The 55,611-nt window shown below is 65.4% G+C and carries 57 protein-coding genes and 1 riboswitch (2 of these 58 running past the window's edge); of the genes, 17 read left to right on the top strand and 40 right to left on the bottom strand.

All coding sequences use genetic code 11. The features are described from left to right. The 3 genes in view from nadA to Q4610_RS05970 are tightly spaced (at most 44 nt apart) and all read right to left on the bottom strand, a layout consistent with a single transcriptional unit that may run on beyond the window. Window positions 1–736: the 5' portion of a quinolinate synthase NadA gene (nadA, locus tag Q4610_RS05980; protein WP_304535085.1), read on the bottom strand. 260 nt of this gene lie to the left of the window's left edge; 736 of the gene's 996 nt are visible here — the first part of the coding sequence; the start codon lies at window positions 734–736; its stop codon lies beyond the left edge, outside the window. A 44-nt stretch (window positions 737–780) separates the two neighbouring features. Beyond that, window positions 781–1,494, bottom strand: a complete 714-nt coding sequence (locus Q4610_RS05975; RefSeq protein ID WP_304535084.1) for a DUF4230 domain-containing protein — start codon at window positions 1,492–1,494, stop codon at window positions 781–783. Continuing rightward, window positions 1,479–2,357, bottom strand: a complete 879-nt coding sequence (locus Q4610_RS05970) for an MBL fold metallo-hydrolase (protein WP_304535083.1) — start codon at window positions 2,355–2,357, stop codon at window positions 1,479–1,481. Before Q4610_RS05970 ends, Q4610_RS05975 begins: the two co-directional genes overlap by 16 nt. Before the next feature lie 136 nt (window positions 2,358–2,493). Between Q4610_RS05970 and Q4610_RS05965 the strand changes: the two genes are divergently transcribed. Further along, a complete protein-coding gene (locus tag Q4610_RS05965; protein WP_304535082.1) occupies window positions 2,494–3,384 on the top strand; it encodes a tyrosine recombinase XerC in 891 nt (296 codons plus the stop codon). Between the two features lies 1 nt (window position 3,385). Here the strand turns inward: Q4610_RS05965 and Q4610_RS05960 are convergent, their stop codons facing one another. From Q4610_RS05960 to rsmI, 4 genes are all read right to left on the bottom strand, one after another. After that, window positions 3,386–3,985 carry a DedA family protein gene (locus Q4610_RS05960; protein ID WP_304535081.1) on the bottom strand — a complete coding sequence of 200 codons (600 nt, stop codon included), beginning with the start codon at window positions 3,983–3,985 and terminating at the stop codon, window positions 3,386–3,388. A gap of 117 nt (window positions 3,986–4,102) precedes the next feature. Next, window positions 4,103–5,077 (bottom strand): glutathione synthase, encoded by a 975-nt coding sequence (gene gshB / locus Q4610_RS05955; RefSeq protein ID WP_304535080.1) that lies wholly within the window; start codon window positions 5,075–5,077, stop codon window positions 4,103–4,105. Between the two features lie 145 nt (window positions 5,078–5,222). After that, on the bottom strand, window positions 5,223–5,591 hold the full coding sequence (locus Q4610_RS05950) for a YraN family protein (protein WP_304535079.1): 369 nt from the start codon (window positions 5,589–5,591) through the stop codon (window positions 5,223–5,225). Further along, window positions 5,588–6,430: a 16S rRNA (cytidine(1402)-2'-O)-methyltransferase gene (gene rsmI / locus Q4610_RS05945; RefSeq protein WP_304535078.1), complete on the bottom strand. Its 843-nt coding sequence runs from the start codon at window positions 6,428–6,430 to the stop codon at window positions 5,588–5,590. Before rsmI ends, Q4610_RS05950 begins: the two co-directional genes overlap by 4 nt. An 11-nt stretch (window positions 6,431–6,441) precedes the next feature. Here rsmI and Q4610_RS05940 point away from each other — a divergent pair, with 11 nt between their 5' ends. Then, window positions 6,442–7,647 (top strand): penicillin-binding protein activator, encoded by a 1,206-nt coding sequence (locus tag Q4610_RS05940; RefSeq protein WP_425262530.1) that lies wholly within the window; start codon window positions 6,442–6,444, stop codon window positions 7,645–7,647. Window positions 7,648–7,727: 80 nt separating this feature from the next. Here Q4610_RS05940 and Q4610_RS05935 read toward each other — a convergent pair whose 3' ends face one another. Continuing rightward, complete coding sequence (locus Q4610_RS05935) at window positions 7,728–8,513, bottom strand: ABC transporter ATP-binding protein (RefSeq protein ID WP_304535077.1); 786 nt, start codon at window positions 8,511–8,513, stop codon at window positions 7,728–7,730. After that, complete coding sequence (locus Q4610_RS05930) at window positions 8,507–9,505, bottom strand: FecCD family ABC transporter permease (RefSeq protein WP_304535076.1); 999 nt, start codon at window positions 9,503–9,505, stop codon at window positions 8,507–8,509. The genes Q4610_RS05935 and Q4610_RS05930 overlap by 7 nt, the downstream gene beginning before the upstream one ends. 80 nt (window positions 9,506–9,585) lie before the next feature. Between Q4610_RS05930 and Q4610_RS05925 the strand changes: the two genes are divergently transcribed. Continuing rightward, entirely contained in the window at window positions 9,586–10,395 is an 810-nt protein-coding gene (locus Q4610_RS05925) for an ABC transporter substrate-binding protein (RefSeq protein WP_304535075.1), read from the top strand. Between the two features lie 36 nt (window positions 10,396–10,431). Here Q4610_RS05925 and Q4610_RS05920 read toward each other — a convergent pair whose 3' ends face one another. The 7 genes from Q4610_RS05920 to Q4610_RS05890 form a co-directional block, all read right to left on the bottom strand. Further along, window positions 10,432–12,270, bottom strand: a complete 1,839-nt coding sequence (locus Q4610_RS05920) for a TonB-dependent receptor plug domain-containing protein (RefSeq protein ID WP_304535074.1) — start codon at window positions 12,268–12,270, stop codon at window positions 10,432–10,434. A gap of 165 nt (window positions 12,271–12,435) precedes the next feature. Then, window positions 12,436–12,668: riboswitch (cobalamin riboswitch) on the bottom strand. A 69-nt stretch (window positions 12,669–12,737) separates the two neighbouring features. Further along, window positions 12,738–13,523, bottom strand: coding sequence for a formate dehydrogenase accessory sulfurtransferase FdhD (gene fdhD, locus Q4610_RS05915; RefSeq protein WP_425262541.1), 786 nt, complete (start codon window positions 13,521–13,523; stop codon window positions 12,738–12,740). Beyond that, the gene (locus tag Q4610_RS05910) at window positions 13,523–13,765 is read right to left on the bottom strand and encodes a formate dehydrogenase subunit delta (protein ID WP_304535072.1); all 243 of its coding nucleotides are present in this window, start codon (window positions 13,763–13,765) and stop codon (window positions 13,523–13,525) included. The genes fdhD and Q4610_RS05910 overlap by 1 nt, the downstream gene beginning before the upstream one ends. A 10-nt stretch (window positions 13,766–13,775) precedes the next feature. Then, the gene (fdhF, locus tag Q4610_RS05905) at window positions 13,776–16,622 is read right to left on the bottom strand and encodes a formate dehydrogenase subunit alpha (protein ID WP_304535071.1); all 2,847 of its coding nucleotides are present in this window, start codon (window positions 16,620–16,622) and stop codon (window positions 13,776–13,778) included. Further along, complete coding sequence (locus Q4610_RS05900; protein WP_304535070.1) at window positions 16,619–18,211, bottom strand: formate dehydrogenase beta subunit; 1,593 nt, start codon at window positions 18,209–18,211, stop codon at window positions 16,619–16,621. Before Q4610_RS05900 ends, fdhF begins: the two co-directional genes overlap by 4 nt. Beyond that, window positions 18,208–18,660, bottom strand: a complete 453-nt coding sequence (locus Q4610_RS05895) for an NAD(P)H-dependent oxidoreductase subunit E (RefSeq protein ID WP_304535069.1) — start codon at window positions 18,658–18,660, stop codon at window positions 18,208–18,210. The genes Q4610_RS05900 and Q4610_RS05895 overlap by 4 nt, the downstream gene beginning before the upstream one ends. 98 nt (window positions 18,661–18,758) lie before the next feature. Then, complete coding sequence (locus tag Q4610_RS05890; RefSeq protein ID WP_304535068.1) at window positions 18,759–19,661, bottom strand: LysR family transcriptional regulator; 903 nt, start codon at window positions 19,659–19,661, stop codon at window positions 18,759–18,761. 47 nt (window positions 19,662–19,708) lie between these two features. On the opposite strand from Q4610_RS05890, the gene mobA reads away from it, so the two are divergent. Beyond that, on the top strand, window positions 19,709–20,230 hold the full coding sequence (gene mobA, locus Q4610_RS05885) for a molybdenum cofactor guanylyltransferase (RefSeq protein ID WP_304535067.1): 522 nt from the start codon (window positions 19,709–19,711) through the stop codon (window positions 20,228–20,230). A 63-nt stretch (window positions 20,231–20,293) separates the two neighbouring features. On the opposite strand, the gene cobA is transcribed toward mobA, so the two are convergent. The 10 genes from cobA to Q4610_RS05835 all read right to left on the bottom strand — a co-directional run bounded on the left by cobA (window position 20,294) and on the right by Q4610_RS05835 (window position 34,434). Next, window positions 20,294–21,106 (bottom strand): uroporphyrinogen-III C-methyltransferase, encoded by an 813-nt coding sequence (gene cobA / locus Q4610_RS05880; protein WP_304535066.1) that lies wholly within the window; start codon window positions 21,104–21,106, stop codon window positions 20,294–20,296. Further along, window positions 21,093–23,705, bottom strand: coding sequence for a nitrate reductase (locus tag Q4610_RS05875; protein ID WP_304535065.1), 2,613 nt, complete (start codon window positions 23,703–23,705; stop codon window positions 21,093–21,095). The genes cobA and Q4610_RS05875 overlap by 14 nt, the downstream gene beginning before the upstream one ends. After that, window positions 23,705–24,040 carry a nitrite reductase small subunit NirD gene (nirD, locus tag Q4610_RS05870; protein ID WP_304535064.1) on the bottom strand — a complete coding sequence of 112 codons (336 nt, stop codon included), beginning with the start codon at window positions 24,038–24,040 and terminating at the stop codon, window positions 23,705–23,707. Before nirD ends, Q4610_RS05875 begins: the two co-directional genes overlap by 1 nt. A gap of 5 nt (window positions 24,041–24,045) precedes the next feature. Next, window positions 24,046–26,499, bottom strand: coding sequence for a nitrite reductase large subunit NirB (gene nirB, locus Q4610_RS05865; RefSeq protein WP_425262540.1), 2,454 nt, complete (start codon window positions 26,497–26,499; stop codon window positions 24,046–24,048). A gap of 314 nt (window positions 26,500–26,813) precedes the next feature. Then, on the bottom strand, window positions 26,814–28,058 hold the full coding sequence (locus Q4610_RS05860; protein ID WP_304535062.1) for a nitrate/nitrite transporter: 1,245 nt from the start codon (window positions 28,056–28,058) through the stop codon (window positions 26,814–26,816). Between the two features lie 217 nt (window positions 28,059–28,275). After that, entirely contained in the window at window positions 28,276–29,490 is a 1,215-nt protein-coding gene (locus tag Q4610_RS05855) for a CmpA/NrtA family ABC transporter substrate-binding protein (RefSeq protein WP_304535061.1), read from the bottom strand. Beyond that, complete coding sequence (locus tag Q4610_RS05850) at window positions 29,487–30,068, bottom strand: ANTAR domain-containing response regulator (protein ID WP_304535060.1); 582 nt, start codon at window positions 30,066–30,068, stop codon at window positions 29,487–29,489. The genes Q4610_RS05855 and Q4610_RS05850 overlap by 4 nt, the downstream gene beginning before the upstream one ends. Before the next feature lie 170 nt (window positions 30,069–30,238). After that, window positions 30,239–31,768 (bottom strand): DHA2 family efflux MFS transporter permease subunit, encoded by a 1,530-nt coding sequence (locus tag Q4610_RS05845; protein ID WP_304535059.1) that lies wholly within the window; start codon window positions 31,766–31,768, stop codon window positions 30,239–30,241. A 13-nt stretch (window positions 31,769–31,781) separates the two neighbouring features. Then, window positions 31,782–32,927 (bottom strand): EmrA/EmrK family multidrug efflux transporter periplasmic adaptor subunit, encoded by a 1,146-nt coding sequence (locus tag Q4610_RS05840; RefSeq protein ID WP_304535058.1) that lies wholly within the window; start codon window positions 32,925–32,927, stop codon window positions 31,782–31,784. Continuing rightward, a complete protein-coding gene (locus Q4610_RS05835) occupies window positions 32,920–34,434 on the bottom strand; it encodes an efflux transporter outer membrane subunit (RefSeq protein WP_304535057.1) in 1,515 nt (504 codons plus the stop codon). Before Q4610_RS05835 ends, Q4610_RS05840 begins: the two co-directional genes overlap by 8 nt. Before the next feature lie 88 nt (window positions 34,435–34,522). Between Q4610_RS05835 and Q4610_RS05830 the strand changes: the two genes are divergently transcribed. Continuing rightward, window positions 34,523–35,197 carry a TetR/AcrR family transcriptional regulator gene (locus Q4610_RS05830; RefSeq protein ID WP_304535056.1) on the top strand — a complete coding sequence of 225 codons (675 nt, stop codon included), beginning with the start codon at window positions 34,523–34,525 and terminating at the stop codon, window positions 35,195–35,197. On the opposite strand, the gene Q4610_RS05825 is transcribed toward Q4610_RS05830, so the two are convergent. Genes Q4610_RS05825 through Q4610_RS05810 form a run of 4 tightly spaced genes read right to left on the bottom strand, consistent with a single transcriptional unit; the run spans window position 35,149 to window position 37,674 of the window. Continuing rightward, window positions 35,149–35,766, bottom strand: a complete 618-nt coding sequence (locus tag Q4610_RS05825; protein WP_304535055.1) for a winged helix-turn-helix domain-containing protein — start codon at window positions 35,764–35,766, stop codon at window positions 35,149–35,151. The genes Q4610_RS05830 and Q4610_RS05825 overlap by 49 nt on opposite strands. A 26-nt stretch (window positions 35,767–35,792) precedes the next feature. After that, window positions 35,793–36,737 carry a transposase gene (locus Q4610_RS05820; RefSeq protein ID WP_304535054.1) on the bottom strand — a complete coding sequence of 315 codons (945 nt, stop codon included), beginning with the start codon at window positions 36,735–36,737 and terminating at the stop codon, window positions 35,793–35,795. Beyond that, entirely contained in the window at window positions 36,725–37,537 is an 813-nt protein-coding gene (locus tag Q4610_RS05815) for a hypothetical protein (RefSeq protein WP_304535053.1), read from the bottom strand. The genes Q4610_RS05820 and Q4610_RS05815 overlap by 13 nt, the downstream gene beginning before the upstream one ends. Next, window positions 37,534–37,674, bottom strand: a complete 141-nt coding sequence (locus tag Q4610_RS05810; RefSeq protein ID WP_304535052.1) for a hypothetical protein — start codon at window positions 37,672–37,674, stop codon at window positions 37,534–37,536. The genes Q4610_RS05815 and Q4610_RS05810 overlap by 4 nt, the downstream gene beginning before the upstream one ends. A gap of 146 nt (window positions 37,675–37,820) precedes the next feature. Between Q4610_RS05810 and Q4610_RS05805 the strand changes: the two genes are divergently transcribed. Next, on the top strand, window positions 37,821–38,441 hold the full coding sequence (locus Q4610_RS05805; RefSeq protein WP_304535555.1) for a response regulator: 621 nt from the start codon (window positions 37,821–37,823) through the stop codon (window positions 38,439–38,441). Here Q4610_RS05805 and Q4610_RS05800 read toward each other — a convergent pair. The 4 genes from Q4610_RS05800 to argH all read right to left on the bottom strand — a co-directional run bounded on the left by Q4610_RS05800 (window position 38,427) and on the right by argH (window position 42,148). Then, window positions 38,427–39,185: a precorrin-2 dehydrogenase/sirohydrochlorin ferrochelatase family protein gene (locus tag Q4610_RS05800; RefSeq protein WP_304535051.1), complete on the bottom strand. Its 759-nt coding sequence runs from the start codon at window positions 39,183–39,185 to the stop codon at window positions 38,427–38,429. The two genes, Q4610_RS05805 and Q4610_RS05800, sit on opposite strands and share 15 nt — an antisense overlap. Then, window positions 39,185–40,450, bottom strand: a complete 1,266-nt coding sequence (lysA, locus tag Q4610_RS05795; RefSeq protein ID WP_304535050.1) for a diaminopimelate decarboxylase — start codon at window positions 40,448–40,450, stop codon at window positions 39,185–39,187. The genes Q4610_RS05800 and lysA overlap by 1 nt, the downstream gene beginning before the upstream one ends. Window positions 40,451–40,523: 73 nt before the next feature. After that, complete coding sequence (locus Q4610_RS05790; protein ID WP_304535049.1) at window positions 40,524–40,781, bottom strand: hypothetical protein; 258 nt, start codon at window positions 40,779–40,781, stop codon at window positions 40,524–40,526. Continuing rightward, a complete protein-coding gene (gene argH, locus Q4610_RS05785; RefSeq protein WP_304535048.1) occupies window positions 40,778–42,148 on the bottom strand; it encodes an argininosuccinate lyase in 1,371 nt (456 codons plus the stop codon). The genes Q4610_RS05790 and argH overlap by 4 nt, the downstream gene beginning before the upstream one ends. A 43-nt stretch (window positions 42,149–42,191) precedes the next feature. Here argH and Q4610_RS05780 point away from each other — a divergent pair, with 43 nt between their 5' ends. The 3 genes from Q4610_RS05780 to Q4610_RS05770 all read left to right on the top strand — a co-directional run bounded on the left by Q4610_RS05780 (window position 42,192) and on the right by Q4610_RS05770 (window position 46,130). Continuing rightward, window positions 42,192–42,773 (top strand): TlpA family protein disulfide reductase, encoded by a 582-nt coding sequence (locus Q4610_RS05780; protein WP_304535047.1) that lies wholly within the window; start codon window positions 42,192–42,194, stop codon window positions 42,771–42,773. A 264-nt stretch (window positions 42,774–43,037) separates the two neighbouring features. Beyond that, a complete protein-coding gene (locus Q4610_RS05775) occupies window positions 43,038–45,608 on the top strand; it encodes a TonB-dependent receptor plug domain-containing protein (protein WP_304535046.1) in 2,571 nt (856 codons plus the stop codon). 90 nt (window positions 45,609–45,698) lie between these two features. Then, a complete protein-coding gene (locus Q4610_RS05770) occupies window positions 45,699–46,130 on the top strand; it encodes a RidA family protein (protein WP_304535045.1) in 432 nt (143 codons plus the stop codon). Window positions 46,131–46,134: 4 nt separating this feature from the next. Here Q4610_RS05770 and Q4610_RS05765 read toward each other — a convergent pair whose 3' ends face one another. The 6 genes from Q4610_RS05765 to Q4610_RS05740 form a co-directional block, all read right to left on the bottom strand. Beyond that, window positions 46,135–46,320 (bottom strand): Trm112 family protein, encoded by a 186-nt coding sequence (locus Q4610_RS05765; protein WP_304535044.1) that lies wholly within the window; start codon window positions 46,318–46,320, stop codon window positions 46,135–46,137. An 8-nt stretch (window positions 46,321–46,328) separates the two neighbouring features. Further along, on the bottom strand, window positions 46,329–46,943 hold the full coding sequence (locus Q4610_RS05760) for an LON peptidase substrate-binding domain-containing protein (RefSeq protein WP_304535043.1): 615 nt from the start codon (window positions 46,941–46,943) through the stop codon (window positions 46,329–46,331). Window position 46,944: 1 nt separating this feature from the next. Next, a complete protein-coding gene (locus tag Q4610_RS05755; RefSeq protein WP_304535042.1) occupies window positions 46,945–47,853 on the bottom strand; it encodes a tetratricopeptide repeat protein in 909 nt (302 codons plus the stop codon). Window positions 47,854–47,962: 109 nt separating this feature from the next. Beyond that, entirely contained in the window at window positions 47,963–48,316 is a 354-nt protein-coding gene (locus tag Q4610_RS05750) for a DUF2141 domain-containing protein (protein ID WP_304535554.1), read from the bottom strand. A 71-nt stretch (window positions 48,317–48,387) separates the two neighbouring features. Continuing rightward, window positions 48,388–49,116: a sterol desaturase family protein gene (locus Q4610_RS05745; protein WP_304535041.1), complete on the bottom strand. Its 729-nt coding sequence runs from the start codon at window positions 49,114–49,116 to the stop codon at window positions 48,388–48,390. 51 nt (window positions 49,117–49,167) lie between these two features. Beyond that, window positions 49,168–50,058: a prephenate dehydratase gene (locus tag Q4610_RS05740; protein ID WP_304535040.1), complete on the bottom strand. Its 891-nt coding sequence runs from the start codon at window positions 50,056–50,058 to the stop codon at window positions 49,168–49,170. A 161-nt stretch (window positions 50,059–50,219) separates the two neighbouring features. Here Q4610_RS05740 and Q4610_RS05735 point away from each other — a divergent pair, with 161 nt between their 5' ends. From Q4610_RS05735 to Q4610_RS05700, 8 genes are all read left to right on the top strand, one after another. Next, a complete protein-coding gene (locus Q4610_RS05735; protein WP_304535039.1) occupies window positions 50,220–50,843 on the top strand; it encodes a c-type cytochrome in 624 nt (207 codons plus the stop codon). A 292-nt stretch (window positions 50,844–51,135) separates the two neighbouring features. Then, window positions 51,136–51,807: a queuosine precursor transporter gene (locus Q4610_RS05730; protein ID WP_304535038.1), complete on the top strand. Its 672-nt coding sequence runs from the start codon at window positions 51,136–51,138 to the stop codon at window positions 51,805–51,807. Between the two features lie 195 nt (window positions 51,808–52,002). Then, window positions 52,003–52,920, top strand: coding sequence for an acetylglutamate kinase (argB, locus tag Q4610_RS05725; protein ID WP_304535553.1), 918 nt, complete (start codon window positions 52,003–52,005; stop codon window positions 52,918–52,920). Window positions 52,921–52,978: 58 nt separating this feature from the next. After that, window positions 52,979–53,413 carry a helix-turn-helix domain-containing protein gene (locus Q4610_RS05720; protein WP_304535037.1) on the top strand — a complete coding sequence of 145 codons (435 nt, stop codon included), beginning with the start codon at window positions 52,979–52,981 and terminating at the stop codon, window positions 53,411–53,413. Window positions 53,414–53,458: 45 nt separating this feature from the next. Continuing rightward, window positions 53,459–53,773: a YggT family protein gene (locus Q4610_RS05715; protein ID WP_304535036.1), complete on the top strand. Its 315-nt coding sequence runs from the start codon at window positions 53,459–53,461 to the stop codon at window positions 53,771–53,773. A gap of 8 nt (window positions 53,774–53,781) precedes the next feature. Next, the gene (locus Q4610_RS05710; protein ID WP_425262539.1) at window positions 53,782–54,111 is read left to right on the top strand and encodes a DUF167 domain-containing protein; all 330 of its coding nucleotides are present in this window, start codon (window positions 53,782–53,784) and stop codon (window positions 54,109–54,111) included. Then, complete coding sequence (gene folD, locus Q4610_RS05705; protein WP_304535035.1) at window positions 54,108–55,004, top strand: bifunctional methylenetetrahydrofolate dehydrogenase/methenyltetrahydrofolate cyclohydrolase FolD; 897 nt, start codon at window positions 54,108–54,110, stop codon at window positions 55,002–55,004. The genes Q4610_RS05710 and folD overlap by 4 nt, the downstream gene beginning before the upstream one ends. Beyond that, window positions 55,001–55,611, top strand: the 5' portion of a protein-coding gene (locus Q4610_RS05700) for a YybH family protein (protein WP_304535034.1). 28 nt of this gene lie beyond the right edge of the window; 611 of the gene's 639 nt are visible here — the first part of the coding sequence; it begins with the start codon at window positions 55,001–55,003; its stop codon lies off the right edge, out of view. Before folD ends, Q4610_RS05700 begins: the two co-directional genes overlap by 4 nt.

The raw sequence follows: 55,611 nt of genomic DNA, 5'->3' as shown, positions 1-55,611 counted from the left end.
TGATGTGCGGTTCGGTCGCCACGATCAGCGTATCGCCGGGCATCGTCTTGGCGAAATCCAGGATACCGCTGGTCGACCCGACATAATCGGCATGGTCGATAATATAGGGCGGGCATTCGGGATGCGCGGCGACCGGCGCTTGCGGATGCTGCGCCTTCAATTTCAGCAATTCGGTTTCACTGAACGCTTCATGCACGATGCACACGCCCGGCCACAGCAGCATGTCGCGGCCCGACTTGCGCTTCAGATACCCGCCCAGATGCTTGTCGGGACCGAAGATGATCTTCTGCTCCTTGGGAATCTGCGCCAGTATCTTTTCCGCCGATGATGAGGTGACGATGACGTCGGACAGCGCCTTCACCTCGGTCGAACAGTTGATATAGCTCAAGGCGATATGGTCGGGATGCGCCTCGCGGAATGCCTTGAACTGGGCAGGCGGACAGCTATCTTCCAGGCTGCAACCGGCGTCCATGTCGGGCAGAACCACGATCTTGTCCGGTGACAGGATCTTCGCCGTCTCGGCCATGAAACGCACACCGCAAAAAGCGATAACGTCGGCGTCCGTCTCTGCCGCCTTGCGTGACAGTTCCAGGCTGTCGCCGACGAAATCGGACAAGTCCTGGATTTCGGGTGACTGGTAATAATGACCCAGGATAACGGCGTTGCGCTCCTTGCGGAGGCGATCGATTTCGGCGCGCAGGTCGGCACCCTGCGGAATGGCGGTGATCGCGTTCATACCCTGATACTCCTCGGTCCCATGGCTGGCCCTTTGCCCGCGCCCTAGCGCTGCTGTCGCTTGTTGGCCAGCACCTGATTGATCGGCGTGGTCACGTCCCACTGGTCCTTGCTGCGCCGTTCCGCCGGAAAGGTCACGATCACGCGCGCATTGCCCTGCCCGGCAGCAGCCAGTGGCGCAGCCATCAACTTCACCAGCGCGGCACGCCCATATTCACGCGCCTGCGCCATGCGTTCAGGCGACCGGGCCGATGCCTCGGCCCGTTGTTGCGCATGGATGGACACCTTCCGGCTCAATTCCTCGGCCGCCTTGCGCGTCACGAACAGGCCGCCGGTGCGTACCAGCGTCCGGCGCGCCTCATCGATATTGGGTTTGTCCGGTGCCACATCGGGGGCGTTGACGATCAGCGTGCGTGTTTTCGCGTTCCACTCCATGTCCCGTGCGTCCAACGCACCCATGTCGATGAAATAATCGACCGAATAGGGCATCTTCACCACCTGATCGGACTTGAGCCAGCCAAAACCGCGCACATCCTGCGCCGTACTCTGGATGGTGCCGTTCAACCGTGACACGCGCAGATCGCTGCCGCCGGAAATGCTTTCCGCGACAATCTTCGTCACGGCCGACCCGTCATCCTCGACCGTCACGACATAATCGCGATCATAGCGCTGCCAGCCGACCAGCATCGCCGCACCGATGCACAAAATAAGCAGCGCGGCCAGGATCAACCCCGCGTGGCGCTTCAGCGCATCGCCCATCGTCCATCCCCAAGGGGCGCCGCAATGCCCCGCCCGTCCAGGTCGATCAGGTGCGCCAGCACCGATCGCCCCGCCGCGCCATAGAGGCGCGGATCGACGCCCTTGTACATTTCCGCCACCATATCGGGAATCGCACTGTCGCCATTGCGCTCCAGGAAACGCAATATCTGCCCCTCGCGCTGCTTGCGATGGCCCATCATGCCCCGCACCAGCCGTTGCGGGTTCTCGATCGGCTCACCATGGGCGGGATAATAGATCGCGTCATCCCTCTCCAGCAGCCGCTGCATCGACAGCATATAGGCACGCATGTCGCCATCGGGTGGGGAGATCACGCTGGTCGACCAGCCCATCACATGGTCGCCGGTGAACAGTGCCTTCTCCTCGCGCAAGGCAAAGCACAGATGATTGGATGTGTGCCCCGGCGTCGCGACCGCCTCCAGCATCCAGCCCGCGCCTGTCACCTGTTCGCCATCGCCCAGCACGCGGTCGGGCCGATAGTCGGCATCGAACGCGGCGTCCGCGCGTGGCCCGTCATCCTCCAGCGTCAGCGGCGCACAACCGATGACCGGCGCGCCGGTCACTTGCGCGAGTGGCCGTGCGGCAGGGCTATGGTCGCGATGCGTGTGGGTGCACAGGATCGCCGTCACCGGGCGTCCGGCGATAGCGGACTGAAGCGCGGCGATATGATCATGGTCCGCCGGGCCAGGATCGATAATCGCGACCTCCTCCGCCCCGACCACATAAGTCTGCGTGCCCGTATAGGTGAAGGCCGACGGATTGGGCGCCAGCACGCGCGCCACCAGGGGACTGAGCGGCATGAGAAGTCCGGTCGGCAGATCGGCCGGATTGAAGGGTGTAGCCATGCACCCCATGTGCCCATTTCAGGGCGGATTTCAAGGGCAGGCGGCCACGAACGACACGCCCCGTCAGGCGGAACCCCTTGGCACCCTTCCCCCGTCCGACCTGTCCTCTCCAGCCGTCCTCTGCTAGTCTGCCGCCATGACCGCCCTTCTCCCCGAACGCTGGCGCCAGCATCTCGCTCTCGACCGGCGGCGATCAGTCCATACCGTGCGCGCCTATGTTGCGACCGCTGAGCGACTGATCGCCTTCCTCGAACAGCATCGGGGCGAAGCCATCGACTCCACCATGCTTGCCCGGATTGATCAGGCGGACTTGCGCGCCTTCCTCACCAGTCGGCGGATGGATGGCATCGGCAACCTGTCGGCGGCGCGTGAACTGTCGGCGGTGCGCGGCTTTCTGAAATATGTCGGGGGCGAGGACGCCCGCGTGCCGCTGCTGAAAGGGCCGCGGGTCAAGCGCGGGCTACCGCGCCCCGTCTCCCCCGACGAGGCGGTGGCGCTGGCGCAGGACATTGCTGAAAACGCGCGGGAGGACTGGATCGGCGCGCGTGACTGGGCGGTACTGTTGCTGCTTTATGGCGCGGGGCTGCGCATCGGCGAAGCGATGGGGCTGCAAGGTGACATAATGCCGCTGGGCGACACGCTGCGCGTCACGGGCAAGCGCGGCAAGACGAGGATCGTGCCCCTTTTGCCCCAGGTACGCAGCGCAATCGACGCCTATGTCTCGCAATGCCCCTATCAGCCGGCGCGTGACGAACCGCTGTTCCGGGGCGCGCGCGGCGGGCCGCTGTCGCCAGCGCTGATCCGCCGGGCTGTACAGGGCGCGCGTGGCCGGCTGGGCCTGTCGGAACGGACGACGCCGCACGCGCTGCGCCACAGTTTCGCAACCCACTTGCTGGGGCGCGGCGCTGACCTGCGTAGTTTGCAGGAACTGCTGGGCCACGCCAGCCTGTCCTCGACGCAGATCTATACCCAGGTCGATGCCGCGCATCTTCTCGACATTTATCGCAACGCGCATCCCAGGGCGTGAATTACTCTTTGGGCTTCCAGGTCGCCAGGCGCCACAGATAGAGGATCACTGCGCCAACCACGCAAGCGGTCGCCGCCGGGCCGACATAATGGTCGATATCGCGGAAATTCTGCCCCAGCACATAGCCGGCATAGGCCAGGATGACATTCCATACGAACGCGCCCGCCGCAGTCCAGAGGAGGAAGCGCAGATGGCCCATGCGGAACAGGCCGGCGGGCAGCGAGATCATCGTGCGCAGCGCCGGCATGAAGCGAAACACGAAAACCACGATCTGGCCGTATTTGCCGAACAAGCGGTCCAGCGCCTCGACATCGCGCCATTCCAGCGTCGCCCAGCGGCCATAGCGGTCGACCAGCGGCTTCAACCGGCCAAAGCCCAATATATGGCCGACCAGATACCAGAAATAATTGCCGATGGTGGTGCCGATCGTGCCGGCGACCAGCAGCCATTCCATCGCCATCCGCCCCTGCCCGACGCGGATGCCACCAATGCCCATGATGAGTTCCGACGGGATCGGCGGAAAGACATTTTCCAGGACCATCAGCAGGCCGATGCCCCAATAGCCGCCCGCATCGATCAGGCGCAGCACCCAGTCGGTCATCGCCGATATATCCATTCCGTCATCCCGGCGAAGGCTGGGACCTCCCTATTCTTCTCGACGTTGCAGAAGGAAGAGAGATACCAGCTTTCGCTGGCATGACGCATGGCAGCCATCAACCTACGCCGCCGCCCGCTGCGCCAGCCGGGCGTCGATCGCGTCCCAGATCATGCCGCCGGTGTCGGTGCCGTCGAAGGCGTCGATCGACACGATCCCGGTCGGCGACGTCACGTTGATTTCGGTCAGCCATTCCCCGCCGATCACATCGATGCCCACGAACAGCAGGCCGCGTGCCTTGAGTTCCGGCCCCATCGCGGCGCAGATTTCGCGTTCCCTGTCCGTCAGCAGCGTCTTGGCCGCCGACCCGCCGACCGCCAGGTTCGAGCGGATTTCGCCCGCGCCGGGAATGCGGTTGACCGCGCCTGCAATCTCTCCATCGACCAGCACGATGCGCTTGTCGCCCTCTGCGACGCCGGGAATGAAGGCCTGGACCATGAAAGGCTCGACCCAGGACGCCTTGAAAAGTTCCACCAGCGCGGACAGATTCGATCCTCTGCCGTCAACATGAAATACCGCATTGCCGGCATTGCCGTAGAGGGGCTTCACCACGATCTCGCCATGCTGGGCCAGGAACGACTTCACCTCGGCCAGGTCGCGGGTAATCATGGTCGGCGGCATGAAGCGCGCATAATCGAGCACGAACAGCTTTTCGGGGGCATTGCGGACGCTGGCGGGATCATTCACCACCAGCGTTTCTTCCTGCACCCGCTCCAGCAGATGTGTGGCGGTGATGTAACTGAGGTCGAAGGGAGGGTCCTGCCGCATCAGCACGACATCGACATCGCGGCCCAGGTCCAGCATCTCCGGCTCACCAAAGGCGAAATGGTCGCCCTCCACCTTCTGCACCTTCACCGGACGCGCCTTGGCCAGCACCCGGCCATCGCGCAATGTCAGATCGGGCGCGAGATAATGATAAAGCCTGTGCCCCCGCGCCTGCGCCGCCAGCATGATGTGGAAGGTCGAATCCCCGGCGATCTTGATGCCCTCCATCGGGTCCATCTGCACGGCGACGGTCAGGGGGTTGAGTTCGGTCATGCTTGCGCTTCCTTCTTGATCCGTTCGTGCTGAGTAGGGGCTGAGCAAAGGCGAAGTCCCGTATCGAAGCATCGCCTGGCACGCATCCTTCGATACGCCGCTTCGACTTCGCTCAGCGGCCACTCAGGATGAACGGGACGCTAGGCTATCCCCCATGCCAGACATTGGCCAGATGGCGTGGCGCACGGCCCGGCGCAAGGAGGATGACGTCGATTCGCATGTCGTCCCCCGGTTTCGCCAGTTCGTGCCAGAGGATTTCCGCTGCCTTCGCGACCCGCGCCAGCCGCCGTTCGTCGATCGCCAGGTCCAGTTCCGCCGCACTGCCCCGCGCCTTCACCTCGACGAAGGCGAGCATGGCGCCGCGCCGCGCGACCAGATCGACCTCGCCCGCCGGCGTCCGCATCCGCCGGCCGACGATCTGCCAGCCCTTCAGCCGCAGCCACCAGGCGGCGATGCGTTCGGCCTGCCGCCCCCGCTTCTCCGCCGCCAGTCGTTCGGCAGGCGGGCGCTTCACCCCTTCAGTTCCGTCGCCCGGTCATAGAGCGTCCGCCGGTCCAGCCCCAATTTCTTGGCAACCTCGCCCGCTGCCTTGGACACCGACAGCCGGGTCAGCGCCTCGCGCAGCGCGGCATCGGCATCCTCCGCACTGGCCGGGGGCGCTTCGCCGGGCGGGCCGACCGTCACGACGATCTCCCCCTTGGGCGGCGCATCGGCGTAGCGGGCCGACAGTTCACTCAATGTCCCGGTGGCGGTTTCCTCGAACGTCTTGCTGATTTCCCGGCTGACCGCCGCGTCGCGATCCCCCAGATGCGCCGCCATGGCCGACAGGCTTTCCGACAGGCGCGGCCCGCTTTCGTAAAAGACCAGCGTGGCGCGCAGCGCCGCCACTTCGTCAAGCGCGTCACCCCGCGCCTTCGCCTTGCTGGGCAGGAACCCCATGAACAGGAAGCGATCGGTCGGCAGGCCCGACAGGGTCAGCGCCGCGATCGCCGCGCTGGGTCCGGGCAGGGTCGTGATAGCCCGCCCGGCCGCCCGCGCGTCGCGCACCAGCTTGTAGCCGGGGTCGGAGATCAGCGGCGTGCCGGCGTCGGACAGCAACGCCACTGATTCGCTCGCCATCCGCTCGATCAGGCGGATGCGGACATGATCGGCGCTATGGTCATGATAGGGGACCATCGGCCGGTCGGACCCGGCATGGCGCAGCAACCGCGCGCTCACCCGTGTATCTTCCACGGCGACCACATCGGCCAGCCGCAGGACTTCCGCCCCGCGCGGCGTAAGGTCTCCAAGGTTGCCGATCGGCCCCGCCACGATATAAAGCCCAGGCGCAAGCCCAGAAGTTCGAGTTTCCATAAGGACGCCAGATGACAGAGACGGATGCCCCCCGGCAAGCAAATGTGTTCGCTGCGATCAAGCGCGGCGCGCGTTGCGCCTTCATGGGGGCGGCGCTGTTCCTGGCCGCCTGTCAGTCGATCGTGCCCAAGGGGCCGGCGCCCACCACGCCTACCGGCCCGGTCCAGCCGACCGGACCAGAGGTGGTCCAGGGCCTGCCGACCGATGCGGCACGCCATCGCGTCGCTCTGCTGGTGCCGATGAGCGGCCCCAATGCCGGGGTCGGCCAGTCGATCGCCAACGCCACCACCCTTGCGCTGATGGACATTCGCACAGACAAGGTGCGCATCACCACCTATGATACGGCGCTGGGTGCGGCAGCGGCGGCGAACAAGGCGCTGGCCGACGGCAATCGCCTGATCCTGGGACCGCTGCTGGCGGAGGATGCCCGCGTGATCGGGCCGATCGCGGCGCGCGCCAATGTGCCGGTCATCAGCTTTTCCAACGACGCCAGCATCGCGGGCGGCGGCGTCTATATCATGGGCTACAACCCCGCCCAGTCGATCGAACGGGTCGTCGCTTTCGCCCGCGCAAAGGGGCTGAGCCGCTTCGGTGCGCTGGTGCCGCGCGGCACCTATGGCGAACGGGCCGGCAACGCGCTGCTGCGCGCGGTCGAGCAGGCCGGCGGCACTGTCGTCTCGATGCAGACATTCGACCGCGCGCCCGCTTCGATCACGGCGGCGGTGAAGAAATTGCAGGCATCGTCCAGCTATGACGCGCTGCTGATTGCCGACAGCGGCCGGGTGGCGTTGCAGGTCGCGCCGATCGTACGGAAAAATGGCGGTGCGACCGCGCGGCTGCTGGGCACCGAATTGTGGAATACGGAAGGCACGCTGGCCGCCAGCCCGGTGCTGCGTGGCGCCTGGTTCGCCAGCGTTTCCGACACGCTCTACCGCCAGCTCGCGACCAAATATCGCGCCCGTTATGGCAGCGCGCCCTTCCGTTTATCCTCGCTCGGCTATGATTCGGTGCTGCTGACGGTGCGGATCGCGCAGGACTGGAAGCCCGGATCGCCCTTCCCCGCCGCACGCCTGCGCGACGCGGGCGGCTTTTCCGGCATCGACGGCGCGTTCCGCTTCAACCGGCAGGGCGTGGCGGAACGCGCGCTGGAAGTGAATGAAGTCGGGGCCGGCGCATCGACGGTAGTGGACCCGGCCCCACGGGGGTTCGGGGACTAAGTTTACATCGTCATTGCGAGCGCAGCGCGGCAATCCATATGGCGTCAATGGATTGCCACGCTGCGCTCGCAATGACGGCCTTAAGCCTTGCCTGTCACCCGCCCCGTCGGCAGGATCAGCGGCACGTCCCCGTGCCGCTCGATCCGCGCCGTGACACCATAGACCTGGCCAAGCGCATCCGCCGTCAGCACGTCCATCGGCGCACCATCCGCTACCGCCGCCCCGCCGTCCATCAACAGCAGCCGATCACAGTATCGCGCCGCCATGCTCAGGTCATGCAGCACCGTCACCACCAGCGCCCCGCCGCGCGCCTCCCCGCGCAGCAGGTCCATGACGTCGATCTGGTGCCCCGGATCGAGCGCGGCCAGCGGCTCGTCGGCGATCAACCCGCGCGCCTCCACCGCCAGTGCCCGCGCCAGCAGCACCCGCGCCCGCTCGCCGCCCGACAATTCGGTCGCGATCCGGCCTTTCAGATGCAGCACATCGGCCCGCGTCATCGCCGCCTCGACCGCTGCCTCATCCTGTGCCGAAAGGCGCGACAGCGGCCCCAGATGCGGCAACCGCCCCAGCGCCACCAGCCGCTCGACGCTAAGCGGCCAATGCAGGGTCTGACCCTGCGGCAGATAGGCGACGGCGCGCGCGACCGCCTGCCGGCCGAGCCGCGCCACATCCTGCCCGTCGATCGTCACCCGCCCGCTCTGCGGCCTGGCCAGGCCCAGCAACGCACGGATCAGCGTGGACTTGCCCGCGCCATTGGGACCGATGATGCCGACCAGCGCGCCCGGTTGGAGCGTCACATCGACATTGCGCACCGCCGCATGGCGGCCCAGCCGCACCGACAGGCCCTGCGCCGCGATCGTCACCATAGCCGCCGCTCCCGCATCAGATGGAGCAGGAATACCGGCACGCCGAGCAGCGCCGTCACCACCCCCAGCTTGAGTTCATTGCTGGTCGGGATCAGCCGCACGCCGATGTCTGCCAGCGTCAGCAGCGCCGCGCCGCCCAGCAGCGATGGCAGCAGGACGGCGGATGGCGATCGGTCAGTCAGCGGGCGGACCAGATGCGGCACGATCAATCCCACAAAGCCGATCGCGCCCGATACCGCCACCGCGCCGCCCACGCCGATCGCCACGCCCAGCATCATGCGCAGCCGCGCGGACGACAGGTTGACGCCCAGCGCCTGCGCGCCCTCCTCCCCCAATGTCAGCGCGTCCAGCATGCGCCCATCGGCAAGCAACAGCGTCGCGCCGATGGCGACGCAGGGCAGCGCGATCCAGACATGGGCATAGCTGCGATTTTCCAGGCTCCCCATCAGCCAGCTCATGATTTCCATCGCGGCGAAGGGATTGGGCGACAGGTTGAGCGACAGGCTGATCCCCGCCCCCGCCAGCGTCGCCACCGCGATGCCGGCCAGGATCAGCGTCAACGGGCTTTCCGCTGTGCCCGACAGCAGGAACAATGCACCGATGGCGATCAGCGCCGTCAGGATCGCAAGCACTGGCAAAACCACCGGATGCATCTGCGCAAACCCGAAATAGAGCGCGCAGACCGCTCCCAGCGCCGCCGCGTTGGATGCGCCGAGCACCGATGGCTCAGCCAGCGGATTGCGCAGATAGCCCTGCAACGCCGCCCCCGACACGCCCAGCATCGCGCCGACGATCAGCCCCAGGGCCATGCGCGGCAGGCGCAGGTCCAGGATGATGGCGCGCGCAATGGCGTCTCCCCCACCGGATAGCACCGCGACGATCCGCGCCGGGCTGATCGCCACAGCCCCCAGCAGGATGGAGCCGAAGGCTGCCGCGAAAACCAGCAGCAACAGGCCGGGGATCAGTAAGGGATGATGGCGGCGCGCGGTCATGGCTTGTTTCCCGATCGCGGATCGATAAAGCCCCTTGTTACCGCAACGGCGGGAATATGTCCTTTTATGAGACAAGCCCCATGATCCGCCCTTTGATCCTCGCGACCACCGCCCTGTTCGCGCTGACCGGCGCGGCGACGCCCACCGCGCCGCAGCAGATCGTGTCGCTCAACGTGTGCGCCGACCAATATCTGATCGCGCTCGCTGATCCGGGGCAGATCGCGGCGCTCAGCAGCAACGCGCGCGATCCCGAACTGTCCGCCGTCGCGACGAAGGCGCGACGCTTCCGCATCCTGCGCCGCGCGTCGGAGGAGGTACTGGCGATCCGGCCCGACCTGATCCTGGGCTATCCCATCGGCCCCGACATGGTGGCCGGCGCGCCGCCGGGCGACTGGCGCACGCTGGGCCTTGCCAGCGCAGACAGCTATGCCGCGATCCTCGACCAGATCCGGCAGGTGGCGCGCGCGATCGGCCATGTTGATCGCGGCGAGGCGCTGATCGCGGCCATGAACCGCGATCTTGCCGCCCTGCCCCGCGCGCGACGTGGCGGGGTCGCGGCCTATTATCAGCGGCGCGGCTATATGACCGGCACCGGGACATTGATCGATGATCTGATGCGCCGGGTTGGCCTCACCAATCTCGCCGCAAAACTGGGCAAGCCGGCACTGGCGCAGGTGCCGCTGGAGGCCATGGTCGCCGCGCGGCCCGACTGGCTGATCGTGGAAAGCGCCACCGACCGCGTGGTCGACCAGGGCACGGAAATGCTGCATCATCCCGCCCTGGCGCGGGTGCCCCGCATCAGCCTGCCGCAAAGCTGGACCGTATGTGGCGGCCCGGCCTATGTGCAGGCCGCGCGCGCCATCACGACGCGGCTGAACGCCGCGCGCTGACAGGGCGGGCGTCACGCCCGCCCGCCCCTTGTCCGGTCAGAAACGGACACGCACGCCGCCATAGGCGGAGCGGCCATAGGTGCCATAGCCATAGGCGGTGGCGTAGCCTTCATCGAACAGATTGTCGACGCGGCCATAGACTTCCAGATGCTCGCCGACCGGCAACGACGCACGGACGCCGACCAGCGCATAACCGTCGAGCCGGCGGCTGTTGGCGGCATTGTCGAAACTGTCGTCCACCATCGTCACGGTCGCGCCGGTCGACAGGCCGAACGACCAGTCATAGTCGGCCGACACACTGACCTGATTGGCGGCGCGGCGGGCCAGGCGATTGCCGTAGAAGGCGGAACCGGGCGAACGGTCGCGCGCGTCGACATAGCTGTAGCTGCCCGTGACGGTCAGCGCATCGACCGGCTTCAATGCGATCGAGGCTTCCACGCCCTTGGCGCGGGTGCGGTCCAGATTGTCATAGGTGAAGGTGGCGTTGTCATAATTGATCTGGTCACGCGTATCGCGGCGGAAGGCAGTCACCGACAGCATCGCCCGCCCGCCATCCAGTCTCTGGTCGAACCCGATATCGTAGCTTTTCGACCGTTCAGGCCGAAGCGCCGCATTGCCGCTATAGCTGTCATATAATTGATAGAGCGATGGCGCCTTGAACCCCTCGCCATAGCTGAGGCGCACATTGGTTGCGCCGCCATTGGGCGAATAATTGGCGTTCGCGCCGAACGTGGTCGCGCCGCCGAACTGGCTATGGTCGTCATGGCGCACGCCGCCGGTGACGGCCAAGCCGATGAAGGGCTTGACGATCGCCATGCCATAGATGCTGTCGATGTTGATCCGGGCGCTGGCGGTCGATCCGAAGCCGAAGAAATCATAGTCCGGCCGCTCATGCTCATAACCGAACAGCAGCTTGGCCTGATCGACCGGGACAAAGACGCCTTCATATTCAAACCGCAAATTGGTCCCCGAATAGCCATAGTCAGGGTCGGTCCCACGCACGAAATAATAGTCGCGGTCGTTGCGCAGATAGGTGACGGCGGCGCGGTTGGTCAGCTTGCCGTCAAGCAGCGCCAGATTGAGGCCGGCATAGCCGACATATTGGTCAAGCTTCGACACGTCGCTGCTGTCGGCCGGCGCACCGAAGAAGCTGTCATAGTCAAGGTCCGCATGGATATAATAACCGCGCAGGTCGAGGCTGAGCGCCTCGTTGAATTTCAGCGTCAATCGCGCATTGGCGGCGATATTCTCGGTCCCGTCGCGTTCCGTGCCGCCGACCGCCGACGAAATCCCGTCGGTGCGGAAATAGGCCGCACCGATGCCCCCCGCCGCGATGCCGCTGGTGCCCGACAAATCCACCTTGGTGCTCAACGTATCGCCATAGCCATATTCGACCGATGCATTCGCGCCGAACCCCTGCGCCGGCACGCCGGTCATCAGGTTGACCACGCCGCCGATCGCCTGGCTGCCATGGACCACAGAGTTGGAGCCGCGCAGCACTTCGATCCGCCTGATATTGCCGGTCAGCAAAGGCCCGAAATCATAGCCGTCGCCGATGCCGCTGGGATCGTTGACCTTCACCCCGTCGATCAGCACCAGCGTCTGCGTCGTCTCCGCGCCGCGCAGCGACACGCCGGTCACACCGCCGGTCGATCCGTTGCGGTTGAAGCGCACGCCCGGCGTCGTCGCCAGCAGGTCCACTACATCGATCGCCTGCCGCGTCTCGATCATATTCGCGTCGATGACCGTGATCGCCTGCCCGACATCGTCGCGCGGCTGGGCAATGCCCGTGGCGGTGACGACGATATCGTCATCCTGCGCCAGAACCGGCGTCGCCACGATCAGCGCCACCAGAGAAATGCCTGTTTTCAACATATATCAACCCCCGGCGCCGGTGCGACTAGGGCTGGGGCGTCCGCAACGCGGTCGGGCACAGGCCAGGGATGACGCCAAATCCCGCCCGCAACCCGATGCGGCCCCGGCCGCATGGCGTCGCTCGACGGAAAACCACCGTGCCCCGGCCATCCCCTGGACCAAAGCAAGAGCGACCAGGCGCCGGCAGGTCTCCTGGCTCGCGGGTCACAGCAACAATGCAAAGCCTTCCCGGACGCAATATCCAGTGGCCGGTCTTGCGGTCCCCAACGACCTTCAGACCCGATGCATCGCACTATCCGCTTACAGTTGCAGGGACAGCCATGGAATTGGGCGCTCGCACGCCCGCACCACATTCCCGATTAAGCCCGTTGCCGGGCACCGGCGCGATCTGTTTGCAGGGAAAGATGCCCTCCCCCCACGCCGCGCGCTGTAGGGGAAAGCGAACGGGAAGCCAAGCGCCCGTCGGTTTAGAGTGCGTCGCTGTGGCCGCGCAGCAACAGCGCGTCCGGCCGGGCAAGCGCCACCAGCGGCAGTCCGGCCGCCTCGGCACGCTCGGCGGCCAGCCGCGTCGGCGCGGAAATCGTCACGAGCAGCGGGCAATTGGCCAGCGCCGCCTTCTCCACCAGTTCATAGGAACAGCGCGACGACAGCAGTGCAAAGCCGCCATCCCAGCCCGCGCCTGCCCGCGCCATCGCGCCGATCAGCTTGTCGAACGCATTGTGCCGCCCGACATCCTCCCGCACCAGCCGGATCGCCCCGTCCGCCCCGATCCAGGCTGCCGCATGGGCCGCCCCGGTGGCCGCGTTCAACGGCTGATGATCGTACAGCGCGGCGAGCGCGCGGAAGATCGCGGCGCGATCCGCCCGCGTCCGGTTGGTCACGGTCGGCAGCGGTCGCATCGCCTGCTCCAGATTCTCGATCCCGCATATCCCGCAGGAGGAATCCGACGCGCGATGCCGCACCCGGTCCAGCAACGCATCGGCGCGATGGGGCGGCATCGTCGCGCGGGCGATAATGCCCGCCTCGGTGCGATGCACATCCATGTCGAGCAGCGCGTCGTCGCGCGTCACCAGCCGCTCCGCCAGGCTGAACCCCTGCACCAGATCGGCAATGTCGGCCGGCGTCGCCATCAGCACGGCATAGCCCGCACCATTATATTCGATCGCGACCGGCACTTCCTCCGCCAGCGGCCGATCGATCGCTTCGGCCAGCCCGTCCGGGGTCAGGCGGGTGAAGGACAGCGCGCTGTCGATCAAACCGCAATCCGGCGCAGCGCCTGCGCGGCGATCGGCGACAGCGCATCGGGTCGCTCCGCTGCCAGTTCCTGAAGCCGGGCGCGCATCGCGCCGGTCCAATATTTACGGATATGTTCGGCCGTCTGGACGTCCGCGTCACGCTGCGCGGCGAGGTTGCGGGCAATCTGGTTCGCCATGTAGATCAGCCGGTCGCCAGTGGACATGATATCGGTCGACATGACTTCGCTTTCATCGCTCATGCGCTCGATCCTATTCGGCGGCTTCGAGCGGCGCAATACGGCGGCTGGTCCGGGCCTGATCCGCATAATCGCGCTGCCAGTCGCTCGGCCCGTTGGACGCCATCACCTGTACCGCCGTCACCTTATATTCCGGGCAATTGGTCGCCCAGTCGCTATAGTCGGTGGTGATGACGTTCGCCTGCGTTTCCGGGTGGTGGAAAGTCGTATAGACCACGCCCGGCGCGACCCGCTCCGTCACCAGCGCGCGCAGCGTCGTTTCGCCTGCCCGGCTGCGCAGTGTCACCCAGTCGCCATCTTTCAGCCCGCGATTGTCCGCATCGCTCGGATGGATTTCCAGCCGATCCTCCGGGTGCCAGGCAGTGTTGGCGGTGCGCCGCGTCTGCGCACCGACATTATAATGGCTCAAAATGCGCCCGGTCGTCAGCAGCAGCGGGAAGCGCGGGCCGGTCTTTTCATCGGTCGGCACATAGTCGGTGACGACGAACTTGCCCTTGCCGCGGACGAAGCCGTCAATATGCATGGTCGGCGTGCCGTCCGGCGCGGCATCGTTGGCCGGCCATTGCAGCGATCCTTCCGCCTCCAGCCGGTCATAATGCACCCCCGCGAAGGTCGGGGTCAGCGCCGCGATCTCGTCCATGATCTGGGCAGGATGGTCGTACGTCCAGTCAAGCCCCATGGCATTCGCCACCAGTTGCACGATTTCCCAGTCGGCATAGCCGTTGAGCGGGGCCATTACCTGCCGCACGCGCTGGATGCGGCGTTCGGCGTTGGTGAAGGTGCCATCCTTCTCCAGGAAGGTCGATCCGGGCAGGAAGATATGGGCATAATTGGCGGTTTCGTTGAGGAACAGGTCCTGCACCACGACACACTCCATCGCTGCGAGGCCCGCCGCGACATGATGGGTGTTGGGGTCGGACTGGAGAATATCCTCGCCCTGCACGAACAGCCCCTTGAACGTGCCATCGGTGGCCGCATCCAGCATGTTGGGGATGCGCAATCCCGGCTCGGCGTCGAGTGACACGCCCCACGCCTGTTCGAACAGAGCCCGCGTTGCGGTGTCGGACACATGCCGATAGCCGGAAAATTCATGCGGGAAGCTGCCCATGTCGCATGCCCCCTGCACGTTGTTCTGGCCGCGCAGCGGGTTCACGCCCACACCCTCACGCCCGACATTGCCGGTCGCCATGGCAAGGTTGGCGATCGCCATGACGGTCGAGCTGCCCTGACTATGTTCGGTAACGCCAAGGCCGTAGTAGATCGCGCCATTGCCGCCTGTGGCATAGAGGCGCGCGGCGGCGCGGACCTCGTCCGCCTTCACGCCGGTCAGCGGCTCGATCGCTTCGGGTGAGCGCACCGCTTCCGACACGAAATCAGCCCAATCGGTAAATTCGTCCCAATCGCACCGCTCGCGGATGAAGGCCTCATCATAGAGCTTTTCTGTGACGATGACATGCGCCATCGCGGTCAGCATCGCGACATTCGTGCCGGGGCGCAGGGGCAGATGATGTTCCGCCTCTACATGCGGGGATTTCACCAGATCGGTCCGGCGCGGATCCATGACGATCAGTTTCGCGCCCTGACGCAGACGCTTCTTCATGCGGCTGGCGAATACGGGGTGGCCGTCCGTGGGATTGGCGCCGATGACGAGGATCACGTCGGCCTGCATGACGCTGTCGAAATCCTGCGTGCCCGCCGATGTACCGAAGGTCTGGCTGAGGCCGTAACCCGTGGGCGAGTGACAGACCCGCGCGCAGGTATCGACATTATTGTTGCCAAAGCCCTGCCGGATCAGCTTTTGAACCAGAAAGGTTTCTTCGTTGGTGCAGCGACTCGACGTGATCCCGCCGATGCTGCGCGTTCCATATTTGCCCTGAATGCGACGGAATTCGGATGCGGTGTGGGCGATCGCCTCCTCCCACGACACTTCACGCCACGGCTCACTGACTGAGGCGCGGATCATCGGGTTCAATATCCGGTCCTGATGCTGGGCATAGCCCCAGGCGAAGCGGCCCTTGACGCAGCTATGGCCGCGATTGGCCTTGCCATCCTTCCACGGCACCATGCGCACCAGTTCCTCGCCCCGCATTTCCGCGCGGAAGGTGCAGCCCACGCCGCAATAGGCGCAGGTGGTGACGATAGCGCGGTCAGGCGTTCCCACTTCCACCACGCTCTTTTCGATCAGCGAGGCGGTGGGGCAGGCCTGCACGCACGCGCCGCAGGAGACACATTCGGATCCCAGGAAATCCTCACCCTGCGATGGCGATACCTTCGAATCGAATCCCATGCCTTCGATCGTCAGGGCGAACGTCCCCTGCACCTCTTCACAGGCGCGCACGCAGCGCGAACAGACGATGCACTTGCTGGGATCGAAGTCGAAATAGGGGTTCGACTGGTCCTTCGCCTGCCCCATATTGGTCGCGCCATCATAGCCATAACGCACATCGCGCAGGCCGACTGCACCCGCCTGATCCTGCAACTCGCAGTCGCCATTCGCGCCGCAGGTCAGGCAGTCGAGCGGATGGTCCGAAATATAGAGTTCCATCACCCCGCGCCGCAATTGCTTGAGCCGTTCGGTCTGGGTGCGCACCACCATCCCCTCGGCCACCGGCGTGGTGCAGGACGCAGGATAGCCGTTGCGTCCCTCCACCTCCACCAGACACAGGCGACAGGAACCGAAACTGTCCATGCTATCGGTCGCACAGAGTTTGGGAATCGACCCACCCGTCAACGACGCGGCACGCATGATGCTGGTGCCTTCGGGCAGGGTGACGCTTTGACCGTCGATCGTCAGCGTTACGGACTTTCCGGTGGCGATCGCCGCCGGAGTGCCATGGTCGGTTTCGCGGGAAAAGCTCATTCCGCCGCCTCCTTGATGGGCGCACGCGCGCCGAAATCCTCAGGAAAATGATCGAGGGCGCTCAACACCGGATAGGGGGTGAAGCCCCCCAGCGCGCAGAGCGAACCATATTTCATCGTGTCGCACAGGTCCCGCAGCAAGCTGGTCTGCGCATCGAGCGAGGTGTCGATACGGGATGGCGCGCGGGAGTAGAGCGCTTTGGCCAAACTGCCATGCTCCTGCGAAGGCAGGAGCCCAGGGTCAGGTTGCGCTGCGGCTGACGGTGCACGTTGCGCCATGATCCGGTCCATGATCTCCACCCCGCGCGTCGATCCGATCCGGCAAGGCGTGCATTTGCCGCAGCTTTCCGCCGCGCAGAACTCCATCGCGAAGCGGGCCATATGCGCCATGTCCACACTGTCATCGAACACGGTGATCCCGGCATGGCCGATCAACCCGCCTGCCTGCGCGAACGCCTCATAATCGAATGGCAGATGGAACATGCTGGGCGGGAAATAGGCGCCCAGCGGCCCGCCCACCTGCACCGCGCGCACCGGGCGGCCGCTTGCGGTGCCGCCGCCAACATCATTCACCAATTCGCCCAGCGTGATGCCGAAACCGATCTCATAGAGGCCGCCATGCCGCACATTGCCCGCCAGTTGCACCGGCATCGTTCCCCGCGACCGGCCGAAGCCGACCGCTGCATAGGCATCTGCCCCTTCCGCCAGAATGAACGGCACGGCGGCCAGGCTCAGCACATTGTTGATGACGGTCGGCTGGCCGAACAAGCCCTTGAGCGCGGGCAGCGGCGGCTTGGCGCGCACCTGCCCGCGCTTGCCCTCGATTGAATCGAGCAAAGCCGTCTCCTCACCGCAGACATAGGCGCCTGCGCCCTCGCGCACCTCCAGCGTGAAGGGCGCGACCAGATGGGCGGAACGCTCGATCGCCAGCCGCATCGTGTAAATGGCGAAGGGATATTCGGACCGGATATAGATATAGCCATGACCCGCGCCGACGGCATGGGCGGCGATCGCCATCCCCTCGATCAGGCAATAGGGATCGCCCTCCATCAACATCCTGTCGGCAAAAGTGCCGCTGTCGCCCTCATCCGCATTGCAGACGATGAACTTGTCGCCTGCTGGCGCATCCAGCACCGTCTGCCACTTGATGCCGGTCGGGAAGCCTGCCCCGCCGCGTCCGCGCAAGCCCGACGCCTTGACCGTATCGACCACGGCCTGCGGAGCCTGCGCCCGCGCTGCCGCCAGCCCCTGCCAGCCATGCAACGCCGCATAATCCTCCAGGCTCAGCGGATCGATCACTCCGCAACGCGCAAAGGTGAAACGCTGCTGTCCGGCGAAGAAGGCCAGCTCTTCGACCTTCCCCAGCCGCGTCGCATGTGTCCCATCCAGCACCGCCGCCACATCGCCCGGCCCAACCGGCCCGAACCCGATCCGGCCGTCGTCCGTCTCCACCTCGACCAGCGGCTCGATGCTGAACAGGCCGCGCGATCCGGTGCGCACCACATCGCAGCCCGCGTCGGCGAAGGCGCGCGCCACATCATCCGCGCCCAACGCCACCGAAGCCATGTCGCGGCTCACGAACACCCTCATGCCGCCACCTCCAGCGCAATCCGTTCCAGCATATCGGCGTCGATCCGCGCCACCGGCCGTCCGTCGACCAGCGCATTGGGGCCGATCGCGCACAGGCCCAGGCAATAGACCGGCTCCAGCGCGACTTGCCCGTCCCCGCGCGTCTCGCCCATCGCCACGCCCAGCCGCCGCGCCGCCGACGCCTCGATCGCCGCGCCACCGCGCGCCTGGCAGCTTTCCGCGCGGCACAATTTCACGACATGGCGGCCCGGCGGGGCGCGCCGGAAATCATGGTAGAATGTGATCACGCCATGCACGTCGGCCCGGCTGAGGTTCAGCGCCCTGGCGATTCCCGGCACCCACGCATCGTCGACATGCCCAGCCTCTTCCTGCATCGCATGAAGCAAAGGCAACAGCCGGTCGCGTGTCGCGCCATGGCGCGCGATCCAGGCGGCGATAAATTCTTCCATCTCTACCCTGCCTTTTTGGCCATATTTTGCCTGTGATCCTGCGCCCGCAGGGCCAGCCGGTCAAATTGAACTCATCCATCTTTGATAGAAAAAATCTATCAACTGGCCCGAAAGCCCGGTGGTAAACGCAATCCCCGCGCGACCCCCAGCACCGCCTGCGCCAGCGGGCCCATCGGGGCGCTATCCGACACGATCACGCCGATGCGACTGCCCTCATCCCCATCCGGCAGCTTGTACGTTCGCGCCCAGCGCAGCCCGTCCAGCAGGGTTGCGTGGCTATCGGGAATGATCGAGCATAGCCGTCCCTGCTGCACCAGACCCAGCAAGGCGACATAGGAGTCCGCCGTTACCAGCGGTCGCAATGCCAGCCCCCGCTCGGCCAGCCGCGCGTCCAATATCCGCCGGTTCTGCATACCCTGATGCAGCAGGCAGAGCGGGAGGGTGGCGAGTGCCGCCCAGTCGAGCGGATCGGGCACCGCCACGCCGTCCACCGCACTCACCAGCATGGTCCGCTCTACATAGAGCGGGACCGACAGCGCATGGGCGGGCGGCTCGAAGTCCAGATAGGTCAACCCCGCATCCAGTTCGAACGCTGCCAGCTCCCGCTCGATCTGGCGGGATGTCAGCGCCCGGATCGACATGTTGAGGCCCGGATGCCGCGCCTGCATCGCCGCGACCAGACAGCCGATGGCGGGCATCGCCGCCGGGATCGCACCCAGCCGCACTTCGCCTTTCAACGGCCCGCGCGCCGTCTCTGCCGCCTGGCCCAGCGCCTCGGCCGCCGCGATCAGTTGCCGCGCCCACGGCAGCACTGCCTCGCCCTCTGCCGTCAGTCCGGCATATGCGCGGTCGCGCCGGACCAGCCGCTTGCCCAGTTGCGTCTCCAGCGTGGCGATTCCCGCCGACAAGGTGGGCTGCGACACATTGCACTGTGCCGCCGCCCGCGCAAAATGGCCTTCGCGCTCCAGCGCCAGAAAATATTCGACAAGTCGGGTCTGCATATCCTTCACCTTATGCCTTATAGAGCATGGCTATCAAGGGAGCGGTAATGGACGATAGACGGATATTGGGGGCCGTGCTGGCGGGTGGACGCGCCACGCGCTTTGGCAGCGACAAGGCAATGGCGCGCATGGCCGACGGCCGCACCCTGATCGACCATGCGACGGCCGGCCTTGCGCCCCATGTCGTTACAGTCGTCCTATGCGGGCGAGAAGGCGGACTGCCCGATCGCCCCGCGCCCGATCTGGGGCCTCTTGGCGGGTTGAACGCCGCGCTCCGCCATGCGCTCGATCAGGGCTTTACCGGCGTCCTGACCACCGGCTGCGACATGCCCTTCTATCCCACCGGCTTGCCTGCAAAGCTGATCGGTGAAGGTGCTGCGATCCTGAAGGGGCAGCAACTGCTCGGCTGGTGGCCCGCCATGCTCGCGCCCGAACTGGACGCTCATCTGGCGGAGGACAACAACCGCTCCATTCATGGCTGGCTCGACCGCATCAGCGCGCGTGTGGTGGATATGCCGGGCCTTATCCTGCCCAACATCAACCGGCCGGAGGATCTGGCGGCTTTATGATTGCGAAGGCGTACCGGATTACCTCTGAAGCGCCACGCTAGCGCGCGCTCCAGTTTTCTGTTTTCACATCTTTTCTGGTGGAAAACCGGCCCCCACTTTTCCGCACGATACTCTAGCCGTCCCATCCACCAGCATCGGCGTGCCTGCCACCGCTTCACCGATCAGCAACAATGTCGGATCGTCATCGCTGATCGTCTGTACCAGAAACGCCAGCGCCGACAGCTTGCCCCGAATCAGCCTCTCGCCCGGCAGCGACACATTGACCGCCACCATCACCGGCGTTTCCGGGTCGCGCCCCGCCGCGATCAGCGATCGACCGATCTCGCCTGCCGCCGCGCGGCCCATATAGATGCCCAGCGTCCCGCCCGGTCGCGCCAGCATATCCCAGTCCAGCCTCAACGGCTCCCCCGCCTTGAGATGCGCCGTCACCAGCGTCAGCCCCCGCGCCACGCCGCGCAGCGTCAGTGATGCACTGCCGCTCGCCGCTGCCGCGCTCGCCGTGGTGATGCCGGGGCAGATATGGAAACGCACCCCGGCCTGGCCCAGATGCGCCATCTCCTCCGCCGACCGGCCGAACACCGACGGATCGCCGCCTTTCAGCCGCACGACACGCCGCCCCGCTTTTGCCGCCGCCAACAGCAGATCGTTGATGCTGTCCTGCTGCTTGCTGTGCCGCCCCGACCGCTTGCCGACGCTCACCCGCTCCACCCCCGCCGGGATCAGGTCGAGCACGCCCGGCCCGACCAGCGCATCGTAAAACAGGATGTCGGCGGCCGCGATCAGCTTTTCTGCCTTGCGGGTCAAAAGATCCGGGTCGCCCGGTCCCGCGCCGACCAGCCATACCTCACCAGGCGAAATCATCTCATTCGGCTGCATGGAGCGTCTCCTGACGGGTTTCTTTCAACAGATTGGCGAGCGCGGGCCGACATGATCCACAATTGGTTCCTGCCCCGATCGCCTTGCCGATGGCGGGCACGTCCACCAATTGCTGTTCCCGGATCGCCGCGACGATCTGGTTCAAGCCCATGTCGAAACAGACACACACCACCGCGCCCTTGTCAGGCTGACTCCCCGGTCCCCGCGCCGCGAGCACCGATGCGCCCACCCCCTCGACCGACAATTGCCCGATCAACCAGTCACGCGCGGGCAGCAGCCCCGTCCGCGTCACGAACAACACCCCCGCCAGCTTGCCCTCGCGGATGATTGCCACCCGCCGCGTGCCGCGCGTCTGGTCGATCGCCTCGACCCGCTCGCCTTTGGGCAGGCACGCTTCCAGCCGCGCGGCATCACCATTGCCCGCCACTTCGTAGAGCGCGCCGCCCGGCACGCTGATCTTGGTGGCCCAGAGGCAGGGCAGCTTTATCGGCTCATGGCCCCGCAAGATCAGGAAACCCTGCCATGCGGTCGCAACTTTCTCGACGCTGGCCGGGGTCGATTTGAAACCTGGCTGACCCGAATGGGGATCGACCAGCGGCCGGGGCAGCAGGCCGGTGCGCCCGCCGCTCGATATCTGGTCAGTCCAGTGGATCGGCGTGAAAATCTCGCCCACGCGCTGGCCTTCGTTGATCGCCACGCGGAAGATACTATGGCCCTGCGCGGTCGATACGCGGGCGAGATCACGATCTGCGATGCCGAACGCCTTGGCGTCGCGCGGATGCATCTCGACCAGCGGCTCTTCGCGATGCCGCGCCAGCTTGGGGGCAAGGCCCGTGCGTGTCATCGTGTGCCACTGATCGCGATAGCGGCCAGTGTTGAGGGTCATCGGCCAGTCCTTGAGCGGCGCCTGAATCTCCATCTGCTTCGTCAGCACCAGCCGCGCCTTGCCATCGGGCGTCGGGAAACGGCCAGCGGCAAAGGGCGTCTCCCCGCCCCAGCGGAACGGTTCCATGGCGTCATAGGCGTCATTGCCGATCGTCGCCTGCGCGCGCAGGTTGAGCAGCCGCGTCCCGTCATTCTGATAGGCGGTCAGGCGTGCATGTTCGCGCCAGATGTCGGCTGGCCGGTCATAGGCGAAGGCGCTCTGCCAACCCATGCGGCGGGCGACTTCCTTGATAATCCACCAGTCCGGTTTGGCTTCGCCCGGCAGCGCCAGGAAAGGGCGCTGCCGGCTGATCGTGCGGTCACTATTAGTGACGGTGCCATCCTTCTCCCCCCATCCGGCGGCAGGCAGGCGAACATCGGCATGGACGCTGCTGTCGGTGTCGGCGATGATGTCCGACACGACGAGGAAGGGCACCGCCTCCAGCGCCTCGCGCACACGCCCCGCATCGGGCAGCGAGACGGCGGGGTTGGTCGCCATCACCCACAGCGCCTTGATCCGCCCCTCATGGATCGCGCGAAACAGGTCCACGGCCTTCAGCCCCGGCTTGGTAGCCATCGTCGGTGCGGCCCAGAAGCGGCCAACCCGTGCCACATTGTCCGGCGCGAAATCCATATGCGCCGCCAGCGTCGACGCCAGCCCGCCAACCTCGCGCCCGCCCATGGCGTTGGGCTGGCCGGTGATCGAAAAGGGCGCCGCGCCCGGCTTGCCGATGCGGCCCGTCGCCAGATGAACGTTGATGATCGCATTGACCTGATCAGTGCCGCGGATCGACTGGTTGATCCCTTGGCTGAACAGCGTGACGGTGCGCGGCGTCGCGGCGAACAGGCGATAAAATTGCTCCAGCAGCGCAGGCGCGATGTCGCACGTCTTTGCGGTGGTCCAAAGATCATGGCCGTTGCCGACATGCTCCCAAAAGCCTTCTGGCGCGCTCACGCTGTCGCGCAGGAAGGCCGGATCGGTGATCCCCTCGGCCGCGCACCAGGCCAGCAACCCGTTCATCAGCGCAACGTCGGTGCCGGGTTTCACGGCCAGATGCAGGTCGGCATCCTCGCAGGTTTCGGTGCGGCGCGGGTCGATCACGACCAGCTTCGTGCCGCGCGCGGCACGGGCGGCCTGAATGCGCTGATAGACGATCGGGTGGCACCAGGCGGTGTTGGACCCGACCAGCACGATCAGGTCCGCTTCTTCCATATCGTCATAGCTGGCGGGTACGACATCTTCGCCAAAGGCGCGGTTATGGCCGGCGACGGCGCTGGACATGCACAAACGGCTGTTCGTGTCGATGTTCGCCGAACCGATGAAGCCCTTCATCAGCTTGTTGGCGACATAATAATCCTCGGTCAGCAACTGGCCGGAGACGTAGAAGGCGACACTGTCGGGACCATATCTGGCAGTCGTTTCGCGGAAGCGTTTGGCGACAAGATCCAGCGCCCTGTCCCATCCGGCACGCTTGTCGCCGATCATGGGATGGAGCAGGCGACCTTCAAGCCCCACCGTCTCGCCCAGATGCGTGCCCTTGGAACAGAGCTTGCCCGCATTGGCAGGATGGGCCTCATCCCCCCTGATGGTCACGGCGCGGCCGCCGGTCGGCGTCGCCGCGATGCCGCAACCGACGCCGCAATAGGCGCAGGTGGTGCGGATCGCCTGGCGCATCAGGCTGCCGCCTGCGCCATTTGCGGCCGCGCGATCAGGATGCGGCCATCTTCCTGCTTCACCGCAATCGTCGGGGTGCAGCCTGTATCTTCGCCCTGCGCCTCGCCGGTTTTCAGCGCGATGTTCCAGTTGTGCAGCGGGCAGGCGACACTATGCCCATGGACGATCCCCTGGCTGAGCGGCCCCTTCTTGTGCGGGCATTCGTTGACCAGCGCAAAGACATGGTCGTCGCCGGTGCGGAACACGGCAATCTCTTTCCCGCCGCCAATCTGCACCGTGCGGGCGCCGCGCTGCGGAATGTCGGCCAGCGTGCCGATATCGATCCAGTCGGTCATATGTCTCACTCCGCCGCGATGGAGATAGGGTCGAGGTGCTGATGCAGGTCGCTATTCGCGCCAGCCGCGCGCTGCGCCCAGGGATCATCCTGCATGAACTGCTGCGAAAAGAGGAAACGGGCACGCAGCGCCTCACGCCCGGCCTCATCCTCCACGATCCGGCGCTTTACATAATCGACCCCGACCCGCTCGATCCAGGGCGCGGTCCGCTCCAGATAGCGCGCTTCCTCACGGTAAAGCTGGGTGAAGGCGGCGCAATAATCCATCGCTTCCTGCTCGGTCGCGACCTTGCACAACAGGTCGGTGGCGCGGACATGGATGCCGCCATTGCCGCCGATATGCAGTTCATAGCCTGAGTCCACGCAGACCACCCCGAAATCCTTGATCGTCGCCTCCGCACAATTGCGGGGACAGCCCGACACCGCGATCTTGAACTTGTGCGGCATCCACGACCCCCAGGTCATCCGCTCGATCCTGACGCCAAGGCCGGTCGAATCCTGCGTGCCAAAGCGGCACCATTCTGACCCGACACAGGTTTTCACCGTACGCAGAGACTTGCCATAGGCATGGCCCGACACCATGCCTGCGGCGTTGAGGTCGGCCCAGACCGCAGGCAAATCTTCCTTCCTGATACCGAAAATGTCGAGCCGCTGGCCGCCAGTGACCTTCACCATCGGGGCATTGAACTTTTCGACCACATCGGCGATCGCGCGCAATTCCCGCGGATTGGTGAGGCCACCCCACATGCGCGGCACGACCGAATAGGTGCCGTCCTTCTGGATATTGGCGTGCATCCGTTCATTGACGAAACGGCTCTGCTGATCATCCTGATATTCGCCGGGCAGCGCGCACAGCAGATAATAATTGAGCGCCGGGCGGCAGGAGGAACAGCCATCCGGCGTGGACCAGTGCAGCTTGTGCATCACTTCGGGGATGGAGCGCATCCCCTGCGCCACGATCTCCCGCCGCACATCGTCATGACCGAAACTGGTGCATTTGCACATCGTTCTGGGACCGGATTGCACATCATCGCCCAGCACCACGGCCAGCAGATTTTCGACAAGGCCCGTGCAACTGCCGCAACTGGCCGACGCCTTGCATCCCGCCCGCACCGCATCCAGGCTGCAAGCCCCCTTTTCAATGCAGGCCACGACCTGACCCTTGCTGACGCCGTTGCAGCCGCAAATCTCGGCATCGTCCGAGAGTGCCGCAACGGCCGTCTTAGGGTCCAGCGCGCCTCCTCCTGCGGCGTAACTCTGGCCGAAAATCAGCAGATCACGCATGTCAGCGATAGTCGCGCCGCGCTTGAGCAGGTCGAAATACCAGCCCCCGTCCGCAGTATCGCCATAGAGGACAGCGCCGACGATCCGGTCGTCCTTGACGACAACCCGCTTGTAAATGCCGCGTGACGCATCGCGCAGGACGATATCCTCGCACCCCGCGCCGCCCGAAAAATCCCCGGCGGAGAACACGTCCAGACCCGCCACCTTCAGCTTGGTCGAGGTGACGGACCCCTTGTAGCCGCTATGCTGGCCGGTCAGCCCGTCGGCCAGGCTGCGGCACATGTCCCACAGCGGTGCGACCAGCCCATAGACATTGCCGTCATGCTCGACGCACTCGCCGACCGCCAGCACGTCGGGATCGCTTGTGACCATATGGTCGTCCACCTTGATCCCGCGATTGACCTCCAGCCCGGCGTCGCGCGCCAGGGCGGTTGCGGGGCGAATGCCCACCGCCATGACGACAAGGCTGGCCGGAATTTCGCGCCCGTCCTTCAGCCGGACGCCCTCGACCTTGCCCTCGCCATAAATGGCTTCGGTATTCGCCCCGGTCAGGATCGTCTGGCCCCGTGCCTCCAGCGCGCTCTTGAGCAGCCAGCCCGCCGCCTCGTCCAGTTGCCGCTCCATCAGCGTGTCCATCAGGTGGATGACCGTCACCTTCATGCCGCGCAAGGTCAGGCCGTGCGCCGCCTCCAGTCCCAGCAGGCCGCCGCCGATCACCACCGCATCCCCGCCCGCATCGGCGGCGGCAAGCATGGTATCGACATCCTTCATGTCACGAAAGCTGATGACTCCGGGCAAGTCCTTGCCCGGCACCGGAATGATGAACGGATCGGATCCGGTGGCGATCAGCAGCTTGTCATAGCCCATGGTGCGACCCGACTGGCTGGTTACAGTCTTGGCAGCCCGGTCGATCATCGTCACCGGATCGCCCGCGATCAGGTCGATGCCATTGTCATCATACCATTTGCGGTCGTTGATGACGATCTGCTCGAACGTCTTTTCCCCCGCCAGCACCGGCGAGAGCATGATGCGGTTATAGTTCACATAAGGCTCCGCGCCGAAGATGGTGACGCGATAGCGCCCCGCATCGCGCGCCAGCAGTTCCTCGATCGCGCGGCAACCGGCCATGCCGTTACCCACCACGACCAGATGTTCGCGAACATCCTCGAACGGCATCAGGATATCCGCCTGCGCCTCCGTCCGATTCTCGTCCTTGACCTGAAACTCCATCCTGTGTCTCCGGAGAAGAAAAACAAAAAAGCCGCCATCCAGACCCCCGGTTCGAAAACCGAAAGTCTGGATGGCGGCCTTGCCATCATAAGCGCTTCAGTGATCCGTCCGTGGACCGCTTCCGCTATGGTTGATGGGACAGCTTTGTCCCTTGCACTGCAACATAAAGTGAATCGACGACCAGCTCAAGCGATTCAATGCGCCGGTCGGCGAAAAAGCCGGGGCGGCGATCCTGAACGGCCGCCGCCCTCCTCTCCAACTCAGATGCGCGCGCCACTGATCCAGGTCGCACGCCACTTGGCTTTGACCAGGGCGATGCCTGCAAAGGCAAGGAGCGAAAGACCGGCAAATATCAGGAAACCGGGCGCGAAGCTGCCAGTGAATTGTTTGGCCAGGCCCAGCGAGCTGGCAAGGTAGAAACCGCCAATGCCGCCCGCCATGCCGACCAGGCCGGTCATGATGCCGATCTCCGCTTTGAAGCGCTGCGGCACAAGCTGGAATACCGAACCATTCCCCGTGCCCAGCGCCAGCATCGCCAGCACGAACAGGCCAAGCGCACTCCCCAGCGTGCTCGCATAAGCAACACCTGTCAGCGCCAGCGCGGCGACAAGATAGACCATCATCAGCGCCTTCACGCCACCGATCCGGTCAGCCAGCGCCCCGCCCATCGGCCGCACCAGCGACCCGGCGAACACGCAGCCAGCGGTGCAATAGCCAGCAACGATCGGGGTCAGGCCGAACTGGTCGGTGAAGTAGATCGGCAGGGATGCCGCCAGACCCACAAAGCCGCCGAAAGTGACGGAATAGAAGGCCATCAGCCACCAGGCGTCAGCCTGTTTCAAGGGCGTGAAATATTCCACGATCCTCTTGGGCGCAGGTGCATTGGGCGCGTCCTTGGCCATCAGCATATAGGCGACGAAAACGATCGAAAGCGGAATACAGGCCAGGCCCAGCACCGCATTCCAGCCGAACAGCTTGGCCAGGCCCGGTGCGAACAGCGAAGCGAGCACGGTGCCGGAATTGCCCATGCCAGCCAGGCCCATCGCCTTGCCCTGATGTTCAGCCGGATACCAGCGGCTGGCAAGCGGCAGCGCGATCGCGAAACTCGCCCCGGCAAACCCCAGAATGACGCCCAGTGCCAGCGTGCCGCCGAAGCTGTTGACGCCCAATATCCAGGCCGTGAACAGGCCGGCGATCACGATGACCTGACTGATCGCCCCCGCCATTTTCGGGCCGATCCGATCGACCAGCAGGCCGTTGACCACCCGCAACAAAGCGCCGGCCAGGGTCGGGGTCGCGACCATCAGGCCCTTTTCCGCCGGTGTCAGCGCCAGCGTCTTTGCGATCATCGGCGCCAACGGCCCCAACAGCACCCACACCATGAAGGCGAGGTCGAAATAGAGAAAGGCGGCGATCAAGGTCGGCGTGTGACCGGCCTTCCAGAAGCTGGTCGCGACGACAGGCACGGCGTCCTGTCCTTCGCGATCCCAATAAGCGGTTGCCATGCTACGTCCCCAATATATGGAAAATCGACACGAAAAAAGCCGCAGGCCGGATTCACGTTTCAAGGCGTGATCCGATCAGCGGCTTTGCTGCGAAATAGGGTGAGGATGGCATCCCACCCTTGGGACGGCACATCCGGAAAAAGCGCGCTTCGTCGCGCGATCTTCATCTTATCCCGCGAATCGCTTCATGTTGCAAGGCGCAAAATTTCGTGAAACTTCAACGTGACGGCGTGAAACTCGCCAGAAAGTCATCGATCCGTTCGGGATCGAACACCCGCCCGTCAAAGAAATGATCCGGCCCAAGGGTCAGTTCGCCCTGCCGCGATCCAACGGCCAGCGGCATATGCACCGCACCTTCCAGCTTCATGCTGGCGCCGGGCATCGGCACATTGCTGCCAGCCAGCGCGCGACGGAAGATGTCGGGACGGAACACCGCACCCGCTTTGGCGACAGTGGCCGCATCATGCGCGACCATGTTCCAGCGCACGAGTTGCGAATAGATCCACAGCGCCTGACTGCGCCAGGGAAAGGGTGTCGCTTCGCGGCTGAACAGCATGAAGTCGGGACTGCTGATCGGTGGCTGGCCGGTCCGCGCAATGATCTGCCCGCTCAGCGCCCGCAGGATGCAATCGGCCGGCTGGTCGACATAGCGCGGATCGGCCAGCAGAACCGCCAGCGCGGGATGATTGCCCGGATCGTCACACCAAGCCGCCGCCCGCACCAGCGCACGCAGCAGCCGATCCACCGTATCGGGATTCCCCTCCAGCCAGGGTTCGCGAAAGGCCAGCACCTTCTCCACCCCGCGCCGCCAGATGCGCTCGCCAATCGCCACCGTCTCCGCCAGGCCCGCATCCACCGCCGCGCTGCCCCAGGGTTCACCCGCGATGAAGCCGTCAATCTCGCCCGCGCGAATGGCCTCCACGGTCAAAGATGGCGGCAATACGCGCAGCACCACATCCCTGTCCGGGTCCACGCCCGCGCTCGCCAGCCAGTAACGCAGCATGATCGCATGGCTGGAAAAACGGTGCACGACGCCGATCACAGGCTTGCGCCGCCACAGGCCGATCGCGGCGGCAAAATCATGCGCGGTGCCCAGCGGATCGGCCAGCCGTGCAGCCAGATCAGGGTCCAGCGCGGCGGCAAAGCCGCTGGCCATCACCAGCATATTGCCATTGACGTTGAGCTTGTAGGGCGCGGCGAGCGGCGCGGCCTGCTGGCTCAAACCCAGCGTAACCGCCACGGCGAGCGGCGCCAGCATGTGCGCGGCATGGACCTGGCCGAACACCAGCCGATCGCGCAAGGTCGCCCAGCTCGTCGTGCGGACGAGGTCGAGGGCCAGCCCCTCTTCCTCGGCAAAGCCCTGTTCGCGCGCAGCCACCAGCACGGCGGCATCGGTCAGCGGCAGGAAGGCGATTTTCAGGCCCGTCGTCATAATCCCCCTCCCAACAGGTCGCTGGCGGTGATCAGCGCCTGCGCCACATCCACGATCTTCTTGCCCTGGTTCATCGCGCTCGACCGCAACAGCGCATAGGCGTCCTGTTCGGACAGGTTGCGCTGGTTCATCAGGATCGACTTGGCACGATCGATGATCTTGCGGTCGGACAGCGCCGTGCGGGCCTCATCCAGTTCGCTCTGTATCTTGGCGAAGGCGTTGAAGCGGCGCACCGCCAGTTCCAGCACCGGCTTGACCCGCTCCTTGCGCAGGCCATCGACGACATAGGCGGACACGCCCGCGTCGATCGCCGCGCCGATCATGGCCTCGTCCGACTGGTCCACGAACATGGCGATCGGCCGGGCGAGCGCTCGACTGACGGTCAGCATCTCCTCCAGCGTGTCGCGGCTGGGACTGCCCAGGTCCATCAGCACGACATCGGGCGCCATGCGTTCCAGCCGCGCGACGAACGCGCCGCGCGGGGGAACGATGTGAATATCGTCATAGCCTGCCTCGCGCAGCCCCTCCTCCAGGACCGTCGCGCGCAAACCGCTGTCGTCGATGATGACGATTCGCATCTGTCCCGCCCCTTTTGCCCCGTAACTGACCGTGATGCTGCGCCGCGTCAATCGGGTGGCGGGACTCGACGTTTGTTTCCTGCCGCCCGCTGCCCTGCACGCAGGAAAGATATGTCCTTGTTTTCCGCCTCAGCCCCGGCCGCATCGACCGCCACATCGGCCTGTGATCGTCAATGGGCGGCAGAGGTATCGACACTGGCCCTGGGCTTGGGCGCGATCCAGACGGCCAGCGCCGCCACGAACAGGATGATGGCCGACAAGAAGAATACATGGTCCACCGCGATGACGATGGCTTCCTGTTCGACCAGGTTCGAAATCATCTGCCGGGCCTGCTCGGACGACAGGCCGACCCCCGACAGCACCGATTGTGTCTGGTCGGGCTGAAGCACGTTCGCCATCGCATTGCGCGCCACACGCTGCGAATCCCCCCATTCCGTCAGCACCAGCGAGGTGGCGATCGCTATCGCCATGGTCCGCACGAAATTTTGCAGGCCCGCCGCCGACGCGGTTTCCCGTGGCAAAACCGATCCCAATGTCAGCGTGGTCAGCGGGATGAAGAAAAAGGGCAGCGCAAAGCCCTGAAGAAATTGCGGGATCAACATCGTTCCGAAATCGATGTCGCTGGTCCAATGCGCGCGCACCAGCGACATGATGCCGACCCAGGCGACAGCGCCGGAAATCATCAGCCGCACATCGACCCGCGAGAGCAGGAATCCGGCGATCGGCGCCGTGAACAACGCCGCCATCGCCGTCTGCGCCGTTACGATGCCGGACCAGGACGCGGTATAGCCCATCGACGTCTGCAACCATTGTGGGATCACGACGATGCTCGCGAAATAGGCCCCATAGCAAAGCGACATGGTGAAAAGGCCGGAGCTGAAACCAATATGACGGAACACCCGCAGATCGACCACCGGATGCTCTTCGGTCAGTTCCCAGATGACGAAGGCGACGAAGCCAATGATTGCCAGCAGCCCCAGCGTCACGATCAACGGATCGGCAAACCAGTCATGATCGCGGCCGATATCCAGCATGATCTGCAGGCAGCCGATCCAGAATATCAGCAGGAACAGCCCGACCTTGTCGATCGGCACCCTGACCATGTGCGTTTCCACCGGCCGCAACAATGCGAGCGCCGCGAAGATGCACAGTGCCGCGATCGGCAGATTGATGAAGAAGATCCAGTGCCAGCTCCAGTTGTCGCTGATATAGCCGCCCACGATCGGGCCGAGCGCAGGTCCGACCAGCGTGGTCATGGCCCATAGCCCCATGGCGCGACCGCGCGCTTCGGGCGGGAAGATGCGCAGCAGCAATGTCTGGGACATCGGCATGATCGGACCGCCGCAAAGGCCCTGCCCGATGCGGCAGACGACCAGCATGCCCAGCGTCATGGACAGGCCGCACAGCAGGGAGAAAAGGCCGAAACCGATCATCGACAGGGTGAACATGCGCACCGCGCCAAAGCGCATCGCCAGCCAGCCGGTCAACGGTACGCAGATCGCCTCTGACACGGCATAGGATGTAATGATCCAGGTGCCCTGATCAGCAGAAATGCCCAGATTACCCGCGATATGCGGCACCGAAACATTGGCGATCGTCAGGTCCAGCACCACCATCAGGTTGCTGAGCGCCAGCACCATCCCCGCCAGGGTCCGGGTACGCGGGGACAGCCGTGCAAAAATATTGTCGTCGCCGCTCATCGCCCGGCTGTCCTCATTTCGCGGCAAGGTCGATCTCGACATCCATGGATAGGCCGACACGCAATGGGTGGGCGGCCAGCTCCCTGGGATCGAGCGCGATCCGAAGCGGCAGGCGCTGCACCACCTTGATCCAGTTGCCCGTCGCATTCTGTGCCGGGATCAGCGCCATGGACGACCCGGTGCCGGCGGAAAAGCCCACCACCTTGCCATGATAGACAACGTCCGTGCCATACAGGTCTGACGTGACGGTCGCGGGCATCCCGACCTTCACCTGGCGCAGTTGCCACTCCTTGAAATTGGCATCGACATAGAGATGGGCGAGCGGAACGATGGTCATGATGGCATTGCCCTGGGCCACGCGCTGGCCGACCTGCACCTGCCTTTTGGTGACGACGCCATCGATGGGCGCGCGGATGACCGTGCGGGCAAGATCAAGTTGCGCCGATTCCAGCTTCGCCTGGGCGGCCATCACCGCCGGATCGGTGTCGATCGTCGATCCGCGCACCAACGCATCATTGGCCTGTAGCTGGCCGGTCGCCGCCCCGCGTGTCGCCTGCGCGGTCTGGACCCCGGCGCGGGCCAGGTCGAGCGCGGCCTTGGCGGCGGCATAACCCTTGCGCGCGGCCGTCACTTCATCGCCCGACACGGCGCCGTCGCCGACCAGCGCCTCGCGCCGTTGCAGGTCGATGCGTGCCTTGTCGAAATCGGCCTGGGCGGTGGCGAGTTGCGCGCGTGCCTGAACGATGTCCGCGCTGCGGGCGTCCACCTGTGCCGCCAGCGACTGGCTGGTCGCCAGCGTCTGGCGGAAACGGCGGCGTGCCTCGGCCAGATCGGCTTGCGCCTGCGCGATCGCGATCCGCGCATTGGTCGGGTCCAGCCTGACCAGAATGTCGCCCTTCCTGACCGGCTGCGTGTCGCTGACCAGCACTTCGGTAGCCTGCGCTGAAATCAGCGGCGTCACCTGGGCCATTTCCGCATTTACATAGGCATTGTCAGTGCTGACATGATTGCGCCCGACCAGCAGATACCAGGCCGTCCACAACAGCCCGCCGACGATCACGACAAGCGCCAGACGGATCAACCATGTCTTGCGCGCGGACTGGCGCGCTTCCTGCTCCTCCTGCTGTACGTCGGGGGCATCAAGGGCGACATCAGCCATGCGGTTGGTCCTTGGAGAGAGTTTCGCCGTCGCTGAAGCCACCGCCCAGCGCACGGACAAGAGCAATATCAGTGGAAAAAGCGCTCGCTTCCAGTCCGGCCAGCGCCTGCCGCGCAGCCAGCAACTGGTCCTCGACATTCAGAACGTCGAGATAAGTGGACAGGCCACCCTTGTACCGTTTCTGCGCAATGTCATAGGCGTCCTGCGACGCTGCCACCGCCGCCCGTGCGTCGATCAGGCGCTGGTCGAGCGTTTTGCGCATGGTGACGGCGTCGGCGACCTGCTGATAGGCGGTCAAGACCGTCTTGTCATAGGCAGCGACCGCTTCGTCATAGCTGGCGCGGGCGCCGCGATACTGTGCCTGCAACGCGCCACCATGGAAAATCGGCAGGCTGATCGCCGGCCCGGCATTGCCGAACAGCGAATCCTTCGAAAAGAGCGTGTCGGTGAAAGCCCGCCGGCCGGCGGAAATGACGTTGTTAGCAAACAGCGTCTCGTAACCGAGCGACTGCACGCCGATCAGCGCGCTCAGGCGCACGGCCGGATAGAAATCGGCACGCGCCACCTTTATCCGGCTTGCGGCCGCTTGCGCGCGCGCGAGGGCGGCAGCGACATCGGGACGGCGGGCGACCAGATTCGTGGTCACATCGGCAGGCAGGCCGAGTGGCGCGAGCGCGCCGACCCGCGGACGGACGATGGAGAGGCCGCGATCAGGCCCGGCGCCGATCAGCGCGGCGATCTGATGCCGGCGCAGGGCGATCGCCATCTGTGCGCCAGCCAGTTGCGCTCTGGCCGAAGAGACGGTGGCGTCGGCCTGGCGCACGCTTCCGCGTGTTTCCAGCCCATTGCGCCGCCGTTCCGCGACCAGCATCTGGCTGGCCATGCGAATGTCGAGTGTGCGCTGCGCGATTTCGGCGTCATCATGCAGGCGGACAAGATCGGCATAAGCGTCGGCAATCGCGGTGCTGAGCGCCAACCGTGCCTGTTGTGCATCGATCGCCGCCGCGCGCGCATCGGATGTTGCCGCGGCCAGCGACGCCCTGTTCTTGCCCCACAAATCCAGATCGAAGCCGAGATCAAGCGCAAGCCGGCCCGTACCAAGCCAGCCTTGGGGGACAAAGGACGATGGCGCCCCCATATTATAGCTTTGCCTGGTGATCGCCGTGCTGGCTTCACCATCGATCGTGGGCACCAGTGCCGCGCCGGCCTGCGCCGCCATCGCGGTCGCGCTGCGCACGCGCGCGGACGCCATCGCCACATCGGGTGACGCGCGCAGTCCTTCCGCGATCAGCGCGTCGAGTTGCGGATCACCATAGACTTTCCACCAGCCCTCGCCCGGCCAGACTGCCGGTGCGGCCATGAGGCTGCGGCTGGCCTCAACGCTTTCGGGCGCGCGCAATTGCGGTTGCGGCCCAAGGTCGGGAACCGCCGCGCAAGCGCCCAGCAACAACAAGGAGGAAGCTACGCCCCCCATTCGAGCGGCCAAGGCCATGCGACTCACGGACATATCAAACCGTACCACCTAGTATGAAAAATACCATTGCCGCTCCCACAAAGGCTTGTCAACAAATTGGTGTACTATATGGTACGATTTCATGACGAAGCCGGAGTGCACCCCGATTCCCAGCAAAAGGGAAGCCCGCCGCCAGGACCGGCGCGACATGATCCTGACCGTGGCGCAAGGCTATTTCCTCGCCCATGGCTATGCCGGCACCAGCATGTCGGGGATCGCGGCCGAACTGGGCGGATCGAAAGGTACGCTGTGGAGCCACTTCCGATCAAAGGAAGAATTGTTTGCCGCGTCGCTCGAACGGGTCGCCAATGCCTATCGCGCCGAACTCTCGCAGATACTCGATCCCTGCGGCGCACTGGAGCCGACATTGCATCGCGCCTGCCAAAGCCTGATCGAGAAAATGACCTCGCCCGATGCGATCGCGTTCCATCGTCTCATCATCTCGGAAGGTCGCCGCTTTCCCGAACTGGCCCAGATCTTCTTCGATCTGGCGCCCAAGAATACGCGCCTGCTGCTGGCCGATTTCCTGGACGGCGCGATGACGCGCGGCCAATTGCGGCGGACCGATCCAGTCGCCGCCGCCCGCGCGCTGATGGCGCTGGTGATGGCGGGTAGCCATCACCAGATGCTGATGGGCCAGATCGATCAGCCGGACCCGGCGCATATCAGGGACGATGTCGATTTCGCGATGGACCTTTTCCTGCGCGCCTATGCGATCCGCGACATGGACGAACCTGCAAGGCCGGTCGTGTCATGATCCGGGCATAACATATAGCCCTGCCCTTTGCGTGTATGGAGCAGGGGAATGGCAAAACCGCGATCCAGCTTGGCGCGCAGCCGCGACATATGCACTTCCACGCTGTTGGTGCCGGGATCGAAGTTCAACCGCCATATGGCGCGCAGCAATTCCGTGCGGCTGATCGCCTGCCCCGGCCGCCGCGCCAGATGCAGCAGCAATTCATATTCGCGCGTCAGCAGCACGATCGGCCGACCGCCCCGTTCGACCCGGCGATCGACCAGATGGATCAGCAGATTGCCCAGTCGCAAGCGGTGCTGGTCGGCATCGGCCAGCCGGATGATCCGGGCGATCGTCTCCGCCTCATGCATCCAGGGGCCGACGACTTCCTGCATTCCCGCCTCCAGCGCACGGGCGCGCGCGGCAGGATCATCGACATCCTGCCAGAGGATGGTCGCGTTGCCGGTGCGAACCAGCGGCGCATCACCATCGCCCGAACGGATCGCCAGTTCGACGCCTCGCGCCTTTAGCGCATGCACAATCGAGGCAAAGTCCGCCCCCAGTCCGTGACATTCGATCCGTCTGCCCACGCTTGGCCCATCATCTTTACGCCCCGTTATCCCACCGCCGAATCGGCATCAAAACAAGCCATTTCCAGTCCATTTTGGAGGCTTCGCAGCCGCCGCTCACTGTCCCGCCGGATCAGCCGACTGGAAGCACGCGCGCCTTGTTCGAGGTACAGGCGCCGCGCCGCCCGATCGGTCAGCCTGTCGCCGATCGCGCACCAGGCGGTCCAGCGCATCGCATCTTCGGGATGATGGCGGGCAAAATCCTGCGCCAGGTCGATCGCATTGCCCGTCCCGCATCCCACCGCCAGTTCCAGCAGCAATTGTGCGCTCGCGACGGTCATGCATTGGGCGATCGCGCCTTTCACCGTGTCGAAGCGATATTGGCGACGCCAGCCCTGGTCAGGCGCGCTGGCCAATATATTGAGCGACACCGACAGCGATTCCGCCGGCAACTGGGCATGAATGTCGCGATTGGCGCGATAAAGCAGCATCCGTCCTTCCGACAGATGGCTGCGCTCGACAAAGCGCAACGCGACCGGCTCGCCGTCGGCGCCGGCGACAGCAGCGGGATCATAGTCATAATAGTCCGACCCATAGCCCGGCCCCAGATAGCCAACGGTCAGAAAATCGAAGCCATGGTCATGCGGCACATGGTAGAGAAAGGCGGATAGCCCGTTCATCCGTACGGCATGGTCACGCTCGGCCGGCCAGAAGGCGGCGCGCAGCACATAGCGATCCGTCGGCGGATGCAACAGCACGACCTGCGCCGAATAGGGGTTTGCCTGCCGTTGCCCGGCACAGCGGGTCTTGAGTTCGGCGGTGGCGAAATCGGCCAGGAAATCCCGGTTGCGCGACAGCGCGCGCAGCATCGGCGCGGCGGCGGCCAGCCCTTCCTCGCAGGACGGGTCGAAATCCGGCCCTTCACACCAGTCGATCAGCGCGGCGAGATCGATGACGGTCCCGTCCTCCGGCAGCGCGATCAGGCGAGGCATGGCGCATCGCCGATCTGCGTGAGGGTACGCATGGCCAGGGCGCGGACGGCGGCATCCGCCTCTTCCCGCGCCATGGCCCGAAGCGCGGGCAGGGCGCTGTGCGTATCAAGTGCCAGATATTCCCGCATCACCGCCCAGCGCTGCGCCGCCAGCGGCGTGTCCAGCGCCTGCGAGAAGCAGTCCGCCGCATCGCGTCGCCCCTGCACCCGAAGCAGCGACAACAACATCAACGCGCGGGCATGGCCTTCGTCAACCTGCGCGCTGCCCAGCAACGTGCCCCACACCGGATCATGGATACGGGCATGGACCGGCCCCGGCGGCGCGACCTGGGCGCGCAGCACCATCAGGGAGCGACCGCCCGGATACAGGCAGAGCGCTTCCTCGCGCTCATCTGTTTCCACCACGGCGCCCGTCGCCCACCATCCTTCGCCGACAGATAGCGCCCGCCCCTGCACCAGCCGATATTGTTCGCCACGCAATGGCCCATTCAATGATCGGGACAGGACGACCCGCCCTGAAAAATGCACACGCATCGGCGGCTGATCGGTCGGGTCGATCAGGGTCGCGGTGATCCGCACCCGCTCCGTTCGTGCGATCACCAGATGCCGCGCCGCGCCGTTGCGACTGGCGCGCAAGCCCGGCAAGTGCAGCGGGTCGGCCGCCATCGCCGCCAGTTGTTCCTCCAGCAGCGTGCTGAACCAGCCAATGTCGGCAAGGAAGGGACGGATCAGACCCACCGCCCCTTCCAGCGGCAAGGCGTCCGCCGCCGCGACCGCCTGCGCCAGCGCGGCCGGAATCACGGGCGCGCAATGACCGCTATCACCACATCCATCAGGCTGATTTCCAGCGCATCCCGATCCATCAAACCCAGCGGAGCGGCACCGTCGGTCAGGTCGGCAATGTCGTCAATGGCAAGCTGGGCGATCTGGTCCGTCATAGTGCGTCCTCCCTGTGGATACGGGAGGAAAGGCTATGGCGCGGGATGGCCGGGAACCAATTAAATGAAATTAATCACGCCGCCGCACATTAACCATTTCTTTGCGCGCCAATCCTATTTTCAGGCGATCAAAAAGGTGGGACATGATGCCGTTCTTCAAGCGCAACCGCAGCCGTTACAGCGATTCGGTCGAAACCGTCCTGCCGCGCCCGCACCGTCGCCTGCGCCTGCTCCTGCTGGATGAAAATCCCACCGCCCGCGCCGTGATCGCCCGCCGCCTGTCGCATCTTAACTATGATGTGGCGCTGGCGGAAAATGGCTTCATCGCCATGAACATGCTCGTCACCCGGCCGGTCGATATCGTGCTGATCGACATGGGGCTGCGGCTGATGCCCGCCGTTGCAACCATGAAGAAGATCCGGGCCGCCAATCTGGCCGGCAACGCCTGTTTCGTCATGATCGCCGACCAGGCGGAAAACCAGTCCACGGTCGAGGCGCTGGCGGCCGGGGCGGACGACCATATCGTCAAGCCGTTCGACTTCGACGTGCTTGACGCCCGGCTGCGTCACCTGTGCCATCGTGCCGAACAGATCGGCGCGCTCAGCCGCCACAATGCCGAACTGGACGCCCGCATCGCCCGCCGCGCGGTCGAACTGGGGGAAACCCGCGAAACCCTGCGCGCAATGCAGGAAGATCGCGCCCGGCTCGTTTCATCGATCCAGGCATTGCAGGACCAGATCGAACGGATGCAATCAGCCCAGGCTTAACCAGAGCGAAAGGCCATCACCCGGCATTCGGGGTGGTGCATCAGCGACGATCCGCACGGCATCGGCACGGGCACGGTCGAGAATGGCGGCCGGCACATCGGCCGCATGAAAGACCCGATCCGCCGTCCCCAGCAGCCGCGCGGCGCGCAAGGTCAGGTCATCCGGGTCGCCCGACAACAGCCGGATCGACACCAGCCCCGCATCCCCATGGCCGCCCGGTTCGCCAAGCCAGGCGGGCACGGCATCCACCGCGCCGGCCTGCAACGGATCCAGCCGTCCGCCCGGCATCAGGGCCGCGTCGATGGCGCGCCGCCGGTCGCCGGCATCGGGCCAGCGCGCCCGGATCGCACCCCGCGCCGCGAACAGGGCATCGGCCAAGGCCCCCAGCCGCGCCGGCAGCATGGCTTCCAGCCGTTGCCGCAGCGCCTTGGCCAGGCCCGCCGACGCGCCGGCGGTGCCGATGGCGATCAGCACCGGATCGCGATCCACAATTGCGGGCAGGGTGAAGTCGCACAGGTCAGGCTGGTCGGTCGCATTGACCAATATGCCCCGCGCGCGCAGCCGCACGACCGTCGCTGCGTCGCCGTCCGACACGATGGCCACGCGCGCTTCGCCGTCGCCCTCGCCGACGATGACCGCCCCTGCCCGCTCCAGCAGGCGGCGCTTGGCGTCGGCCGCTTCGCCCGTGCCGGTCAGGATGACTGGCCTGCCCGCCACCTTCAGGAACAGGGGCAGGCTGCGCATCAGCCGGCCAGCCAGCCAGGGATGATGTCCCCGTCGATCAGCGACTGGATCGGCGGCCGCGCGCGCACCACCGCCCATTTGTCGCCCGACACCAGCACTTCGGGGGTCAGCGGCCGGCTGTTATAGGTGCCCGCCATGGTCGCGCCATAGGCGCCCGCGGTCATGAAGGCGACCAGGTCGCCCGCCTGCACCACGTCCATGTCGCGATGCATGGCGAAGGTATCGCCCGTCTCGCACACCGGCCCCACGACATTGGCCGTGGCCCGCTCACCCACCGGCTTTACCGCGCGAATGTCGTGCCAGGCGTCGTAGAGGCTGGGCCGCATCAGGTCGTTCATGGCCGCATCGACGATGACGAAGGGTGCCTGCGCGCCCTGCTTCACCCGCACCACGCGGGACAGCAGCGCGCCCGCATTGCCCACGATCACCCGGCCCGGCTCGAACATCAGGCGCACGGGCCAGCCCTGCGTCACCCGCGTGACCATCGCGCCATAATCGGCGGGGCTGGGTGGCAAGGGCTGCGACGGATCATAAGGCACGCCAAGGCCGCCGCCCAGATCCGCGGTGCGGATGTCATGGCCCGCCGCCCGCAGCGCCGCGATCAGCGCGCCGACCTTGACGAAGGCGGCCTCCAGCGGCGCAAGGTCGGTCAACTGGCTGCCGATATGGACGGCAACGCCCTGCACGTCGAGGCCGGGCAGCGCGCGCGCGGCGGCATAGCTCTCGATCGCCCGGTCATAGGGGATGCCGAACTTGTTTTCCGACTTTCCGGTCGAAATCTTGGCATGGGTGCCCGCATCCACATCGGGATTGATGCGATAGGCAACCGGCGCGCGCATCCCCATCGACAGCGCCACGTCCGACAGCATCTCGGCTTCCGGTTCGCTCTCCAGATTGAACTGGTAGATGCCCTGTTCCAGCGCCAGCCGCATTTCCTCCGCCGTCTTGCCGACGCCGGAAAAGACGATGCGGCTGGCCGGGATGCCCGCCGCGATCGCGCGCAGCAATTCGCCGCCCGACACCACATCCGCGCCAAGACCCAGTTTTGCCAGCGTCGCCAGCACGGCGGCGTTGGGGTTGGACTTGACCGCAAAGGCGATCAGCGGATCGGACAGCGCGCTCAGCCCGTCGCGGAACACGCCGACATGGCGCTCCAGCGTCGCGGTGGAATAGATATAGACGGGCGTGCCGACCGCATCGGCGATCACGTCCATCGGCACCTGCTCCACCTGCATGGCGCCGTTCACATAGTCAAAATGGTCCAAGGCCTGTTCCTGTAACTTAACCTCGTCATTGCTTCGCTACGCTCGCAATGACGAATTTGCCTTCGTCAGCTTTCTATCGCGGCTGCTTTTCGGGCGGCAGATCGAACGGATCGTCGGCGCGTTTGCGCGACTGGGTCAGCAATTCCACATTGCGTTCCGGGCGCGCCTGGATCGACGGCTGAATGAGCTGGACGGCGGTTGGCGCGGTCGGCGCGCCCACCGGCACGGCGGGCAGTCGCTGATCCTTGACAGGTTTCAGCGGCTGACGCCCGCCACATGCCGTCAGCGCCAGCGCGACCAGAGCCAGACCGGCAAGCGTCCGTTTGTTCATGATCCCAGTTCCTCTTGAGCCTGCGCGATCCGCGCTCGCACCTGGATCGGCGCCGTACCGCCATGGCTCGTTCGGCTGGCGACCGAAGCATCCACGGTCAACACCGCATAGATGCGTTCGTCGATCCGCGCGTCGATAGCCTTCAGCGTCGCGATCGGCACCTGGTCCAGCGGCACCCCCGCCGCCTCCGCCGCCGCCACCGCGCGCCCGGTGATATGATGCGCCTCGCGGAACGGAATGCCCCCTTCGCACACCAGCCAGTCGGCCAGGTCGGTGGCGGTCGCAAAGCCGCTTTCGGCCAGGCCCCGCATCCGGTCGGTGCGGAATGTCACTGTCTCCACCATGCCGGTCATGGCCGCAATGGACAGCGCCAGCAGGTCGTGCGCCTCGAACACCGGCGGCTTGTCGTCCTGCATGTCCTTGGAATAAGCGAGCGGCAGCCCCTTCATCGTCACGCACAGCGCCGTCATGCAGCCCATGATCCGCCCGGCATGGCCGCGCACCAGTTCGGCCGCATCGGGATTGCGCTTCTGCGGCATGATCGAACTGCCGGTCGAATAGGCGTCGGGCAGTTTAACAAAGCCGAAGGGCTGGCTCGCCCAGATGATGAATTCCTCGGCGAGGCGCGACAAATGCAGCGACGCCTGGGTCGCGGCCATCAGATAATCGAGCGCGAAATCGCGGTCCGATACGCTGTCCAGGCTGTTGTCCGTCGGCTTGGCGAAACCCAAAGCCGCCGCCGTCGCATGGCGATCGGTCGGGAAGCCGGTGCCGGCCAGCGCCGCCGCGCCCAGCGGACATTCGTTGAGGCGCGCGCGCGCATCGGCAAAGCGGCTGCGATCGCGCCGCACCATTTCATAATAGGCCATCAGATGATGCCCCAAAGTCACCGGTTGCGCCGACTGCAAATGAGTGAAGCCCGGCATCACCGCATCGACATGCTCCTGCGCCCGCGCCACCAGCGCGCGTTGGAGACTGAGCAGCCCCGCCTCGACCTCATCGATCGCGTCGCGCACCCACAGGCGGAAATCGGTCGCGACCTGGTCGTTGCGGCTGCGCGCGGTGTGCAGCCGGCCCGCCACGGGGCCGATCAGTTGCGCCAGCCGCGATTCGGTGACCATGTGGATGTCTTCCAGGTCCAGGTTCACCGGCACGCCATCGGCTTCATATTCGGCCGCGATCCGGTTCAACCCTTCCGTGATCGCCTGCGCATCCTCGCCATCGACGATGCCCTGTTTGGCCAGCATCGCGACATGCGCTTTTGACCCGGCGATATCCTGTTTCCACAATCGCTTGTCGAACGGGATGGAGGCATTTATCTCACGCATGATCGATGCCGGGCCGGCGGCGAACCGGCCGCCCCACATGCTGTTGGAGCCTGCTTCCGTGATATCGTCATTCCGCGCGCTAATGATACTGCTCCTGCCTGCCGCTCTGGTGGCCTGCGATAGGCAATCGCCGCCAAAGGAGCAAGCCAATGCAAGCGCGAGCGATGAGGTGCCGGCATCGAGCGCCGCGGGCCAGAAGGACGGCGCCTTCGACTATCGGCTCGACCGCAGCAAGGCGGGCACCCCTGCCCCGGCCTTCGCCTTCCAGAACCCCGATGGCGGGGAAAAGACGTTGCAGGATTTCGCCGGCAAGCCGCTGCTGGTCAATCTGTGGGCGACATGGTGTGCGCCCTGCATCGCGGAAATGCCGACATTGGACCGGGTCGCTGCGACCTATGGCCCCAAGGGGCTGGCCGTGCTCACCATATCGCAGGACAGTCAGGGGCTGAAGGCCGCCCGGTCCTTTTTCGAAAAGCACAAGTTGCCCCACCTGAAAGGCTGGGCCGATCCCGAAACCGAGTTCGGTTTCCACTATGCCACCGGCCTGTTGCCCACCACGGTCATCTATGACGCGCAGGGCAAGGAGATGGTGCGCGTGATCGGCGCGATGGACTGGGAAGGGCCGGAGGCCAAAGCGCTGATCGGGGCAGCGATGGCATCCTGATGACAGCAGGCTGATCGCCGCGGCAAACAGACGCGCGGATGAAGGCGCGGCAGCCACCACGCCACTGCAATGCAAAACAGCCTGTCGCCGATGCCCCGCCCGCATGCAACCCCACGCCTGACCGCCACTATTGCAGCCGGTTACGGCGTGGAAACAATAAGGAAATGTTCCGCCTTTTGATGCATTTTTTTGCAGTGCAATAGAGGTTTTGGCAAAGCCGTCCGTCATCCCCCCTGTCATCATAGTATAAAACAGGGGGCATGTATGACGCGACTGTCCGCGCTTAGACTTTCTCTTATTCTGGCATCATCCTGGTCCGCCTGCGCCATCGCGCAGGACGCGCCACAGGAGCCGCAGGCCGATGAAGGCGCCGCCATCATCGTCACCGGCACCCGTGCCGTGGGCATGCAGGCCGCAGACAGCGCCGCGCCGATCCAGGTGTTCAGCCAGGAGGCGCTGAGCCATGTCGGCCAGCCGAACCTCAATCAGGCCCTGACCCAGATGGTGCCGTCCTTCACCGCCCAGACGCAGGGCACCGACATGTCGAATTTCGCCTTGTCGGCCCGCCTGCGCGGCCTCAGCCCCAACCACACGCTGGTCATGGTCAATGGCAAGCGCCGCCACGGATCGGCCATTCTTCAGGTGATCGCAGGGCCGTTCCAGGGGTCTGCCGCGCCCTCCATCGACCTCATCCCGCCCGATGCCGTATCGCGCATCGAAGTGCTCCAGGATGGCGCGGCCGCCGTTTACGGGACCGATGCGATCGCCGGCGCCATCAACCTGATCCTCAAGGACCAGGATGAAGGCGGCAGCTTCAAAGTCACTGGCGGTCAATATTATAACAGCGAAGGCGAACTCTTCTCCGCTTCCGGCAATGTCGGTTTCAAACTGGGCGAGGACGGCTATTTCAATCTTACCGCCTTTCATCGCCGCCAAAGCTACACCTCGACCGGTACCGGCCAGGTCACGATGGCCGACATTGACGGCAATCCCTATGTCAGTGCAGCCGGCGTCTATCCCGGCCGGTTCGGTTCGACCAACAATTATTATAATCCGGCATGGGCCGACCTGGACCTGAAAGGCATCAACGGCGGCCAGGCCAAGTCGCAACTCAACCTGCTGTTCTACAATATGGGCTATGATTTCGGCGGCGTCGAACTCTACAGCTTTGGCGACGTGTCCCGCCGCGTGGGCTACGCCAAGCAGGGGTATCGCCCGCCCAACCGCATCTGCGCCAGCCCGACCAACCTGGCCACCTGCTTTGGCGATACCGGCACGTTCGGCATGGTCCCCCAGCAAAAGGTGGAACAGAAGGAATATAGTTTCACCATCGGCGCGAAGGGTGAATTGGGGGGGGGCTGGAATTATGATCTCAGCACCACCTACGGGTCCGACCAGAACAAGATCTGGACGATCGAATCGGCCCATCGTGCGCTGTGGATCGAATCCTATCAGGCGTCCCTGCTGCCGGGATCGACGGTCACGCCCAATACCCCGACCGATGCCTATGACGGCGGCTTCAAGCTCAGCCAACTGACCAACACGCTCGATATCCGCAAGGAATTCGACATTGGCATGGCGGCGCCGCTGACCTTTGCCTTTGGTGGCGAATATCGCCGCGACACCTATGAAATCGTGGCGGGCGACTTCGCCTCGACCTACAAGGAAGGCGTCCAGTCCTTCCCCGGTTACAAGGATGTCGACGCAGGCAAGCACAGCCGCGATTCCAAGGCTGGCTATATCAACATCATCGCCACCCCGGTCGACGGCTGGACCGTCGACCTGGCGGGCCGCTACGAAGATTATAGCGACTTTGGCGATACCAAGATCGGCAAGATCACGACGCGCTACGATATCTCGGGCGCCTTGGCGATCCGCGGCACGGCCAGCACGGGCTTCCGCGCCCCCACGCTGGCCGAATCCTTCTATTCAACTGTCAATGTCGGCCCCACCAGTGCCGTCCTTCAGCTTCCGGCCGGCTCGCCTGCCGCACTGCTGCTAGGCTTCAACGCGCTCAAGCCGGAAAAATCGACCAACTTCTCGGCCGGTATCGTGCTGCGCCCGGTCCCCCGGCTGGCTATCACCATCGATGGCTATTACATCAAGATCAAGGACCGCATCTCCGCAACCGCGTCGCTTCCCGCCATTCAGGGCGGCCTGCCGGTGGCAGGGGCGGAAAATATCCTGGCCGCGATCGCCGCGACCGGGCTGGTGCTCGACACCGGGCTGCAAACGCTTGGCGTGGCCAGCTTCACCAACCTGATCGACACCGAAACCTATGGTGTGGATTTCGCCGCGCATTATCCGGTGGCGCTCGATTTCGGCAAGCTCGACCTGTCGCTGAACGCCAACTACAACAGGACGAAGATCACCGACAACAAGAACCCGGCGCTGTTCAGCGCCCAGTCGGAAAGCTATATCGAGGATGCGTCGCCGGAATATAAGGTTGTCGCGGGGATGAATTTCACAAGCGGACCCTTCTCGGCGAATCTGCGCCAGACCTTCTATGGCAAGACCAGTGTTCTTGTCCGCTCCGCCCTGTCGGCGGCGGCGATGAACGGCCAGCCGCTGGAACGGGACGGCATCGTCAAGGCCACCGGGATCACCGATCTGGAATTGGGTTATGACTTCACCGATGCCGTGACATTTTCGATCGGTGCGAACAACCTGTTCGACAAGCGGCCTGAAAAGCCCAAGCTGCTTTCCGGTGTCACCGTCCTTCCCGGCCAGTCGCCCTATGAAAACGGGACCACGACCTGGAATTCCTATTATGGTCATGGGGCCTATGGATCGGCCGGCGGCTATTATTATGCGCGTATCGACTTCAAGTTCTGACGCCTGCCATGCAGGAGGGGCCGGTTCGCGAGGACCGGCCCTTTTCCGTTCCGGGGAACGGTGCCTGACGATTGCCGGACGGAAAAAGACATGACCCGCCTTCTCGCCACCGCCCTGCTGCTGTCCGCCAGCCCCGCGCTGGCCCAGCCCGCCCCGGCACCCCAGGCCATGCCCGCCAAGCTGCCTTTCTCGCCCGCCGTGCGGGTGGGTGATCTGCTCTACCTTTCCGGCCAGATCGGCCAGGTGCCCCAGGGGATGGACGTGCACAAGGAAGGGTTCGACGCGGCGGTGAAGGGGGCGATGGATTCGATCGGCAAGATCCTGGCCGACAATGGCCTCGACTTTGGCCATGTGGTCAAATGCACGGTCATGCTGGATGACATGGCCGACTGGCCGCGCTTCAACGCCGCCTATCTTCCCTATTTCGAAGGGAAACGCCTGCCCGCGCGCAGCGCCTTTGGCGTGGACGGGCTGGCGCTTGGCGCCCCGCTGGAAGTGGAATGCATTGCCGCGTTCACCTGAACGGTCAGGCGATGGCCACAGCTTCGCGCACCAGCAGGACCGGCACGCCGTCGCGCACCGGGAAGGCCAGCCCGGCAGCGTCCGACACCAGCGCGGCGCGCGCCGCGTCCCAGCGCAGGGGCGTGCGCGTCACCGGGCAGACCAGCTTCGCCAGCAGCCAGGGATCGATCGGCGCGGCCTCCCCCGTCACGGCATCCTTCACTGCATCGTCGTCCCGCCGTCGCGCTCGATCCGGCCGACGATCTGCATCAACTGGATGATCCGTTCCGACCGTTCCGACAATGTATCGGCCTCCAGCAGGGTTTGCTTGGCCGCCGGGTCGAAGGGCGCGATCTGGGCGATGCCGTTGACCAGCGCGGTATCGTCCAGCCGCGACACGGCGGTCCAGTCGACGACATAGCCCAACAGTTCGGCAAAGCGGCGCGATTCCTGTTCCAGCGCGGCGCGCTCGACCGCGTGCAGCACCTCGTCGGCCTGTGGCGCCTGCTCGATATCCGCCTCGATCTGGCGGAACTGCGTCGCGACCGGCAATTCGCGCACGACCCGGAACCGGGTGATGCCGGTCAGGATGATGTTGAACCGGCCATCGTCCAGCGCCTCGATATGGCTGACATGGCCAAGGCACCCCATGTCGAACAGGGGCGGTACGGCGCCTGGCCCGCGCGGCTGGATCATGCCGATGCGCCGGTCGCGCGCCATCGCATCATGGATCAGCGCCCGGTAGCGCGGCTCGAAAACATGCAGCGGCAGGTCCATGCCCGGCAGCAGCAGCGCGCCGGACAGGGGAAAGATCGAGACGCGGGCGGTGGGCATGTCAGGAAAAGAGGATCTGCGACAGCTTGCGCCGCTGCGCCGAGACCCAGGGATCTTCCAGCCCGACCGCATCGAAAATCTTGAGCAGTTGCGCGCGCGCCGCACCGTCATTCCAGGCGCGGTCGCGCCGCACGATCTCCAGCAGCGCGTCGGCCGCGGCATCGCGGTCACCATTGGCCATCAGCCCGCCGGCCAGTTCGAAGCGTGCGTCATGATCGTCGGGATCGGCCGCGACCTTGGCCGCGACGCCCGACAGGTCGGCGACCGGGCGGACATCGCGGGCCAGCGCGATGGCGGCGCGCGCCTGATCGATCGCGACATGCTTCACGTCCTGCGGCAACGCGGCCAGCACCGCCTCCGCCTCGTCCAGTTGTCCCAGCGCGACCAGCGCGCGGGCCAGGCCGGAGGCGACCTCGACATTGTCGGGCGCCATCTCGGCAATCTGGCCGAACACCGACACGGCGCGTTCATCCTCGCCGCCGGCCAGCAGTTCCTCACCCATCGCGATCAGCGGGGCGATTTCCTGCAACTGCGCCTTTTCGTCCGATTCGATCGGCAATTGCGCCAGCAACTGGTCGAGATATTGCTTGAGCTGCCCTTCGGTCCGCGCCTGCGACAGGTCGGCGACCGGCTGGCCCTGGAACACGGCATAGACGGTCGGGATCGACTGGACGCGGAACTGGCTGGCGATGAAGCCATTGTCGTCGACATTGACCTTGACCAGCTTGACCCCCTTGGCCGCGTAATCGGCGCAGACCTTTTCGATCACCGGGGTCAGTTGCTTGCAGGGGCCGCACCATTCGGCCCAGAAGTCGACGATCACCAGACTGGTGCGCGACGGCTCCACCACATCACGGCGAAATGCCTCCACCGCCGCCTTGTCGGTGTCGCTCAGTCCCAGGGTCGCCACGCTTCTTGTCTCCTGCCATGCGGTCAATCGGCCGCCGTCATACAGCGCCTTATGTGGGGCGTCACCCCTCAGGTGCAAGTCGCGCGGGCGGAAAGACGGTGATCGCGCGTCAGAGGAAATATTTGAGCCGAATCACCTGGGTGACAGGCGCGCCCGCGACCGGAAAGCTGGCCGATTTGAAGCTGGGCGCGCCGAAGCGGATCGCGGGGTTGCGGGAAAAGCCCACCCCTTCGCGCGGGATGCCGGCAAAGGTGTCGAGCCGGCCATTGCCATTTTCGTCATGGATGATGGCGATGGCGTAGGTGCCCGGCGCGACCGGACCGAGCGCAATCGGGCCGCGCCCCGCCGGGACGCTGACATGGCGCCTGTCGGGGTCTTTGCTGCAATCGGGGAAATAGGCGGGCGACCGGGTGACGCAGACCATGACCTGCCCCCTGGTCGATCGCAGCCCGTCCAGCACCATGTCCAGCGATGGCGGCCCGGCCGGCGCGGCCGCGATCGTCAGCGCCGCGGCCACGGCCAGCAGTGCAATCCTCACGCCTTGCCCTTCACGAAATCGCCCAGCCCCTTGTCAGTCCCGCACAGGCGGTCCCAGACGCGGAAATAGAGGCCGTAATTGCAGGCATACAGATCATGATGCCGCTGGTGATGGCTGGCGGTGATGAGCCAGCCGCCCAGCGGCCCGCGCACCAGCCAGCGCGGGAACATCTCCCAGCCCATATGGTTGCTGACCCCCATGACCGTCATGATGGTCAGCACGACGCCCAGCGCGCCGACATGGATCGGGATCAGGAACAGGAGCGCGGGGATCACCACCGCGCCGGTCAGCGCCTCCCACGGGTGGAAGCTCATCGCCGCCCAGGCGGTCGGCGGGCGGCTGGCATGATGGACGGCATGGGCGACGCGGAACAGCGCGGGCCGGTGCATCCAGCGATGGGTCCAGTAGAACCATGTGTCGTGCGCCGCCAGATAGAGCAGCACCGACACAGGCAGCCACCAGAGCGGCCAGGCGTGCACGTCGCTGTAGATGCGGGTCCAGCCCCGCGCCTGCCAGCCCCAGGCGACGATGCCCGCCGGCACGCCATAGATGAAGGCGGAGAGCAGCGACCAGCCGATTTCCCGCCCCATCTGGCTTTCCAGCCCTTTGTAGAGGCCCGGTTGCCGCAGCCGGGTCGCCAGCGCGAAGCCGCCGCTCGCGAGCAGATAGCGGATGCCCACGATGGCGCTCATCGCCAGCGCGGACAGGAGGATAGCTGCGACCATGGGTTGGCTATAGGCGGGATCGTGCTGCTGCGAAAGCCGAAGCAGCGTCCGTCAGGTCCGCGGCCGCGCCTGGCGGTAACAGCCCAGTTGCCGCACCCATTTGGTGTGGAATTCCAGTTCGGCAAGCGCCCGGTCGACCGCCGGGTCGCCCGGCATCCCTTCGATATCGCAGAAAAATTCGGTCGCGGCAAAGCTCGCCCCGCGCTGGTAGCTTTCCAGCTTGGTCATGTTGACCCCGTTGGTCGCGAAACCGCCCATCGCCTTGTAGAGCGCGGCGGGGACATTCTTCACCTCGAACAGGAAGGTCGTCATCACCGGGCCGACATGGGGGACCGGCATTTTCGGTTCACGCGCCAGCACCAGGAAGCGCGTCATATTATCGTCGCTGTCCTCGATATTCTCGGCCACCAGGCGCAGGCCGTAAAGCTCCGCCGCCAGATAGGGGGCGATCGCGCCCTCCCCCGGCGTCCGCCTTTCCGCCACCAGCGCCGCCGCGCCCGCCGTATCGGCATAGGCGACCGGCTGGATGCCGCGTTCGCGCAGATAATGGCGGCACTGGCCCAGCGCCTGCGGATGGCTGATCGCGCTTTTCACCGGGCTGTCGTCCGACGCCATCAGGCAGTGGCGGATGCGCAGGAAATATTCGTCGATCACCGACAGGCCCGATTCGGGCAGCAGGAAATGCATGTCCGCCACCCGCCCGTGCAGGCTGTTTTCAATCGGAATGATCGCACGGGCCGCCTGACCGCCGCGCACCGCATCAATCGCATCCTCGAACGCGAAACAGGGCAAGGGCACGCAATCGGGGGCATAGCCCAGTGCGGCCAGGTGCGAATTGGCGCCAGGCGCGCCCTGATAGGCGATGGCGCGCGCCGGATCGGCAGCGGCCCTGGCGGCGAGGTCCGCGACGATGACGCGGGCGGGGGTGGGATAATTTTCCATGAATATGGGCGCGCTTAAGGTTTCAGCCCCAAACACGCAAGCATATGCGCGCAATCGGGTTGAAGCTGGCTTGCGCCTCCGCGTGTCCCCGATTATGGCAGCCCACAAGAGGGGGCGCGACTGACAGCCGCCATAGCAAAAAGCAAGGGAAGTCAAGCGAGATGGGCGATCGTTTCAATACAATGGCGGGCTGGGCTTTGTTTGCGGGCATCGTCGCCCTGGGTGGTGGGATCGTCAGTTCCAAATATTATCATTCGGAACGGCCCGAAAAAATGGGTTATGCCATCGAAGGCGTCGAAGCCGAGGGCGAAGGCGGCGACAGCGGCCCCGGCCTCAACACCCTGCTGGCCAGCGCGGACGTTGCCGCGGGCGAGAAGGTGTTCGCCAAATGCGCCGCATGCCATACGGTCAATCAGGGCGGCGCCAACGGCATCGGTCCCAATCTGTACGGCACGGTCGGCGAACCGATCGGCCAGGGCAAGGGCGGATTCGCCTTCTCCGACGCGCTCAAGAGCAAGGGCGGCGAATGGAGCTTCGACAATCTCGACCATTGGCTGAAAAGCCCGCGTGAATTCGCGCCCGGCACCAAGATGACCTTCGCGGGCCTGGGCAATCCGGTCGATCGCGCCAACCTGATCGCCTGGCTGAACACGCAGGGGGCCAACCTGCCGCTGCCCGCCGCCGATGCCGCCCCGGCGGCCGAAGGCGCCAATGCCGCCGAAGCGGGCAATGCGGCCAATGCAGCAGAAGCCCCGGCCGCGAACGCCGCCAACGCCAGCGAGTAAGGCGGGCGCGGCAAACAGGCCGCAATCGCCGATCTGACGGGCGCGGCGCTGGCTTGCCGCGCCCGACGACCGGGCCTTGCTGCATTAGCATGACCGCAGCCGCGCCCATGAGCGCGACGCCATGGCCGCCGGCTTTGTCGCCCGCGCTTCCGGGCGCGCGAGGGCGGCGGGATGGCGTGCCGGTCGCGACCAGGGGATGCGCCGCCCCGGCGAAGGCCGGACCCGATCGGGCGCGCGGGCGCGGAGCCAGCTTGATCTTTCCCCATTCCATGATTCCCGATAAGGGCTGGCCATGACCAGCAGCCGCGCGCCCATCAGCCCTTCGCTCTTCACCTTTTCGATCTTCTATGGCGGCATGGTCTGCATCGCCGGGGTGCTGGGAAACAAGCAGGTCGCGCTTGGCCCCTTGTCCGCGATCGGGCCGATGGTGGGGCTGGGACCGCTGGCGGTGGAGGCGGGCATCTTCGCCTTCCTGCTGCTCGTCACGATCAGCAGCGCGGTCGCCGAACTGCACGGCGGCGGCGTCGCGACCCGGCTGGTGCGAATCGGCTTCCTGCCGCTGATCGCCTCCATCGCGCTGTCGGTCGTCGTGCTCGCCGCGCCGCCCGCCGGTGACATGGACCCCAGGCGCGCCGAAGCCTTTGCCATGATGATGGGGGGAACGCCCCGCATCTGGGCGGGCGGGATCATCGCCTATGGCATTTCGCAGACATTGAACGTCACCCTGTTCGCCGCGCTGAAAGGGCGGGAGGGCGGCCGCCTGCTGTGGCTGCGCGCCGCGACCGCCAGCATCCTGTCGCAGATTGTCGACACGCTGCTGTTCGTGACGATCGCCTTTTACGGGGTGTTCCCGATCGGCGAGCTGCTGTTGGGGCAGATGCTGGCCAAGGTGCTGTTGTCGGCGATTCTGGTGCCGCCGGTCATCTATCTGCTGGTGGCGCTGGGCCGGCGGCTGGACCGCTGACGGCCCGGCCCGCGCCGCCCATCCGCGCCGGCAAAGTTGACAGCGAGTGGAACAACTGAAACGCTTTGCGGGCTATTCCATTAGTTAGCTAACTAATGGAATAGCCCGCCAGAAATCGTCCGTCCCGTTCCTTTTCCGGCGCATGCGCGCGCCCGCAGATGCAGCATGACCTTGCCCGGCCCACCCTTTGGCCTTATGCGCGCGCGCATGAACAGCAAGCACGCACCTGAACCCGCGCTCCTCGCGAAGGCCGAAACCCTGGTCGAGGCCCTGCCCTACATGCAGCGCTATGCGGGCAAGACCTTCGTGGTCAAATATGGCGGCCACGCCATGGGCGACCCCGAAGCGGCGCGCGATTTCGCCGAGGATGTCGTGCTGATGAAGGCGGTGGGCATCAATGTCGTCGTCGTCCATGGCGGCGGGCCGCAGATCGGCGCGATGCTCAAGAAGCTGGGCGTCGAATCGCAGTTCGTCGGCGGCCTGCGCGTCACCGACGCGGAAACCGCCAAGATCGCCGAAATGGTGCTGGCCGGATCGATCAACAAGGAAATCGTCGGCTGGATCGCGGGCGCGGGCGGCCGGGCGGTCGGCATTTCGGGCAAGGACGGGGGCCTGGTCCTGTGCGAAAAGGTGCTGGGCAAGCGCGAGGCGGACCCCAATTCGGGGATCGAGCGCAATGTCGACCTGGGCTTCGTCGGCGATCCGGTGTCGGTCGATCGCCGCATCCTGGACACGCTGGCGCAGGACGGCATCATCCCGGTCGTCGCCCCGGTGGGCATCGGCACGGACGGCCATACCTATAATGTCAATGCCGACACGATGGCCGGCGCGATCGCGGCGGAACTGAAGGCCGCGCGCTTCTTCCTGCTGACCGACGTGGCGGGCGTGCTCGACAAGCAGGGCCAGTTGCTGACCGACCTCGACCCCGCCGCCATCCACGGGCTGGAAGCGGACGGCACGATCAGCGGCGGCATGATCCCCAAGCTGGAAACCTGCGTTCGCGCGGTCGAGGGCGGCGTGGACGCCGCCGTCATCCTGGACGGCCGGGTGCCGCACGCGATGCTGCTGGAAATCTTCACCGATCGCGGTGCGGGTACATTGGTGCGGAAATAAGGGCGGGCCATCAGATCGCGCGGGAACTGGAGGCACGCGCGATAATGGAGATAGGCACATGACCGCGCAAACGAAATTCAAGAGTGACGCTTTCGACGCGATCCATGGTGCCGCCGCTGGCATGTATCGCGTCGGCTTCATCGACAAGGCCATGATGCGCCATGTCGATGAAGCCTGCCTGACCAAGCCACCTGTGATCGCACCCGACGCAATCAAGCGGCTGCGCGAGCACAACAAGGTGAGTCAGCCTGTGTTCGCCCGCCACCTCAAGACCAGCGAAAGCACAGTGGAAAAATGGGAAAGCGGGGCCAAGAAGCCGAGCGGGGGACGCTCAAGCTCCTGTCGATCGTTGAAAAGCACGGCATCCAGATTCTCGCCTGACCGGACCGTCAGCGGCAAGGCGATGTCGCCATGGACCTGGCCGCCCAACCATTTGCGCGATGGTGCAATAAGGCTGCGCCGGATGCTTGTGGCCGGGTGCCTCCCCCGCTAGATATGCCATCACATTCGCGGCAGCGCAGCATGGAAGGCCGGTAGCTTGTTGGAACTACTCAACGCCCTGAACGGCATCATCTATATCGTGCTGGAAGCGGTCTGGTGGATCATCATCGTCCAGGCGGTGCTGAGCTGGCTGATCGCGTTCAACGTGATCAACACGTCCAACGAATATGTCCGCAACGGCCTCTATGCGCTCGACCGGATGACCGAGCCGCTCTACCGCCCGGTGCGCAAGATCCTGCCGGACCTCGGCATGCTCGACCTGTCGCCGATGGTGGTGTTGCTGGCGGTCATCATCCTGCAGGGGCCGGTGCGCCAGAACCTGTTCGCGGCGCTGATGCGGGCGGCGGCCTGACCCCAGCCCTGCCCTCTGCCTGGAGCCAGGCCGGCAACGACCTGCTGCTGTGCGTCCGGCTGACCCCCGGATCGGCGAAGGAGGCCATTGGCGGCGGCTGGACCGACGCGCAGGGCGCGCGCTGGCTGTCCGCGCGCGTCCGCGCCGTGCCGGAAAAGGGCAAGGCCAACAGCGCCCTCATCGCCCTGCTGGCGAAACGGCTGGATTGGCCCAGGAGCGCGATTTTGCTGGAATCGGGCGACACCAACCGGCTAAAGCGGTTGCGCATCACCGGCGGGGGTGGCGACGCATGCGCGCGCCTCGTCGCCCTCATCGAAACATGGGTAGAATTGACATGACCATCGGCAAGCTCATCGACGGCAAGGCGTTCGCGGCGGGGCTGCGCGACAAGGTGGCCAATGGCGTCGCCGGCTTCGTCCAGGCGACCGGGCGCAAGCCGGGACTGGCGGTGGTGCTGGTGGGCGAGGACCCGGCCAGCAGCGTCTATGTCCGGTCCAAGGGCAAGATGACGGTGGCGGCCGGCATGGAGAGTTTCGAATTCAAGCGCCCCGACAGCATCGGCGAGGACGACCTGCTCGACCTGATCGAGGAACTGAACCAGGACGAACGGGTCGACGGCATCCTGGTCCAGTTGCCGCTGCCCAGGCATATTGACGAGGCCGCCGTGATCGGCGCGATCGACCCGGCCAAGGATGTCGACGGATTCCATGTCGTCAATGCCGGGCGCCTGGCCACCGGGCAGGAAGCGCTGGTGCCCTGCACGCCGATGGGCTGCATCATGTTGCTGAAGGATGAGCTGGGCGACCTGTCGGGCCTGGAGGCGGTGGTCATCGGCCGATCCAACATCGTGGGCAAGCCGATGGCGGCACTGTTGCTGGCCGAAAGCTGCACCGTCACGATCGCGCACAGCCGCACCCACGACCTGGCCAGCGTCGTCCACCGCGCCGATATCGTCGTCGCCGCCGTCGGCCGGCCCGAAATGGTGCGGGGCGAATGGATCAAGCCGGGCGCGACCGTGATCGACGTGGGCATCAACCGCGTCGCGGATATCGAGGAAGAGGGCAAGAGCCGCATCGTCGGCGATGTCGCCACCGCCGAAGCGCTGGCCCATGTCCGCGCGATCACGCCGGTGCCCGGCGGCGTGGGACCGATGACGATCGCGGTGCTGCTGCGCAACACGCTGGTCGCGGCCCATGCCCGCGCGGGGCTCGCGAAGCCGGAAGGGCTGTGAAGGCGCGCTGGACGCTGCTGATCGCGGGCGCGGCGGCGCTGGTCGCCGCGAAGGCGCCGCTGCGTTTCCAGCCCGATCCCAGCAGCGTCATCGCCGCCGAGATCGCCTTCAACCGGCTGGCGCAGGACAAGGGGCAATGGACCGCCTTTCGCGCGACCGCCGCGCCCGACGCGGTGATGTTCGTGCCGCAGCGGGTGCTGGCGCAGGACTGGCTGAAGAAACGGGCCGATCCGCCCGCGTCGGTGCGCTGGTCGCCCGCGATCGTCTATGTCGCCTGTGGCGGCGATCTGGCCGCCAGCACCGGCAACTGGACGCGACCGGACGGGTCGGTCGGCTATTTCACGACGATCTGGCGGCGCGACAAAAAAGGCGGCTGGCAATGGATACTCGACCATGGCGACAGGCTGAGCGCGCCGCGGGCCGTGCCGGAATTCCTGACCGGCAAGGTCGCGACCTGCAAGGGCGCGCCGCGTCCTGACGGCCCGCCGGCCAGGGGCGTGGCCCCGCCCCCGGACGACAGCCTGGTCTGGACCGCCGATGTCGCCGCCGACAACAGCCGCCATGTCACCGTGAAGATGTGGACCGGCGCCGCCTATGAAACCGTGAT

This window comes from Sphingobium cyanobacteriorum (genome assembly GCF_030580935.1).
GTDB lineage: Bacteria > Pseudomonadota > Alphaproteobacteria > Sphingomonadales > Sphingomonadaceae > Sphingobium > Sphingobium cyanobacteriorum.
This window is presented reverse-complemented; position numbering and strand designations above follow the sequence as displayed.

Excerpts from the sequence above, each read along its gene's own strand:
- Q4610_RS05975 (WP_304535084.1), bottom strand. The coding sequence starts at position 1,494 with ATGGGCGATGCGCTGAAGCGCCACGCGGGGTTGATCCTGGCCGCGCTG.
- Q4610_RS05970 (WP_304535083.1), bottom strand. The coding sequence starts at position 2,357 with ATGGCTACACCCTTCAATCCGGCCGATCTGCCGACCGGACTTCTCATG.
- Q4610_RS05965 (WP_304535082.1), top strand. The coding sequence starts at position 2,494 with ATGACCGCCCTTCTCCCCGAACGCTGGCGCCAGCATCTCGCTCTCGAC.
- Q4610_RS05960 (WP_304535081.1), bottom strand. The coding sequence starts at position 3,985 with ATGACCGACTGGGTGCTGCGCCTGATCGATGCGGGCGGCTATTGGGGC.
- gshB (WP_304535080.1), bottom strand. The coding sequence starts at position 5,077 with ATGACCGAACTCAACCCCCTGACCGTCGCCGTGCAGATGGACCCGATG.
- rsmI (WP_304535078.1), bottom strand. The coding sequence starts at position 6,430 with ATGGAAACTCGAACTTCTGGGCTTGCGCCTGGGCTTTATATCGTGGCG.
- Q4610_RS05940 (WP_425262530.1), top strand. The coding sequence starts at position 6,442 with ATGACAGAGACGGATGCCCCCCGGCAAGCAAATGTGTTCGCTGCGATC.
- Q4610_RS05935 (WP_304535077.1), bottom strand. The coding sequence starts at position 8,513 with ATGGTGACGATCGCGGCGCAGGGCCTGTCGGTGCGGCTGGGCCGCCAT.
- Q4610_RS05930 (WP_304535076.1), bottom strand. The coding sequence starts at position 9,505 with ATGACCGCGCGCCGCCATCATCCCTTACTGATCCCCGGCCTGTTGCTG.
- Q4610_RS05925 (WP_304535075.1), top strand. The coding sequence starts at position 9,586 with ATGATCCGCCCTTTGATCCTCGCGACCACCGCCCTGTTCGCGCTGACC.
- Q4610_RS05920 (WP_304535074.1), bottom strand. The coding sequence starts at position 12,270 with ATGTTGAAAACAGGCATTTCTCTGGTGGCGCTGATCGTGGCGACGCCG.
- Q4610_RS05910 (WP_304535072.1), bottom strand. The coding sequence starts at position 13,765 with ATGAGCGATGAAAGCGAAGTCATGTCGACCGATATCATGTCCACTGGC.
- fdhF (WP_304535071.1), bottom strand. The coding sequence starts at position 16,622 with ATGAGCTTTTCCCGCGAAACCGACCATGGCACTCCGGCGGCGATCGCC.
- Q4610_RS05900 (WP_304535070.1), bottom strand. The coding sequence starts at position 18,211 with ATGAGGGTGTTCGTGAGCCGCGACATGGCTTCGGTGGCGTTGGGCGCG.
- Q4610_RS05895 (WP_304535069.1), bottom strand. The coding sequence starts at position 18,660 with ATGGAAGAATTTATCGCCGCCTGGATCGCGCGCCATGGCGCGACACGC.
- Q4610_RS05890 (WP_304535068.1), bottom strand. The coding sequence starts at position 19,661 with ATGCAGACCCGACTTGTCGAATATTTTCTGGCGCTGGAGCGCGAAGGC.
- mobA (WP_304535067.1), top strand. The coding sequence starts at position 19,709 with ATGGACGATAGACGGATATTGGGGGCCGTGCTGGCGGGTGGACGCGCC.
- cobA (WP_304535066.1), bottom strand. The coding sequence starts at position 21,106 with ATGCAGCCGAATGAGATGATTTCGCCTGGTGAGGTATGGCTGGTCGGC.
- Q4610_RS05875 (WP_304535065.1), bottom strand. The coding sequence starts at position 23,705 with ATGCGCCAGGCGATCCGCACCACCTGCGCCTATTGCGGCGTCGGTTGC.
- nirD (WP_304535064.1), bottom strand. The coding sequence starts at position 24,040 with ATGACCGACTGGATCGATATCGGCACGCTGGCCGACATTCCGCAGCGC.
- nirB (WP_425262540.1), bottom strand. The coding sequence starts at position 26,499 with ATGCCGTTCGAGGATGTTCGCGAACATCTGGTCGTGGTGGGTAACGGC.
- Q4610_RS05860 (WP_304535062.1), bottom strand. The coding sequence starts at position 28,058 with ATGGCAACCGCTTATTGGGATCGCGAAGGACAGGACGCCGTGCCTGTC.
- Q4610_RS05855 (WP_304535061.1), bottom strand. The coding sequence starts at position 29,490 with ATGACGACGGGCCTGAAAATCGCCTTCCTGCCGCTGACCGATGCCGCC.
- Q4610_RS05850 (WP_304535060.1), bottom strand. The coding sequence starts at position 30,068 with ATGCGAATCGTCATCATCGACGACAGCGGTTTGCGCGCGACGGTCCTG.
- Q4610_RS05845 (WP_304535059.1), bottom strand. The coding sequence starts at position 31,768 with ATGAGCGGCGACGACAATATTTTTGCACGGCTGTCCCCGCGTACCCGG.
- Q4610_RS05840 (WP_304535058.1), bottom strand. The coding sequence starts at position 32,927 with ATGGCTGATGTCGCCCTTGATGCCCCCGACGTACAGCAGGAGGAGCAG.
- Q4610_RS05835 (WP_304535057.1), bottom strand. The coding sequence starts at position 34,434 with ATGTCCGTGAGTCGCATGGCCTTGGCCGCTCGAATGGGGGGCGTAGCT.
- Q4610_RS05830 (WP_304535056.1), top strand. The coding sequence starts at position 34,523 with ATGACGAAGCCGGAGTGCACCCCGATTCCCAGCAAAAGGGAAGCCCGC.
- Q4610_RS05820 (WP_304535054.1), bottom strand. The coding sequence starts at position 36,737 with ATGCCTCGCCTGATCGCGCTGCCGGAGGACGGGACCGTCATCGATCTC.
- Q4610_RS05810 (WP_304535052.1), bottom strand. The coding sequence starts at position 37,674 with ATGACGGACCAGATCGCCCAGCTTGCCATTGACGACATTGCCGACCTG.
- Q4610_RS05805 (WP_304535555.1), top strand. The coding sequence starts at position 37,821 with ATGCCGTTCTTCAAGCGCAACCGCAGCCGTTACAGCGATTCGGTCGAA.
- Q4610_RS05800 (WP_304535051.1), bottom strand. The coding sequence starts at position 39,185 with ATGCGCAGCCTGCCCCTGTTCCTGAAGGTGGCGGGCAGGCCAGTCATC.
- Q4610_RS05790 (WP_304535049.1), bottom strand. The coding sequence starts at position 40,781 with ATGAACAAACGGACGCTTGCCGGTCTGGCTCTGGTCGCGCTGGCGCTG.
- argH (WP_304535048.1), bottom strand. The coding sequence starts at position 42,148 with ATGTGGGGCGGCCGGTTCGCCGCCGGCCCGGCATCGATCATGCGTGAG.
- Q4610_RS05780 (WP_304535047.1), top strand. The coding sequence starts at position 42,192 with ATGATACTGCTCCTGCCTGCCGCTCTGGTGGCCTGCGATAGGCAATCG.
- Q4610_RS05775 (WP_304535046.1), top strand. The coding sequence starts at position 43,038 with ATGACGCGACTGTCCGCGCTTAGACTTTCTCTTATTCTGGCATCATCC.
- Q4610_RS05770 (WP_304535045.1), top strand. The coding sequence starts at position 45,699 with ATGACCCGCCTTCTCGCCACCGCCCTGCTGCTGTCCGCCAGCCCCGCG.
- Q4610_RS05760 (WP_304535043.1), bottom strand. The coding sequence starts at position 46,943 with ATGCCCACCGCCCGCGTCTCGATCTTTCCCCTGTCCGGCGCGCTGCTG.
- Q4610_RS05750 (WP_304535554.1), bottom strand. The coding sequence starts at position 48,316 with ATGGTGCTGGACGGGCTGCGATCGACCAGGGGGCAGGTCATGGTCTGC.
- Q4610_RS05745 (WP_304535041.1), bottom strand. The coding sequence starts at position 49,116 with ATGGTCGCAGCTATCCTCCTGTCCGCGCTGGCGATGAGCGCCATCGTG.
- Q4610_RS05740 (WP_304535040.1), bottom strand. The coding sequence starts at position 50,058 with ATGGAAAATTATCCCACCCCCGCCCGCGTCATCGTCGCGGACCTCGCC.
- Q4610_RS05735 (WP_304535039.1), top strand. The coding sequence starts at position 50,220 with ATGGGCGATCGTTTCAATACAATGGCGGGCTGGGCTTTGTTTGCGGGC.
- Q4610_RS05730 (WP_304535038.1), top strand. The coding sequence starts at position 51,136 with ATGACCAGCAGCCGCGCGCCCATCAGCCCTTCGCTCTTCACCTTTTCG.
- argB (WP_304535553.1), top strand. The coding sequence starts at position 52,003 with ATGCGCGCGCGCATGAACAGCAAGCACGCACCTGAACCCGCGCTCCTC.
- Q4610_RS05720 (WP_304535037.1), top strand. The coding sequence starts at position 52,979 with ATGACCGCGCAAACGAAATTCAAGAGTGACGCTTTCGACGCGATCCAT.
- folD (WP_304535035.1), top strand. The coding sequence starts at position 54,108 with ATGACCATCGGCAAGCTCATCGACGGCAAGGCGTTCGCGGCGGGGCTG.